We start from the raw sequence: 57,671 nt of genomic DNA on the forward strand, positions 1-57,671 counted from the left end.
ACTACCCGCTGTTCTGGGCCCGTCCCTCGTCGAGCCCCGTTCCCGACGAGGACGGCGACGACGCCCGCTGGCGCGCGCCCGGCGCCTCCGGGGCGCTCACCGCCTCCACGCTCGCGTGCCCCGCGTGCGCCGAGCTCAACGTGCCCACCGCGGTGCGGTGCGTGCGCTGCGGCTCGTCGATGACGCCGCCGCCCGCGCCCGCCGAGCCGCCGCCCCCCGCGCCCGCGCCGGTCGTCGTCGTGCAGCAGGCGCCGCCCGAGCCCTGCGGCCACCCCGACACCTGGCTGGTCGTCACGCTGACCGCCGTCATCACCGCCACGCTGACCCTGGCGCTCGTCTGGCTCCTCTGACCCCCGTGGGCGGTCGGTGCGACGCGGTCAGCCGACCGTGCCGACGGCGGCGGGCACGGTGAGGGTCCCCCGGGGCTGACGCCGGCCCGCGTGGACCAGCGTCGCGTACCCGATGCCGGCCGCGACCCAGCCGAGCTGCACGTTCATCAGGTACGGCTGGAGGCCCTCGGGCATCCCCGCGGCCCTCAGGACGGCGCTCGAGGCGAGGGCGTCGCCGAGCGAGGGCAGGAACCCGAGGCAGGCGACGAGCACCGCGATCACGGTCGCGTCGGCGGAGGGCACCACGAACCACCGGGGGCCGACGGCGGACCGGGACCGCGCCTGCCGGGCGAGCATGAACCCCAGGGCCGCGACGACGACCCAGAAGAGGACGAGCCCGAGGCGCGCGACGATGCGCTCCCCGCCCTCGAGATCGCTGAAGTAGAACATCCCGACGGACTCGACGTGGGTGAGCCCGGGGTCCTGCGCGAGGGCCGCCTGCGGATCGAGCCGCACCCTCACCGTGGCGTCGCTGCGGGTCAGGCCGTTGACCAGGTAGATGCAGGCGAGCGCGGCGCCGCCCCACCCCACGATGGTGCCCCACAGCCGTGCGCCTCGTGCTCCGCGGTAGAACATCGCCGTCCCCCTCACCGGTCGCGCGCTGCCGATGCCGCGCAACCACCACCTTAGGGACGGGAGGTCACCGCGGTACGGGGAACGGAGCGCGGATCTCACAGAGGACCGCGCGATCGGCCGGCCGCGCCCCGGCGTCAGGGGGTCGCGGGCGGTGCCGCGGGGACCGTCACGTCGTCGTCGGAGGCGAGCCAGCTGTTGGTGCCGGTGAACTCGGCGGTGATCACGGTGGCGGCCGCGGGCTGGGCGTAGGCGCACGTCGCGACCCCCGACGCGTTGACCGCGACGTTCCCGCAGGACGGCACCGCGTTGCCGTTCGGCAGCTCGAAGCGCACGGTGCCGGTCGGCACGGCCGAGCCGACCGCGGCCTCGACCGTGGCCGTGAGCGTCCCGGTCGCCCAGGCGAGCGCCGTGGTCGTGGCGCCGCGCACCGTGACCGTCTCGGTGCCGGACTGCGACGCCGCGACGCCGGAGCTGCCGCCGTACAGCACCCGCAGGCTCACGGAGCCCAGCGGCCAGGACGTCGTGGACGCGGTCAGCGTGACCGAGCCGTCGCCGTCGAGCTGGACCGCCCCGCCCTGGTTCTGCCACTCACCGGCCACGAGGCGCTGCAGCCGCACGCTGCCGGTGCTGACCGGGTTCCCGCCGGAGGTCACCGCGGCGGTCATCGACAGCTGGTCGCCGCGGTCGACCGTCGCGGGCGCGGTGAGCGTCGTGGCCGTCGCCAGGGCGGAGAGCGTGATGGTGACGACCTGGAACGTGGCGCCCACGGGCACGGTCGTCGTCGCCGCGGGGGAGATCGTCACGTCCCAGCCCGCCGCGGTCGCCGTGACCTTGGCGCCCGTGCGAGGCAGCCACAGCGTGGTGTCGCCGCCGCCGACCGGCAGCACGACGCTGCGCGCGTCGGCCCCGCTGAGGGGCGCGACGGTCGCGGTGATCGACGCCGGCGCGTCGGCCTCGGCGCTCGTCGCCCGCAGCACCAGCTGGGTCTCGGTGACGGCGATGGTGACCACGTTCTCGTCGGGCACGCTCACGTCCTCGGCGAACGTGCCGAGGTGACCCGACGGACCGCTCACCGTCGCGGTCCAGTCACCCGCCGGGATCTGCGCGAACGTCGTCGCGTACACGCCCGCGCCCGTGCGCACCACGGGCTGGGCGGCGGGCGTCACGCTCCCGCCGGTGATGGAGACGAGGGCGCCTGTGAGGTCGCCCGCGGTGGCCGTCACCCGCACGGTGAGGGAGTACGTGCGTTCGGAGACGACGAGGTCGACGACGAGCGTCTGGCCCGACTGCAGCGTCAGCGTGCGCTGCGCGGAGAGCCCGTCGTCGGTCTCCACCGAGATCGTGTAGGTGCCTGCCGGCACGCGCGTGAACTCGTAGCGGCCGTCCACCGTGGTGGTCTCGGTCGCGGTGTCCGGGTCCGCGCCCTGCGCGAGCAGGCGCACGGTCTCGCCGTCGAGCGGGACCGAGGTGCCGTCCGCGTTCTGCTGGGTCACCGACCCCTGGACGCCGGCGCCGGGGGCCGTGATCGACACGTCGATCTGCCGCACGTCGCCCGCGATCGCGGTGACCGGCACGACGAGCGGCGCGACGCCCTCGCCGGAGATGTTCAGCGTGTAGGTGACCGGCTGGAGCGCCGTGAAGACGTACACGCCCGCGGTCGGGGTACACGTGGACGAGGGTGCGGAGGTCGGCGTGCACGTCGGGCTGATCGCCGGCACGACGACGTCGCCCGACCGGTAGGTGAGCGTCATCGTCAGCCCGTCGACCGGGCCGGCGGTGTCGGTCGCGAAGACCTGCACGGAGCCCGGCTGGGCCTGCATGACGACGTCCGCGGTCCGGGTCAGGGCGTCGGGGCCGGCCGACGAGGCCGGGATCGCGACCTGCACCGGCGCGGTCTGCGTGTACCCCTCGAGCTCGGCCTCGACGTCCCACGTCCCCTGGCGCAGGCCGGGCTCGGCCTTGGTGCCGGTGAGCGTGAAGGCACCCGTCGGGGAGCTCACCGAGAAGTCCTCGGTGCCCTTGGTCGCCGTGACGACGGCGCCCGGGACGTCGCGCCGGGTGCCGTACACGTCGGCCTGCACCCGTCCGACGATCGTGCCCAGCCGCTCGACGAGCACCGGGATGGCCGCGGTGCTGCCCGCGGGGACCGCGACCTGCGCGTCGAAGAGCTCGAAGCCCGCGGCGCGCACCTCGACCCGGTAGGAGCCGGCCGGGACCGCGCCGAAGTCGACCACGTTGGACCCGGGCGGGGTGTCGAGCGTCGTCGTCGCCCCCGTGCGGTGGACGGTGACGGTCGCGTTCTCGACCCGGTCCGGGTCGGCCCCGTCGTCGGCGCCGTCCGCGGTCACGAGCGAGAGCCGCAGCTGCCCGTCCTGGACCAGGGAGAAGGCCACGGGCGGCACGGCCTCGGGGGCCGTCGGCACGTCGAACTCCACCGTGTCGCTGGTGTACCCCGGCAGGGACGCGACCAGCTCGTAGTGGCCGGGACGGATCAGCCGGCCGCCGAGCGGGTCCTCGGCCTGCGCCGAGTCGGACCACAGGAGCGCGGAGCCCGAGCGGGTCACGGAGATCTGGCCCGTGCCGGGCGGCGCGGTGACCACGTCGAACCGGAGCTGGCTCGCGTTGGCCGGCACCGACGCCGGGTCGAACGCGATGGAGCCGGTGAAGTGCCGACCCTCAGGCTGCAGCTCGATCAGCAGCGGGTCCAGCGTCGAGACGTCGCTCGCCTGGTACGTCCGGTAGCCGGTCCTGCTCACCGTGACGTCCATCTGCGACTGGATCAGCGGCAGGTAGATGGTGCCGCCGCCTCCCGTGCAGGGCCGGACGGTGCACACCCGGAAGCTGCCGTCGCTCTCGGTCTCGAACGGGCCGGCCGTGTCCCGCAGCGGCGTCAGCCCGTCGTACCCGACCGCGCCGGACACCGTGACCAGCGCCTGCGCGACGGGGCTCGGCACCCCGGCGCCCAGGTAGGTCACCACCGTGCCCTCGACCCCGCCGACGGGCGAGGACAGCACCACCTGCGTCTGGATCTCCTGGTTCAGGCCGACCGAGACGTTCCCCTGGTCGCCCGTGGACGAGCCGAGACGCGCCTCGACGCGGTAGATCCCCGAGCCGAGGGACGGGATGCGGGCCAGCCCCTGCTTGTTGGCCGTCACCTTGGCGGACGCGTCGCCGTCCGCGTCGACCACCCAGACCTGCGCGCCCTCGGCGGGCAGGACCGAGCCGGTCGAGGTCGACGCGAGCACGTTGACGAACAGCACGCCGAGGCGGTCCAGCGTCCAGTCGACCCGGCGCACGTCGCCGGGCGTGAGCGTCGCGGTGACCTTGTCGGGCCGCACGAACTCGCTCCCGGCCGGCGGCACCACGTACACGTCGTACGCGCCCGACGAGAGGCGGTTGATCTCGTACCCGCCGTTCACCCCGAGGAAGGCGCAGGCGCCCGCGTCGCTCGCGCAGGACCCGGCGACGTCGCCCTCGGTGCACGGGTCGTCGCCCGGCGCGTCCGCTCCGCGGTCGACCGCGACGACGCACGTCCCCGCCGGCACCACGCCGACGCGCGCCGAGACCGAGCCCACGATCGACGGCGAGGGGTAGAGCGCGACGGTCGCCGCCTCGACGGTCTCGCCCATCGGGACCTGCACGGTCACGCTGCCGGGCTCGTAGCCGGGGACCGTGATCCGCAGGTGGTACAGCCCCGGGTAGAGCCCGCCGCCGCCCGCGGCCGGGAGCTCGTACGGCGCGTCAGGGCTCGCGGTCACCTTGAGCGTCGACGGGTCCTCGCCCGGCGGCCGGACCGTCGTGGTGACGGTGACCAGGCACTCCTCGTCGGGCTCGAGGTTCGCGCACGTGATGCGCGCGCCCGTGCCCGCGTCGGTGACCCGGCCCCGCACGTGCGCCGTCGCCGTGAGGCCGTCGCCCTCGAGGCGCGCGAGCTCGAGCTCGACCGGCGAGCTCTTCCCGCTGCGCACGCTGACCTGCGCGGACGCGGGCTCGTGCCCGAACGACTCCGCCGCCAGCACGTAGTCGCCCGCCGGGATGCCGTCGAGGTGGAACGAGCCCCGGCCGTCCGAGGCGGACATCGTCTTGAAGGTGCCGGCAGGACCGCTCAGCGTCAGGCCGACCGCGGCGAGCGGCGCGCCGGCGTCGTCGCGCGTCGACCCGTCGACCGTGCCGCCCAGCGAGGACAGCGCCAGGTGCAGCGTCGGGTCGGTGGCCGCCGTGAGCCGGAGCGTGCGGGTCTGGGTCGCGTAGCCGTCGGCGGAGACCGTGACCGTGTAGGTCCCGGGCACCGCGAGGTCGGGCAGCACGAACGAGCCGGGGTTGTCGCCCGTGACGGTCGTGGCCGAGCGCGCCTGGTCGCCGCGGGTCGCCGTGACCGTCACGCCGCCCAGGCCCACGCCCTCGCCGCCCGTCGACGTGGTGCCGGTGACCCAGCCGCTCAGCGTCGTCGCGCTCGCGCTCAGCCGCAGGTCCACCGACGCGGACCCCGCGGCGTCGAGCCGCACGAGCTGCGACTGGGCGCCGAGCTGGTCGGCGGACGCCGTGACGAGGTAGGTCGTCGGCGTGGACAGCCCGTCCACCTCCCACCGCCCGACGTCGCCCTCGGTGGCCGACCGAGTCGTGACCGTCGTCGTGCCGTCCGAGAGGGTGACGGTGACGCCGCCCGCCGCGCCGTCCGGCCCCGTGATGACGCCCGAGAGGCGCCCCCGGCCGGGCTCGAGCGCGACCTCGAGCGGCACCGCGGCCGCCTGCGCGCCCGTGACCCAGTAGCGCACCGTCTGGTAGCCGGGCTTGGAGAGCACGACGAGGTAGCGCCCGGTCGCCGAGAGCCCCGCGAAGGCCCAGGTCCCGTCGTCGCCCGTCACCGTGCTGCGCCGCTCGCTCGCCTCGTCGGACCGCTCGACGGGCACCGCGAGGGAGGAGACCTTGCCGACCGGCGTGTCGTCGGTCGCGACGACGGGCACCGCCTGGCCCGGTCCCGCGTCGGGGAACGCCGTCGCGCCGTCCGCGAGCGTCGCCGCGGGCATCACCTGCACCGTCACGCCGGACGGGTCGCTGGACGTCACCGCGCCCGCGACGCGCACGCCCTCGGCGTCGGCGCCCGCGTCGCCGTCGCCTGAGCCGTCGCCGGACCCGTCACTGTCACCGCCGCCTGAGCCGTCGCCGTCGGTCCCGGTGCCGGACCCGTCGCCGTCGGTCCCGGTGCCGTCGTCGCCCGGGTCGGCCGGCGCGGTCGTCCGGCCCGCCGTGGTGTCCCCCGACCCGTCGAACCGGCCCGAGACCCACGGCAGCGCGGCGGCGACGAGCCCGATCCACAGCACCGCGACGCCGATGACCGCGACCACGCGGAGGGCGCCGCCGGGCAGCAGCGGCCGGGCCGTGAACGACGCGTCGAACCGCTGCGGCGCCCGCGTCCCGGTCGCGGTCACGTGGTAGGCGCCGCGCCGCGCGTGCCCCAGCACCCGGGGCCGGCGGGTCGACGCGCGGGCGGGGATGCGCACGCTCGTGTGCGGCGGCACGTCGACCTGGTGCGCCCCGAGGCCCACCCGCACGTCGCCGGGCTCCGGCCGGGCCTCCAGCCGCACCGTCGTCGGGCGGTCCCCGGTGTTGGCGAGCACCACCTGCACGCGACGGCTGCGCACGGCGCGCGCGTCCGCGGGCTCGACCGTGAGGACCAGGTCGGAGGCCGCGTCGACGTGCACGGTCGCGTCCACGTACGCGGTCCGACGAGCGCCCGCGGGCTCGCGGGACTCGACCTGCACGACGAACGGGTAGTCACCGCCGGCGGCGCCGACCGGCGGCGTCACCGGCAGCTCGACGGTCACGGTCGCGTCGGCGGGGACCGCCGGCACGGCGACGGGCACGGGCGGCCAGCCGCTCTCGAGGCCCAGCACGGTCACGACGAGGTCGAGCGGTCCGGTGCCGACGTTGCGGGCGTGCACCCGCAGCGTGGCGACCGCGCCCGGCGCGGCGTGCGCCCCCGGCTCGGCGAGCAGGGACACGGCAGGGCGGCGCCGCTGCGGGGCCTCGGCCATGGTGTCCTCCGGTCGCTCGGTGCGGGGCTGGTCGGTCAGGTGGTGGTTCGGTCAGGTGGTGGTTCGGTCAGGTGGTTCGGTCAGGTCGTCGTTCGGTCAGGTGGCGGGCACCCGGATGTTCACGGTCCCGTGCTTGCTGGCCTCGAGCGTCAGCGGTCGCGACGTCGCCAGCACGGCGCCGTCCTGCGTCACGCGGACCTCGAGGATGTAGTTCTCGGGGGCGTCGACGTCGTCGAACGCGTAGTACCCGTCCTCGTCGGCGGTCGTCGTCCGCACCGGGCCGGCGGCCGTGCCGTACTCCGACGCGCGGTAGAGCAGCACCGCGACGCCGCCCGCTCCCCCGCTGCTCGTCGTCACGCGGCCGCCGATGCTCGCCGGCGCGACGAGCTCGATCGGGATCTCGCGCCGCTCGGCGGCCTCGAGCACCACGATCTCCGAGGTCGCCCGCGTGCCGGACCGCGCGAACGTGACGGTGTAGGTCCCGGGGTCCAGGTCGTCGACGACGTAGTACCCGGCCTGGTCGGCGGGGGTGGACGCGGTCCAGACCACGCGCTCGTCGGCGCCGGAGCTGACCGTGACCTTGACGTTCCCGACCGGCACCGCGTCCTCGTCGAGCGCCGGCGGCTGGGTGACGACGCCGAACACGCTCGCCCGCGCGGACCGCATGGTCGCGTCGACCGCGTCCGCGGCGGGCGCGCCCGCCGTCACGCTGCCGAACGCGTCGACGGCGACCGAGAGGACCTGCGACTGCAGGTCGGCGCGCGCGAACGTCACCGTGTACGTGCTCGGGACCCGCAGCCCGGACAGCGACCACGTGCCGACCGGGTCGGTCGACTGCGTGACGGTCTGCAGGGTCAGCGCGCCGTCCGTGACGGTCACCGACACCCCGCTCGCGTCGCCGCCGGGCACGCTCACCCGGCCCCCGAGCGTCGCCTCGTCGCGGCCGAGCACCACCGCGACGCCCGTGAGCGCCTGGCCGGCGGTGAGGGTGAGGTTCTGCGTGGCGGGCGCGTAGCCGTCGGCCTGCACGACGACGGTGTAGGTGCCGGGCGTCGGCAGCCCGCGCAGCACGAACGACCCGACCTGGTCCTGCGTGAGCGTCACGGTCTCGACCACCACCTGCCCGCTCGTCGCGACCACGGTGGCGCCGCCGATCCCGCCGTCGAACCCGGTGACGGACCCGGCGATCGACCCGTCGCCCTGCAGCAGCGCCAGCTCGATGCCCGTGCGGTCCTCGCCGGCGGCCACGTCGACGCGCTGCACGGTGCTCGCGAAGCCCTCCTTGGTGACCACCAGGTCGAACACCCCGGGCGACGGCAGGTCCGGGACCTCGAACGTGCCCTCGGCGCCGATCGGCACGCTGCGCACCACCGCGCCCTCGGCGCCGGAGGTCGACGGCGCCTCACCGGGCTCGGTGGGCACCACGCCCTCGAGCGCGCCGGTGTCCAGGGGCATCTGCACGGTCAGGGTCGCGCCCGCGACGTCGTCGCCCTCGACCTCGCCGCTCACCGTCGCGGGGACGCCGCCGACGACCACCGCGAGGCCGGTCACGGCCTGGTCGACCGCGACGGTGACCGGCACCGCGTCGGCCTGGGTCGGCGCGGCCGGGTACCAGGTCTCGTCGAAGCCCGCACCGCTCACGCGCAGCGTGTAGTCGCCCGCGGGTAGCCGGGCCAGGACGAATGTGCCGTCCTCGGCGGTCGCGGTGGTCAGCAGGGGCGCCGCCGGGTCCGCGCCGAACGCCTCGACCGAGACGTCCGGCACCACCGCGCCGGTCGAGATGTCGACCACCGAGCCGGCGAGCGAGGACGTCCCCGTGGCCGTGGTGTCCTGGCGCGCCTGCGCGACCTGGAGCGCGAGGTCGCGGTCGGCCGCCGAGCGCCCCACGACCGAGCTCAGCGCGATCGTGATCACGACGGCGAACACCGTGACCGCGAGCAGGAGCCCCAGGAGACCGAGCAGCCCGCGCGCCAGGCGCGGCTTCTGCACGAAGACGCCGGCCGCCGCGGGCGGGCTGTCCGGGGGCGGCGCCAGCGGTCCGTCGAGCCGCAGCTCGAACGGCCGCAGCACCGGGTCGCCGAGCCACGGCCGCTTGGCGCGCGCCTGCAGGGCGAGCGAGACGCTGCTCCCGGGCGGGAGGCTGAACTGGGCCGGGGTGAACCGGAACGCGGTGCGCGCCTCCGGGTCGCGCGCCACCACGCGGCCGTGCTGCACGGTGTTGCCGGCGTTGTGCACCAGCACGGAGAACACGGCGGCCGAGCCCGCGGTGACCGTCGGCGGGTCCAGGGTGACCGTGGCCCGGGACGCGGCCGGCACGTCGAGCACGACCTCCTCGACGGCCACCAGCGAGGCGTCCGCGACGTCGCGCACCTGCACCGCGAACCGTCGGTCGCCCGCGGGGACGCCCTCGGGCAGCGTGACCGTGACGGCGACCGCGCTCGTCTCGCCGGGGAACAGGCGCAGGTCGGGCGGGTCGACCCGCACCCAGGACGGGTCCGCGCCGAGCACCCGGACGTCGTAGCCCGCGATGAGCTCGCTGGGGTTGCTGACCGTGACCACCAGGGTCACGGGCGACCCGGAGGAGGCGACCGCCCGCCGCGGCTCCACGTCGACGCGCACGTCAGCCCCCCACCCGGACGTCGCACGTCACGCGGCCGCCGCCGGTCACCGTGGCGACCGTCGTCGCGACCACCTGACCGTCGACGGTGACCGTCACCGTGTAGACGCCGACCGGCAGGTCCGGCAGGACGTAGCGGCCCGCCTCCGAGCCGCCGTCGCCCGCGGTCGTCGTGGTGGTGTGCACCGTGGCGCCGTCGGTCGCGGAGACGGTCGCGCCGACGAGCCCCGAGCCGGCCCGCGTGACCCGTCCCTCGAGGCCGCCGAGCGCGGAGGACAGCGTGGCGGTGACGGGATCCGCCGGGCCGTCCGCTGGGATGGTGACCGGGAGGGTCACGGCGACGTACCCCGCCTTGCTGAACGTCAGGGTGACCGACGAGCCGGCCTCCAGCCCGGTGAGCGTGAAGGCGCCGACGTCGCCGGCCGTCAGGCTCGTCGTCGACAGGCCGCCGGACGCGCCGCCGACGGTGATCTCGACGCCGCCCAGCCCGTCGCCGCCCGAGGAGAGCACACGGCCGGTCACGGTGCCCGTGCCGCCCGCGAGCGCGACGGCCAGGTCCGTGCGCAGCTCGCCCGGGCCCAGGTCCACCACCGCGGTCGTCGTGCTGAAGCCGTCCTTGCTGAACGTCAGGACGTACGTGCCGGGCGTCGGGAGGTTGGGCAGCACGAACGTGCCGACCTCGCCGACGGTCGGCGTGCCGACCTCGACCGTCTTGCCGGCGATGGTCGTCGAGACGGTGACGCCGCCGAGGGCCGACGAGCCGTCGGTCACCGTGCCGGAGATCGCGCCCGTGCCCGCGCCCAGCCGCACGTCGAGCGCGAACCGCTCCTGCCCGCCCAGCACGCGCTCGGTCGTCGTGCTCGGCACGTACCCCTCCGCCACGAACGTGAGCTCGTAGGTCCCCGGCGCGGGCAGGTCGGTGAACGTGTACGCGCCGGACGCGTCGGCGGTGGTCTCCCACAGCTGCGTCGGGTCCGCGCCGCTCCAGCTCGGGCGCGCGGTCACCTCGACCGTCACATCGTCGTCCGGGTCGCCCGTCTCGACCGTCCCGGACAGGGTCGCGGGGTCGCCGGTCACGACGAGGTCGGCGCCGTCGGTCACCTCGCTCGCGACCGCGGTCACCTCCTTCGCGCCGGCCTCCGAGCGGGCGGACGGGTGCCACGCCTCGTCGTACCCCTCGGCCTGCACCCGCAGCAGGTAGCCCCCGGGGAACAGGCCGGACATCGTGTACGTCCCGTCGGCCTGCGTCGCGGCCGACGAGACCTCGACGAGGCCGTCGCGGCCGTGCCGCAGCGCGACCACGGTGAGCCGGCCGACCCCCTCGTCGTCCGCCGCGCCGCGGACGGTCCCGGTGAGCGTCGCGCCCACGCCGGCAGGCAGCGGGCCGTCCTTGGGCAGCGCGCCCGAGGGCGCGGGGCCGTCGACGGGAGCCGTGCCCTCGGCGGGCGCCGCGCCCTCGGCCGGCGCCGCCGCGAAGAACGACGCGGGCGCGACCTTGGTGTACGGGTCCGTGCCGAGCACCTGGCGCATCCCGAGCAGGAACGCGAGCGCCCACAGCAGGATGATCGCGAGCAGCACCAGCGCGGTGACCAGGCCGCGGCTGAACGTGGACCGCTGGCGCAGCACCAGGTCGAGCGACCCCTGCGCGCCGGGCGCCTCCGCGAGCAGGGTGACCGGCCGGTCCTGGTCGGAGCCGAGCAGCTGGCGCGGGCCGCGCACCAGCACGGTCGCGGTAGCCACCGCGCCCGGCGGCACGGTGAGCGTCGACGGCACGACGCTGGAGCGCACCGTGCGGTCCCGTGCCGCCGTGCGCAGCGCGACGTCGAGCGGGACGTTGCCGTCGTTGCGCACCTCGACGGGGAAGCCCGCGCGCCCGCGCGTGCGGACCACCGACGGGGTCGCGTCGAGCCGGACGTGCGGGTGCGCCGGGACCACGATGTCGACGTCGTGGTACGCCTCGCGCCCGCCCGCGGCGTGACCGCTCACGACGAACGTCACGGGGTAGGTCCCGGCGGGGAACGTCTCCGGCAGCCCGACCGTCAGCGTGAGCGCGCCGGCCGCGTCCGGGAACAGCGCGAGCGCGGGCGGCTCGGCGCGCACCTGCGCCTCGGGCACCCCCAGTGCGCGCACCGAGAGGGACTCGATGACCGCCGAGGTGTTGACGACCTCGAGCGGCACCACACCGGTCCCGCCGGGCGGCAGGTCCAGCCGCTCGACGGTGCTGCTGACCCTCATGGGCGGGCGCCCAGCCGGGAGGTGACGGGCTCGACGGTGACGACCTCCGGGGGCGCGACCTGCCAGTCGTACGCGTCCGCGGCGACCGTGACCGTCAGCGTGAAGGACGCCTTGAGGTGCCCGCCGAGCGAGGACCACAGCTCGCGCGGACGGTTGACGTCGTCTGCCGCGAGCGCGAGCTGGACGGGCGACGACGGGGGCCGCTGCAGGTGCTCGGCGGGCAGCACCTGGTGCGCCAGGAGCCGGGTCAGGACGTCGCCCAGGAGCGAGTGCTCGTCGCGGGGCGCGCCCGCCCAGGCGCTCACCAGGTAGCTCAGCTCGACCATCGGCAGCGCGAAGCGGCGCTCGACGCGGCCGTCGGCACCGGGCCGGGACTGCGCGGGCCGGGGCGGCTGCGGGCTGCGGCTGACCTGGTACAGGAACAGGTTCACGGTGAGCCGGTTGACCGTGGCCGACCACGTGCTCGACGGCGGGTCGAAGGACACGTCACCGGTGTCGACCGGCAGCGGGAGGGTCGCGCGCAGCAGTCGCTCGAGCCCGTCGTCGATGGTGGGGATCAGCATCAGCGCCCTCCCCCTTTCGGCGTTCCTCGGCGGCGACCTTCCCGCGCGCGAACGGCGCCTGGCGTGCCAGGGCTCCGAACGCTACGGCGCACGCGCGGGCGCGAGCATCGGTAATCGCTACCGATGTTCGCCCGGCCGGGCGTGCGTACCGTTCCCGCATGACCACCAGCGCGGTGCCCGACGAGACCAGCGCCCGGCCCGACGAGCGGACGGCGACCCCCGAGGGCGCCGACCCCCGGTCCGGCGCCGCGGCCCGCGTGCGCGCCGCGCTGGCCACCGCGGTCGGCCGGCGCAGCGCGCTGGGCGCGCCGCAGCCCGCGCTCGCCGACGCGCTCGCGGCGCTCCAGGCGGACGCAGCAGGCCTCGGGGCGACCGACGTCGCCCTGGCCGAGGTCGCCGACCTGTTCGGCCTCACCGGCACCCAGGCCGAGGTCCTGGCGGTGGCGCAGCTGCCCGACGTGCACCCGTCGGGCCACCTGCTGACCGGCCTGCTCTCGGGCGACACGGGCGCCGCGCGCCCCACCGTCGCGCTCGCGCTCGAGCTCGCGGGCCGCTCGGTCGCCGACCCCGCCGCGCGCGCGCTCCTCGACGCCGCCGGCCGGCTGCGCCGCACGGGTCTGCTCGAGCTCGACGGCGACGACGCCCTCACCGCCCGGCGGCTGCGCCTGCCGGACCGCGTCTCCGCCCGGCTCCTGGGCGTGCTGACGCCGCCGCCCGGCGTGGACCGCCTGCTCGTCGACCCCGTCCCCGCCGACGCGCCCGGGGTCGAGGAGGTCACGGCCGCGCTCGCGGCGGGCGAGCCCCTGGTCTGGGTGCACGCGCCGCTCGGCACGGCGGGCAGCGCGGTCGCGGTGGGCGCGTGCCGCGCGCTCGACGTCGACGTGCTGGTCGCCGACCTGGAGCGGCTGCCCGCCACGCCGGCCGCGCCGCTCGACCCGCTCGTCGTGCGCGCCGCCGTGCGGGACCTGGTGCTGGAGGCGGGCCTCACGGGCGCCGTCCTGGTGCTCGCGGGCGCCCACCTGGCCGGCCCCCACCTGGTCGAGACCGACCGCGCCGCGGTGCCCGTGGTCGCGGTCGGCCGCGGCGCGTGGGACGCCCACTGGGGGCTGCCCCTGCCGCCGTCGGTGCAGGCCGGCCGCCTCACCACCACCGACCGCGCCGCGCAGTGGGACCGGCTGCTGGGGCCGGGCGTCGCGACGCGGGACGTGCTCGCCCTGCGCCTGACGCCCGAGCAGATCACCACCGTCGCGCGCCGTGCGGTCGCGGACGCGGCGCTCGTCGGGCAGGACGCACCGGACGCGACGACGGTCCGCGCGGCCGCCCGCCGGCTGTCCACCAGCGGGTCGTCGCGCGCCCGCTCGTCGGGCACGCCCGCGAGCCTGGACGACCTGGTGCTGCCGGACCGGACCCGGCGCGAGGTCGAGCGGCTGGTGGGCTGGGTGCGGGACCGCGACGACGTGCTGGCGCTCGGCGACCTGCACGGCAAGGGCGGCAAGGGCACCGGCATCTCCGCGCTGTTCAGCGGCAGCCCGGGCACCGGCAAGACGCTCGCGGCGCACGTCCTGGCCGACTCGCTCGGGGCGGACCTGTTCCAGGTGGACCTGTCCGCGGTGGTGGACAAGTACATCGGCGAGACGGAGAAGAACCTCGAGCGGGTGTTCGGCCAGGCCGAGTCGCTCGGTGCCGTGCTCTTCTTCGACGAGGCGGACTCGCTGTTCGGCTCCCGCTCGGCGGTCAACGACGCGCGGGACCGCTACGCCAACCAGGAGGTCTCCTACCTGCTGCAGCGCATGGAGGCGTCGGAGGGCGTGACCATCCTGGCGACCAACCTGCGCGGCAACCTGGACCCCGCCTTCGCGCGGCGCCTGCACTTCATGGTCCACTTCCCCGACCCCGACGAGGCCACGCGCGCCCGGCTCTGGCAGCACCACCTGGACCAGCTGCCGACGACGGACCCCGCCGACCCCGTCGACGTCCCGCTGCTGGCCCGCGCGCTCGAGCTCGCCGGCGGCGACATCCGCAACATCGTGCTCGCCGCCGCGTACGACGCGGTCGCCGAGCGCCGCTCGGTCGGCATGCGCGACGTGCGCACCGCCGCGGACCGCGAGATCGCCAAGCTGGGCCGCCGCGTCGGCCACCCGGACTGGCCCGAGCCCGCCTGACCTGCGCATCCGGGTGAACCGTGGCACCTGCGTAGCGATTGCCGATGCCGGACGGGCGGTGGCCGCGCCAGGCTGGGCCTCGACGGACGTGGGTCAGCGCGTCCGCGCGACCGGCCCGTTCCCCCGGAGGCCCGCATGAGCTCGCACCACGCACGCGTCCCCGTCGCGACGACGGAGCAGGCGGCACCCGTCGCCGCGCCCGAGGTCGAGCCCGTCCGCCGCGCGGTGCCGAGCGCGCTCGCGCCCGCTGCGGTCCCCGGTCTGGCGAGCCCGCCGGCCGCCGGCCTGACCGTCGGGCACGCGGCGGACCCGGCCGAGCGCGCCGCCGACGAGCTCGCGGACCGCGCGCTGGGCCGGCTGCGCTCGTCGTCGGACGGCACGGGCGACGCGAGCGAGCCCGACGCGCACCGGCACGACCCGGGGTGCGGACACCTGCGTCGCTCGACAGACACACGCACAGACACAACCACAGCCGCAGCCACAGACACAGACACCGCACCCGCCGCGAGCGTCGGGCTCGAGGGCGGCGACCTGGACGCGGCGACGAGCCGGCGCATCGAGTCGCGGCGCGGCGGCGGGGCGCCGCTGCCGGGCGCGGTCCGGCGGCGCATGGAGACGGCGTTCGGCACCGGGCTCGGGCACGTGCGCGTGCACGACGGCCCGGAGGCCGCAGGGCTGTCCGCCGCCGTCTCCGCCGAGGCGTTCACCACGGGCTCGGACATCTTCTTCGGTGCCGGTCGCTTCGCGCCGGGCTCCGCGGACGGCGAGAAGGTCCTGGCGCACGAGATCGCCCACGTGGTGCAGGAGGGGCCGGCCACCGTCCGCCGCTGGCCGTGGAGCAAGAAGAAGACGCCCGAGGAGCAGGCCGCGCAGGAGAAGGCCAAGGCGGACGAGAAGGCCAAGGCGCAGGCCGTCAAGCAGAGCAAGCTCACGGAGAAGTCCGAGAAGAAGCAGCTCTCCGAGTCGCGCGAGGTCGGGGTCGCGGGCCGCGCCCAGATGCAGGAGGACCTGTACTCGGGCACCGGGCCGGACACCGCCGGCACCACGCAGACCACCGCGAACGGCACGTTCACGCAGCTCACGTCCGGTGCGGGCGCGCAGATGACCGACCTGTACAAGCTCATGGACACCGCGCGGGCCCGCGAGGTCGAGGTGTTCGCCGAGATGCGGGACAAGAAGCTCGGCGGCTCCGACGCCCAGCGCGCCAAGCTCGCCTACAAGCAGGTCTGGTACGTCGAGTTCCCCCAGCTCACGCACGTGCGCCCCGCGCGCGAGACCGACGCCGAGGTGCTCGTCGCCCAGGTCCGTCAGGTCCGCGGCGAGGCCGCGGCGGGCGAGTCCGCGGCAGCGGTCGACGAGGCGACGACGAAGGAGCGCATGCTGCCCAAGAAGGTCGAGGTGCTCTACGACCGGATGGTCGTCGAGCTCGCGGACCTCATGGCGGCCGACCCCGAGGCGAGCGAGGTCCTCGCGACCGACGAGGCGCGCGAGAAGGTGCTGGCGAGCGTGGACGCCAAGGTCCTGGCCGACGTGCCGCCCAAGGACGGGCCGCTCGACATGGCCGCGTGGGCCGCCGCGGCGGAGCGCGGGAAGGCGCGCAAGCGGCAGGCCGACCGGGACGCGGCCAACGTGCAGGCCAACCTCATGCTGCTCGACCCGACCCAGCGCGTCGGACCGCAGCAGCAGGAGCAGGCGCCCGTGGGCAAGGGCGCGAGCGACGCGATGGAGAAGGTGGGCACGTACGGCGGCTACGCGACGAAGGCGGTCGACAAGGTCGGCGGCGGCATCGCGGGCAAGATCGGCAGCGGGCAGGACAAGGAGCTCCGCAAGGACCTGCCCAAGGACGGCGACAAGGATCCCAAGTCGCCCGTGCCCGGCTTCCTGGACCCCCTGGGCGTCGGCGCGGCGTACACGAGCGGCGCCAAGGCCGACTCCATGCGCACGAAGGGCCAGCGCGACATCGTCGAGAAGGACCTGCCGACCTCCGACGCGACCAAGGCGAAGGAGGGCATCGGCAACGTCACGGCGATCCTCACCTCGCTCATCGGCGCGGTGCAGTCGGCGCTCGGCATGGCGCAGCAGATCGAGGCGTCCTGGAAGACCAAGGACCCCTACGAGGGCCTCAAGGCCGCCAAGTCCGGCTCCGCCGCCCTCAGCGGGCTGGTCACGGCAGCCAAGGAGACCGCCAACCTCGCCAAGACCATCGACGGCGGGGTGGCCGCCGGCGTGAAGTCGGTGATCCCCGGCCTCGACATCGCCACCGCCGCGCTCGCCATGGTCAGCGGCGTCACCGACGTGGCGACGACGGGCATGCGGCAGCGCGAGACCGACAACACGCTCTTCGAGGCGCGCGCCGGCTCCACCGACAAGGTGAACGTGGCGGTCTACCCGCTCATGAAGGTCTCGCAGGTCTACACCAAGCAGCTCGAGAAGAACTGCTGGTGGCTGGGCGCCTCGATCCTCGACTTCAGCCTCTCCATCGCCCAGGTCGCGAGCGCGGGCGGGTTCGGCATCCCGGCCGCGATCAAGGCCTCCGCCGCGGTGGTCAACAAGCTCCACGACCTGGGCCACTACATCGCCGACAAGGTGCTCGCCGCGCAGGCCAAGCGCGCCGAGAAGGAGTCGTCGGTGCAGCACCTCGAGGGCGCGGCCGAGGACGAGCTCAAGAAGCACCCGAAGATGGCGGTGGACGGCCTGATCATGCGGGCCGCGCAGGGCGACGCGGTCGCGATCGCGTTCCTGGGCAACTACCGGATCGAGGGCAAGCCGATCACCAAGGACTACCTCGCGCAGATCAAGCCCAAGCCGCTGACCCCGTTCGACCCGAACAACCCGAACGCGGGCGACGACAGCGGCTCCGAGGACGGCCTGCTGCTCAAGGTGCGCGCCGCGGTGCTCGCGGGCATGGACGTCGAGTCCGACCCGCAGAGCGTCTACGACGACCTGAAGTCGCAGGTCGACGCGGTCGCCGGCAAGGGCGGCGCCCTCAAGGACGCCTGGCAGGAGTCCGGCGACCTGCGCACCCAGCGCAACGACCTGGCCGGCAAGGGCGGGCTGGGCGCGAACCAGAAGTCCGACCGCGGCATCTTCTGGCAGCTGCGGATGACGCTCAGCAGCGAGAAGCGCCAGAAGCTCAAGAACCGCACGCAGGCCTACGCCGAGGGGGTCGAGGCGCTGCCGCAGGGCGTCGCGTGCGCGGTCGGCAGCCACGAGCTCAAGCTCGACGCGACGCCGGTCGAGATGAAGCAGTTCTCCGACACCATCACCGCCGCCGAGATCGAGGCCGAGCTCACCCGCACGCCCCGGCGCAACAGCCCCGAGTGGGTCGCGTTCCTGCGCGACGCGCTCAGGGCGAAGAAGGCCGAGGAGAGCGCCGCGAAGAGCGGCGCGAAGCAGCCCGTGGGTGCCGGTGCCCCGTCGATCGGGTCGCACCGGGGCGGCGCGTGAGCGGGCTGACCGAGGACGACCTGTTCTACGCGCGGGTCGTCGCGGCCTTCGTCGACGCCGGCCGCGACGTCGTGCCCGACGCTGCGGCGCGCACGCTCGACGTCCGCGACGGCGACGGCGCACCCGTGCTCGTCGTCGTCCGTCCCGCGGCGCGCACCGTCACGCTGTACGCCTCCCACCTGCACCGCGTCCCGTCCGACGAGCGTGCGCGGGTAGCCGACCTCGTGGTGCGGGCCACGAGCGACCTGTTCGTCGCGACGCTCGACCTGGACACGCGCACGGGGGTGGTCAGCGCCCGGCACGCGCTCGCGCTGGGTGAGGTGGAGCCGCCCGACGACGCGCTCGTCGGGCTCGTCGTCGCCGCGCTCGAGGAGGTCGGGACGACGATCGCGCGGTACGCCCCGGCGGTCACGGCCGTGCTCGCGGGCACCGAGCCGGCGACCGCCGCGGCCGACGTGCTGCGCGCCGACCTCACCGCGTAGCCGCGCTCAGCCCTCGAGCGTCTTCGTCGAGCCGGGGTTGAGGATCTGCACCACGCCGCCGAACGCGCACACGCACTGCGCGCCCAGGGTCAGGGCGGGGATGCCGCCGATCATCGTCTGCGCGGCCCCGCCGACCCACCCGCTCGTCGCGGGGACGCACGGCATCGGGGTCAGCACGCCCAGGGCGGCAGCGGTCGCCGTCGCGACCGCCGGGTTCGCGAGCGAGGTGCACATGCCGAACGTCGGGATGTTCACCAGCGGGGTCGCGTCGAGGATCGTCGCGGCGAGCTTGCCCTCGATCATGACGCGGTTGGTCGGCAGCACGTTGAGCGTCGCGGGCGCGACGCCGAACGAGCACTGCATCATCGCGGTCGCCGCCGCTGCCGGCTTGCCCATGCCGTTCTCCTCCCCGAGGGTCCTGCGGTCACCAGCCCGTGCCGGCGACGGACTGGGACAGCTGGGACCCGGTCGTCGTGACGAAGCACAGGGCGTCGCGGTCGGCGTTCTGCTCCCAGCCGCGCGGCGACGGGACCAGGTAGGTGAAGTAGAGCGAGGAGTCGCGGTAGTCGACCCCGACGTAGTCCTGGAACTGCTCGGCGCAGGCGCCGTCGGCGAACGTCGTGAGCGCGTCCGCGCCGGGGAACGTGTCCGGCGTCGTGCCCGTGGCGGGGTCCGTGTACGTGACCCGCGCGTAGGCCTCCTGCTCGTGCGGCTCGGTGCACGGGACCGCGGGGAGCTCGGTGAGCTCGACCGTGATCTCCTCCGGCACGCGGAAGCACTGGCCGGCCTCGACGTCGAACACCGAGACGCCGTCCGTCTCGTCGTCCTGACCGAACAGCGAGCAGCCGCCGACCAGCACGACGACCGACGCGCCGAGCAGACCGACCGCCGCCGCACGCGCGACGGGGCCCCGGGTCCGCACCCGACCTCGCACCCGACCCTCCCCACCACGACCGTCGACGACCGCCCGGGCGACACCCCGGGCCCGGTCAGCGTAGTCAGCCCCGGGGCGCCCCCCATCCGTAGTCGTTGCGCAATCCGGCGCGGGAGCGCCGGACCACCACCCCGCCGCGCCGGCCAGCCGGTGCCCCCTCGTCGGACGCGTGCGAGGATCGCGACATGACGAACCAGACGACGGCCGAGGAGACCTCCGCCGGGGCCGACGCGGCGCGGGAGGCACCCGCGAACGCCGCGGGCACCCGCCTGTGGGTCGAGCGCACCGGCACCAGGCGGTACGTGGGGCGCAGCTCGCGCGGCGCACGGGTGGAGATCGGTGACATCTCCTACGACGAGGCGTTCACCCCCGGCGAGCTCCTGAAGATCGCGCTCGCGGGCTGCAGCGGGCTCTCGGCCGACGCCGCGATGGCGCGCCGGCTGGGCGACGACGTCGACGTGACGATCGAGGTGGGCGGGCTGGCCGACGAGGCCGAGGACCGCTACCCCGCGCTCGCCGAGCGGCTCGTCGTCGACCTGTCCGGGCTCGAGCCGGACGCACGCGACCGCCTCCTGACCGTCATGCACCGCGCGATCGACCAGCACTGCACCGTCGGGCGCACGCTGCAGGCCGGCGCGCAGGTCGAGCTGACCGTCGTCGGGGAGCGCTGAGCGCCGTGCCCCGGCTCGTCGAGGAGGCCCTGGCCCGGGCGGTGCAGCTGCCGTCCTCCGCGGTGCACGCGCACGTCGAGAAGGTCCGCCGGCGCAACCCCGACGCGTCGCCCGAGCAGCTGGTGCGGCTCCTCGAGAAGGAGTACCTGCTCGTCGTGGCGAGCACGGGCGGCGCCGTGGGCGCGGCCGCGGCGGCCCCGGCGGTCGGGACGGGCGTGGCGCTCGTGCTGACCGCGAGCGACGTCGCGACGTTCTTCAGCGCCTCGGCCGCGTACGTGCTGGCCGTCGCGTCGGTGCACGGCATCGAGGTGGAGGACAGCGAACGACGACGTGCGCTGCTGCTCACCGCGCTGCTGGGCGACTCGGGCACCAAGGCGCTCGAGGACCTCACCGGCGTGGGCGGTGCGCGCATGGCGCGGCTGCTGATGACCCGGCTGCCCATGGCGACGGTGAAGAAGGTCAACTCGACCCTCACCCGCCGCATGGTGCGGGCCCAGCTCGCCAAGCAGACCGGCCTGTTCTTCGGCCGCCTGCTGCCGTACGGCGTCGGCGTGGTGGTGGGCGCCGCCGGCGGTCGCGCGCTCGGGCGTCAGGTGATCACGGGGGCACGCAAGGCGTTCGGCCCGGCACCGCTCGCGTTCCGCGACCCGCTCGAGCTCGCGCCGTCCGACCCCCGCGTCATCGAGCCGTCCCCCGACGCCTGAGCCCGCTGCTCAGCGCCGACGCGGCCCGCGCGGTCACCAGCGCTCGTGGACGTGCGCGCGGATGTGGTCGTCGTAGACCGCCTCGAGCGCGGACAGCGTCGGGGCGGCCAGCGGGGACAGGTCCGCCGCGGCCGCGTTGCCGCGTGCCTGCGCGGGGGTGCGGGCCCCCGGGATCACCACGGAGACGCCCGGCTGGTCGACGATCCAGCGCAGCGCGAGCTGAGCGGTCGTCGCCCCCTCGGGCGTGAGCCCCGCGACCTGGCGGGCCGCCGCGACGCCGACCTCGAACGGCACGCCGGCGAACGTCTCGCCCACGTCGAACGCCTCGCCGTGCCGGTTGAACGTGCGGTGGTCGTCCGCCGCGAAGGTCGTCTGCTCGTCGTACTTGCCGGAGAGCAGGCCGGACGCGAGCGGCACGCGCGCAATGATCCCGACCCCCGCCTCCACGGCCGCGGGCAGGACCCGCTCGAGCGGCTTGCGGCGGAACACGTTGAGGATGATCTGCACCGACGCGACGTTCGGGCGCGCGATCGCCGCGAGCGCCTCCTCCACCGTCTCCACCGAGACGCCGTACGCGGCGACCCGGCCCTCGTCGACCAGCGTGTCCAGCGCGTCGTAGGTCGCGTCCCGGTCGAGCACGGCGCTCGGCGGGCAGTGCAGCTGCACCAGGTCGAGGGTGTCCACGCCGAGGTTCTCGCGGGAGCGGTCGTTCCACGCCCGGAACGCGTCGAGCGTGTACGCCTCGGCGACGTGCGGGTCCGCCCGGCGGCCCATCTTGGTCGCGACCGTCAGGCCGGCGGCGCCGCCGCCGCGCTCCGCGACGAACCGGCCGACGAGCCGCTCGGAGCGCCCGTCGCCGTACACGTCGGCGGTGTCGAGGAACGTCACGCCGGAGTCCACGGCCGCGGACAGGATCTCCAGGGCGGTGTCCTCGCCGACGTCACCCCAGTCCGCCCCCAGCTGCCAGCAGCCCAACCCGATCACTCCGACGGACCGACCGGTCCGGCCCAGCACGCGCGTCTCCATGGTCCGAGGTTAACGTCGGATCACGCCGTCCCCCACCGAGGAGGTGCCCGTGCGCGCAGCACGTGCGACCGCGTCGCTCCCCCTGCCCGTCGACGAGGCGTGGCGCCTCCTGGTCGACGCGCGTCACCACGCCCGGTGGATCCCGCTGACCACCGTCACGGCGAGCGGCGACCCCGCCCTCGGCGTCGAGATCCGCGCGGTCTCGGCCGGGGGCGTCCTCGGCGGGTTCGTCGACCGGATGCGGATCGACCGGCTCGACCCGCCCGTGGCCGGGCGGGCCCGCGTCGCCGTGTTCACCAAGCTGGGGCCGGTCCTCCTGGGCCGCGCGCTGATCGCGGTGCGCGCAGGTGCCGACCGCCCGGGGCCGGGCGGCACGGCGGGCGGCACGAACGTGCTCTGGATCGAGGACGTGCACCTCGCCGGCCCGCTGCCGCGCGCCCTCACCCGCGCCCTGCTCAAGGTCCCCCTGACGCTCATGATGCAGCTCGCGCTGCGCGCGGCTCGTCGCGAGGCCGAGGCGGCGTCCCCGCCGCAGGCCGACTAGCCCCGCGCACCCGCGGGCCCGCGCTCGCGCAACGGATCGTCGCCGCGCTCGCCTTCCACGCAACGGATCAGGCCCGTGTGCGCAAGAGCCGTTGATCGGTTGCGCCGGAGCGACCTCCTAGGCTCGGAGATGGCGCGCCCGGGGCCACGAGCCCGGGGTGCGACGACCGTGAAACCACGAGCGACCGCCCGAGGAGTGCGATGACCCCGAGCACGGCACCCGGCAGGACCGACCGCCACTACCTGATGTGCGAGCCCGTCCACTACACGGTCTCCTACGAGATCAACCCCTGGATGGACCGGACGCGCCACACCGACGTCGACCTCGCGCTGCGGCAGTGGCGCACGCTGCGCGACACGTACGTCGACCTGGGCCACCGCGTCGAGACGATCGACCCCGTGCCCGGGCTGCCGGACATGGTCTACGCCGCCAACGGCGCCACGGTCGTGGACGGCACGGTCTACAGCGCGCGGTTCCGGTACCCCGAGCGGCAGCCCGAGGGCCCCGCGTACCAGAAGTGGTTCGCGGACCGCGGGTACGTCACGCACACCGCCGCGCAGGTGAACGAGGGCGAGGGCGACCTGCTGGTCGTCGGCTCGATGGTCCTGGCCGGCACCGGGTTCCGTACGGAGCGCGCGGCCCACGCCGAGGCGCAGGAGCTGTTCGGCCGGCCCGTGATCAGCCTCGAGCTCGTCGACCCGCACTACTACCACCTGGACACGGCGCTGGCCGTGCTCTCGTCGGACCCCGCCGCCCCGCAGGTCGCGTACTACCCGCCGGCGTTCAGCGCGGGCAGCCGCGCGGTCCTGCGCCAGCTCTTCCCGGACGCCGTCCTGGCGACCGACGCCGACGCCGTGGCCCTGGGGCTCAACGCCGTCTCGGACGGCGAGAACGTCGTCGTCGCCCCCGGCGCCCGCGACCTCGCGGCGGCGCTGCGCGAGCGGGGCTACACGCCGATCCCCGTGGACACGAGCGAGCTGCTCAAGGGCGGCGGCGGCGCGAAGTGCTGCACCCTCGAGATCCGGTCCTGACATGACCGCCGTCGCGGGCGCGGCGACCCCGAGCCGCTCGGCCTCGGGCTCGGCCCTCGCGCCCAACTACGCTCCCCTGCCGGTGACCCTCGTCGCGGGCGAGGGCGCGTGGGTGACCGACGACGCCGGCCGCCGGCACCTCGACCTGCTCGCCGGCTACTCGGCGCTCAACTTCGGCCACCGGCACCCCGCCCTCGTGGCCGCCGCGCACGCGCAGCTCGACCGGCTGACGCTCACCAGCCGCGCGTTCGACCACGACCTGCTCGAGCCGTTCGCCCGCGCGCTCGCCGGTCTCGTCGGCCCGCTCGTCGCACCCGGGCGCGACGCGCTGGTGCTGCCGATGAACACCGGCGCGGAGGCGGTGGAGACCGCGATCAAGGCCGCGCGCAAGTGGGGCTACGAGGTCAAGGGCGTGCCGGCCGACCGGGCGACGGTCGTCGTCGCGCACGGCAACTTCCACGGCCGGACCACCACGATCGTGTCGTTCTCCGACGACCCGGACGCGCGCGACGGCTTCGGGCCGTTCACCCCGGGCTTCCGGGCGGTGCCGTTCGGCGACGCCGCGGCGCTGCGGGCGGCGATCGACGAGACCACGGTCGCGGTGCTGCTCGAGCCCGTGCAGGGTGAGCACGGGGTCGTCGTCCCGCCCGCCGACTACCTGCCCTCGGTCCGCGCCGCCTGCGACGAGGCCGACGTGCTGCTGGTCGCCGACGAGATCCAGTCCGGCCTGGGCCGCACCGGGCGCACGCTCGCGTGCGAGACGTGGGGCGTCCGGCCGGACCTGGTCACGCTGGGCAAGGCGCTCGGCGGCGGGATCCTGCCCGTCTCCGCGGTGGTGGGGCGGGCCGACGTGCTCGGGGTCCTGACGGCCGGCACGCACGGGTCGACGTTCGGCGGGAACGCGCTCGCGTGCGCGGTCGGCCTGGCGGTCGTCGACCTGCTGTCACCGGGGGACGTCCAGGCCGCCGCCGCCGAGCGCGGCCGCGAGCTCGGGACCTGGCTCGACGCGCTGGTCGCCGACGGCCTGCTGACCGGCTACCGGCGGCTCGGGCTGTGGGCGGGCCTCGACGTGCCGCACGGCACCGGCCGGGCCGCGTGCGAGGCGATGCTGCGCGAGGGCGTCCTGGCGAAGGACACGCACGGCCGCACGCTGCGCGTCGCACCGCCCCTGACGATCACGCCCGACGACCTCGCCGAGGCTCTCGCACGCACCGCCCGCGCGCTGCGCTCGCTGGGCTGACCGGACGACTCAGGGCTGACCGGACGACTCAGGGCTGACCGGACGACTCAGGGCTGACCGGACGACTCAGCGGAAGAGGACCGCCCCGAAGAGCCAGCCGCTCTGCAGCGCCGCGCCGACGTCCATGGTGCTCACGTCGGTGCGGCGCATCTGCGCGTCGTGGCTCGACGAGTGCGACCAGGCCTGGACCAGGTAGCTCGGGTCCGCGCTGCCCGCGCAGCCGACGATGTTGTCCCGGCCCGAGTGCCAGATGCCGCCCGCCGTGCCCATGTCGAGCGCGTGCCCGACGAGCGAGCCCGACCGCACCACGGCGAGCCGCGCGAGCCCGAGCGAGGCGCGGTAGGCGTTGATCGCGGCGCCCAGCGAGGACGTGCTGGCCTCGCTCGCGCCGGGGCCGCCCGTGCCGGTGCAGACCAGCCCGCCCTGCGGGATCGTCGGCGTCGCGGACGGCGGGGTGGTGCCGGTGTCCTGCCGCCTGTCCTGCTGCGTGTCCTGCTGCGCCCGCTCCCGCGCCGCCCGCTCGGCCTCCGCGCGCTCGGCGGCCAGGCGTCTCGCCTCGGCCGTGCGCCATGCCTTCTCGGCCGCGGTGGCGGCGTCCGCGGGCCCGACGAGGCCGGCGCGCGCGTCCCGCAGCGACGCGAGACTGGCGCGCTCCGAGCGCGCGACCGCGCGTGCGTGCCGGATCGCCGTCCGCAGCTCGTCGGCCGCGTCGCCCGCGTGCCGCGCGTGCCACAGGGTGTCCGCGGCCTCGTCGGCGGCCGCGGTGAGCCGGTCGACCTCCGCCGCGTGCTCGGCCGTGTACGCCGCGACGTCCGTCCGCGTGCCGGAGGTGGCGGGCCGGCTGGCCGCCAGCACGGCGTCGACGCGCGTCCGGGCGAGCTGGGCATCGGCCTGGGCCGCGACCCTCGCGGCGGCCTCGTCGAGCCGGGCGCGCTCGGCCTGCTGCTGGACGGTCCACCCGGCCGTGCCCGCGACCGCGAGCCCGACGAGCGCCGTCACCGCGACCACCCGCACCCGCCGCGGACGCCCGGCCGGCGACACGGGTGACGCCGGGGTCGGGCTCGTCGCGGGCGCGTGGCGCTCGGGTGCCGGCCGCGGCGCGGGGACGCCGACTGCGCCGGTGGAGCCCGGCGAGCGGGCGGGGGCCGGCGGCGCGCCCGTGCCGGGGCGCTGGGTCGGGAGCTCGGGTGCGCGTGACTGCGTGCTCGGCATCGCTCGCCCTCCCGGGCCGGCCGCGCGCGCAGCCGGCTCTGGTTCGTCCGGATCGTCCCTACCGTCCTATCGGCACGTCGGGTCCGCCACTTCAGCCGGGCGCGCCGGCATCCGCGCGAGCACGGCACGGTGCAGCAGCGAGGATCATGGGCGCCATGACCGACGACCTGGACGCCGCGATCCTCCGGGTGCTCGCGGTGGACGCGCGCGCCACGTACGCCCAGATCGGGCAGCAGGTCGCGCTGTCCGCGCCGGCCGTCAAGCGCCGCGTCGACCGGATGCGCGACGACGGCGTGATCCGCGGCTTCACGGTCCGCCTCGACCCGGCCGCGCTCGGCTGGCAGACGGAGGCGTTCGTCGAGATCTACTGCCAGGGCTCGACGAGCCCGGCCACCATGCGGGCGGCCGTCGAGCAGTACCCGGAGGTCGTGGCCGCCAGCACCGTCACCGGCGACGTCGACCTCGTCGTGCAGGTGCGGGCGCGGGACATGCGGCACCTGGAGCAGGTCGTCGAGCGGCTCGTCGCGGAGCCGTTCGTGTCCCGCACGCGGTCGACCGTGGTCCTCTCCGCCCTGGTCCGACGGCCCGACGTCATGCCCTGACGCCTCGTCGCGCGCCGGGGCGCGGCGCTCAGTCGGCGCAGCGGTTCGTCACGACCATCACGGGGCACGTGGCGTGGTGCAGGACCGCCTGGCTCGTCGAGCCGAGCAGGAGGCCCGCGAAACCGCCGCGCCCGCGCGAGCCCATGACGATGAGGTCGGTGGCCGCGGAGAACTCCGTGAGCAGCTCGGCACCCGTGCCGTCGAGCGCGAACCGACGCACCTGCAGGTCCTTGCCCTCGAGCTCCCGGTCGACCACGACGTTGAGGCCCTCGGTGATGTCGTTGAGGACCTGCTCGTGGTCCACCGCGGCCGGCAGCCACGCCAGCACGCCGGTCATCGACCCGACCGGCACGCCCGAGATCGCGGTGAGCTCCGCGTCCCACGCCACCGCCTCGTCGATCGCGTGCCGCAGCGCGCGCTCGGCCTGCGGCGAGCCGTCGACTCCGACGACGATGCGCCGCACCGGCCGCACGGCCGGCAGCTCCGCGTCCTCCGGCAGCGCGTGCCCGTCGCCGTCCCGCAGCGGCACCACGACGGTCGGGCAGTGCGCGTGCGCGGGCAGCGCCGACGAGACGGTGCCGAGCAGGCGGTCGGCGAACCCGCCGCGCCCCCGCGTCCCGACGACGGCGAGCCGGGCCTCCTTGGACAGCTCGACGAGCACGCCCGCCGCGTCGCCCGTGTGCACCTTGGCGGTGGTCGGCACGCCGCTGCCCGCCACGCGGGCGGAGGCCTCGGCCAGCACCGCCGCGGCGCCCTCCTGGATCGCGGTGTCGTCGAGCGCGGCGTAGCCGCCGTCGAGCGAGGCCGCCGCGAACGACGGCAGGGCGTAGGCGCACACCAGGTGCACCGCCCAGCCGCGGCGCGCGGCCTCGGCCGTCGCCCAGTCCAGCGCGTGGAGGCTCGCCGCCGATCCGTCGACGCCCACCAGGACCACGTCGTCACGCGTCGTCATGCGCCCGTCACCTCCATCGCCCGTCCACCCCGGCGGCCGCACCCGGGTCGTCCGGGCCGCCGCGATCGTCCCTCAAGTCAACACCAAGTCTTGACCAAAGATCGATTCGAGTCGGGCAGTGGGATCAGGCGACCTCGGCGCCGTCCCCCCATCCCAGGAGGTAGGGCTCCCAGTCGGGGTGCCGCACGTGGCCCACGGCCGCGACCGGGCCGTGCGGCGCGCGCGGCGTGAACCGCAGCTCCCAGCCCAGCTCCGTCAGCAGGTGGTCGGCCTTGCGGTGGTTGCAGCGGGCGCACGCGGCCACGACGTTCTCCCACGCGTGGGGCCCGCTCCGGCTCCGGGGCACCACGTGGTCGATCGTGTCCGCCCGTCCCTCGCAGTAGGCGCACCGCTCGCGGTCGCGCGCCAGGACCGCTCGTCGGGTGATCGGCACGCGGGTCCGACGAGGCACGCGCACGTACCGCTGGAGCCGGACGACCGACGGCGCGACGACCGTGAGCCGCTCGGACCGGACCAGCGCCTCGCTGCCCTGCTCCACGACGGCCTTCTCGAGCAGCAGCAGGACCACCGCACGCCGCACCGGGACCACGCACAACGGCTCGTAGGACGCGTTGAGCACCAGGGTGCCGCTCACGGCGCGCCCCAGGCCGGGCGCGCGGGCGCGCCCTGGTCGACCACCTCGGACCGATCTCTCGTCACGGTGCCTCCCGGTGCCCGCGTGCTCATGCGATCGGACCCGGCTGGCCCGTCGACAGAGGCTGCGGTGCGCGATCAGGGTAGCCGCCCGCAGCTGCCACGAGAACGACGAGGCCCCGGCGACACAGCGTGTCGTCGGGGCCTCGTCGGAGGTGCGAGGGCGTCAGCCGATGCGGATGAACACCGGCGAGCTCTGCCAGATCTCGCGGAACTGGATCGTCTTGCCGGGGCGCGGCGCGTCGATCTGCATGTTGCCGCCCGCGTAGATGGCGATGTGGCCGGGGCTCCAGATCAGGTCGCCCGGCTGGGCGTCCGCACGGGAGATGATCTGGCCCGCGTAGTGCTGCGCGCTCGACGAGCGCGGCAGGCTGATGCCGACCTGGGCGTACACGTACGACGTGAAGCCGGAGCAGTCGAAGCCGCTCGGCGTCGAGCCGCCGTAGACGTACGGGACACCCACGTAGCGCGCGGCGATCTCGAGGATCTTGTTGCCGGCGACGCTCTGCGGGATGGGGCTGTTGGCGACCGGCGTGGAGCGCGAGACCGGGTCGGTGGTGCGCGTCGTCGTCGGCGCGACGACCACGGGCTCCGGCTCGGGCGCCGGGAGCGTGACCTTCAGCTCCTGGTCGTCGATCGTGAACTTCGCGTCGGCCGGGGCGCTCACGACCGGGGCGGTCTCGAGCAGCGCCCGGGCGCTCGCGGTGAGGGCGTTGGTGTCCACCGCGGCGAGGGCGCCGGCGGAGGCGTCGTCGGACGGGCTCGCCATCGCGGGCGCAGCGCCCAGGACGGACGAGACGACCAGACCCGACGAAGCGGCGACGACCGCGGAACGACGGCCGACGTGGCCCAGCTGCTCCGTGGCGACCGCTGCGAGGTCCGTCAGCGGCGTCGAGGGCCGCCGAGCGGCCCGGTGCCGTGCATGCGTCATGCGCGTGCCTCTCCTTGTCGCCTACGAGGTCAGCTGTCGGGTTCGGGTGGGAGAACACCCGGCCTCTCGGCCGACCGAGGTCGACGTCCTGGCTTCACCCCAAGGGCACCGAAGCGCCCAGATTTGGGTCCCCCGCCCCTGCCGGCGGTTCGTGCGGACCTCGTGGCGGCGGCAGGGCTAGGCGTCCCGCTCGAGGGCTTCGCGGAGGAGGGGTTCCGTGAAGCAGGACGAACGTACATGAGGTCGCCGCCGATTGTCACGTTCCGATCACGAACTCGTGCGGACATCTTGGACACGCGACCGGGTGGACTTCCGGGGTCCGGATGATGACGCAGGTCACAGGCGTGGGAGCGTGCGTCAGAGGGTCCGCGGGCGACCACTCTGCGACCCTCGCGTCTCGCGGGCCGGATATGTCGGCTCTGCGCACCTCGCGGTCGCGCCCCGAGCAGCGCGACGCCCCGGCCACCGGAGGCGGCCAGGGCGTCGGGAGAGCGCCGGGGTCAGCGCGTGCTGACGAAGATGTGCCGCGCGACCTCGTCGGGCAGGTCCAGCACCACCTCGCCGCCGGGGACACCGACCGTGACGGTGCCGGGCGCGACCTGGACCGTGATCTCCGCACCGGGGACCACGCCGGCGGTGGCGAGCCGGGCGAGCAGCTCGACGTCCACCTGCAGCGGCTCCGCGATCCGCGCGATGCGCGCGCGGCCGGCCTCGACGGGAGCGCCGACCAGCGACGTGACGCCGTCCAGGAAGGCGATCCGGGTCTGCTCCTCGCCGATCTCCGAGAGGCCCGGGATCGGGTTCCCGTAGGGGTCGAAGTGCGGGTGGTCGAGCAGCGCGGCGAGGCGCTTCTCGACGCGCTCGCTCATCACGTGCTCCCAGCGGCACGCCTCCTCGTGGACGTACGGCCACTCGAGGCCCACGACGTCCGTCAGCAGCCGCTCGGCGAGCCGGTGCTTGCGCATGACGCGCACGGCCTTCGCGAGGCCGAGGTCCGTGAGCTCGAGGTGGCGGTCGCCCGTGACCACGACGAGGCCGTCGCGCTCCATCCGGGCGACGGTCTGCGAGACGGTGGGGCCGGAGTGACCCAGGCGCTCGGCGATGCGCGCCCGCAGGGGCGTGATGCCTTCCTCGGTGAGCTCGTAGATCGTCTTGAGGTACATCTCCGTCGTGTCGATCAGGTCGCTCACCGCGTCGCCTCCCCTTCCGGTCGCGGCCGTGCCTGCGCGGCCGCAGTCACAGGGTAGTTGGTCGTGCGCGACGTCCGCGGGCTCTATCCTCGCCACGTGCCCGAGACGCTGCCCACGATCCCGTCCGAGCTGCTGCCGCGCGACGGCCGCTTCGGCTCCGGACCGTCGAAGGTGCGCGCCGCGCAGGTCGACGCGCTGGCCGCCGCGGGCCGGTCGCTGCTCGGCACCTCGCACCGGCAGGCGCCGGTGCGCTCGCTCGTCGGGCGCGTGCGCGCCGGCCTGACCGAGCTGTTCGCGCTGCCCGACGGGTACGAGGTGGTGCTGGGCAACGGCGGGTCCACCCTGTTCTGGGACGTCGCGACCCTGTGCCTCGTCGAGCGGCGGTCGGCGCACGGCTCGTTCGGCGAGTTCGGTGCCAAGTTCGCGACGGCCGTGGCACGCGCGCCGTTCCTGGACGAGCCCGTCGTCACCACCGTGGCACCCGGCGGCGTCGCGGTGCCGGAGCGGGCCGACGTCGACGTCTACGCGTGGCCGCACAACGAGACCTCCACCGGCGCGGTCGCGCCCGTCCGGCGGGTGCCCGGCTCACGCGAGCAGGACGCGCTCGTCGTCGTCGACGGCACCTCGGCCGCCGGTGGCGTGCCCGTCGACGTCGCGCAGACCGACGTCTACTACTTCGCCCCGCAGAAGTCCTTCGCGTCCGACGGCGGGCTGTGGCTCGCTCTCGCGTCGCCCCGCGCCGTCGAGCGCGCCGCGCGCCTGGAGCAGGGACGCTGGGTGCCGGAGAGCCTGTCGCTGACGACGGCGGTGGCGAGCTCGCGGCTCGACCAGACGCTGAACACCCCGGCGATCGCGACCCTGGTGCTGCTCGCCGAGCAGATCGACTGGATGCTCGCGCACGGCGGCCTCGACTTCGCCGCCGGCCGCAGCGCCACCTCCGCCGGCCACCTCTACTCCTGGGCGGACGCGCGCGACTGGGCGACGCCGTTCGTCGCGGACCCCGCGCACCGGTCGCCCGTGGTCGGCACCATCGACCTCGCGCCGGAGATCGAGGCCACCACCGTGACGGCCACCCTGCGCGCGCACGGCGTCGTCGACGTCGAGCCGTACCGCAAGCTCGGCCGCAACCAGCTCCGCGTGGCGATGTTCCCGGCGGTCGACCCCGACGACGTGCTCGCGCTGACGGCGTGCATCGACCACGTCGTCGAGCAGCTGGGCTGAGCGTGACCGAGCGCGTCGCGGTCGTCGCCGGCGCGTCCGGCTTCATCGGCCGCGCGGTGGCCGCGGCGCTGCGCGAGGACGGCTACGCGCTGCGGCTCGTCGGACGGACCGGTCCGGACGCGACCTGGGACGACGCCGCCTCGCTGCGCGGTGCCGTCGACGGCGCGGACCTGCTCGTCAACCTCGCCGGACGGTCCGTCGGGTGCCGCTACACCGACGCGAACCGCGACGAGATCCTGCAGTCGCGGACGACGACGACGCGCGCGCTGCACCAGGCGGTCGCCGCGGCGGACCGGCCGCCGTCGCTCTGGCTGAACGCCAGCACCGGGACGATCTACCGCTACGCCGTGGACCGGCCGCAGACCGAGCGGGACGGCGAGCTCGGCACCGGGTTCTCCGTCGACGTGGCGCGCTGCTGGGAGGACGAGCTGTTCGCCGGCGAGCTGCCCGGCACGCGACGGGTCGCCCTGCGGATGGCGATCGTGCTGGGCGACGGGCTGGCGAACCGGCTGCTCTTCGCGCTCGCGCGCTCGGGCGCGGGCGGCGCGCAGCTCGACGGCTGGTGGTTCGAGCACCGGCGCTACCGCGGCACCGGGCCGCACCCCACCGGGGACGGCCGCCCGCCCCGGCACCGTTCCCGGGGACGGCAGCGGTTCAGCTGGATCCACGTGGACGACGTCGTCGGCGCCGTGCGCCACATCCGGGACACCCCGGACCTCTCCGGTCCGGTCAACCTCGCGGCACCGGAGGCCACCGACAACCGGACGCTGATGGCCACGCTGCGGCGCGTGGTGCGCATGCCGGTCGGGATCCCCGCACCGCGCTGGGTGCTCGAGCCCGCGATGTGGGTGGCGCGCAACGAGTCGGAGCTGGTGCTCAAGAGCCGCTGGGTCCACCCGGAGCGGCTCCTGGAGAGCGGCTACACCTTCCGGCACACCGAGCTCGAGCAGGCCCTGCGCGACGTACGCGCGGCGACGGCGGGCCGTCGCCGCGCGTAGCGGCCGTCACGTCGGAGCGTGACGTCGAGGCCGTCAGCGACGCGCCGCGCAGGTCGTCAGCGGCGCGTCGCCGGGCTCACTCCTGGACGCGGCGGCGGTGGTGCATCGCGACCGCGAGGGCGACCGCACCGGCCGCGACCAGGCCGCCGCCCGCCAGCGCCAGCGGGAGGGCGTCGGTGCCGGTGGCGGAGAGCTCGGGCTCGTCCGAGAGCACGGCGCTCGAGGGCGGGTTGGTGTTGCACTCGGGACGCGACGGCGGGTAGCCGACCGTGACGGTCGCCTCGGGGTTGACCTCGAACCGGACCTCGACCGACGGGCGGACCCAGTCCCACTCGTCGCCCTCGACCCAGGTGCCGTCCGGCAGCTGCGTCCAGCCCGGCCAGTCGACGCCGCGGCCGTTCTGCTCCACGGCACCGGGCCAGTTCACGGTGCCGGACAGCGGCAGGCCGGAGAGCACGTAGTCCGCGCCCGTGGGGTTGACCCAGGTGATCTTCACGGTCGTGTTCGGGCTGCCGATCGCCTCGACCTGGTACCGCAGCTTGGGCACCTCGTTGTCGCAGAACGGCGAGAGCACCTGGACGCGGAGCTCGCAGGGCAGCGGCGGACCGTAGTCGTCGGCCGACTGCTCGAGGCAGCCGTACTGGTCGGAGGGGGCGGGCGACGGATCCGCCGCGATCGCCGCCGCCGGCACGGCCACGGCCGCCAGCAGGGCGACGACCAGGGCGACGAACGCCTTGACGAGCTTGCTCATGGGACCGCGCCACCTCAGGTTGAGCTACAGAACGGATGAATCGGGCATTTCAGGATCATCTTCGCCGCTGCGACCCCGGAACCATAGCGGCAGAACGGGTGATTTCGGGCCTCGCCTCCACAGGCGACACCCGGAAGGTGACGCGCGGTTGCCCCGGGATACCTCGCGCGCCGCGGCGCCGCGGGTGAGAACCCGGGGCTCAGCCCACGCAACGGGCGTCGACGGCCCCCGGCGCGGCCAGCGTCGGGGTGGTCCAGACGTCGACCCGCCCGTCCACCACGGGCACGGTCGCCCGGATCGTCGTGCTCTCCCCGGGCGCCAGCAGGACGGAGGTGGTGCGCACGTCACGCCCGGCGACCTCCGCCGCGGAGCCGACGATCGCGTCGTCCTGCCGCAGCTCGGCCACCGCGGCGCCGGCGGGCGCGTAGACGGACACCCGGGTGGCGAGCCAGCCGGGCGGCACCACGTCGTCGCGGATGCCCAGCACACCGCGGCGCCAGGTGGCGACGTCGTCGGGAGGGTCGTAGGACAGGTCGACGCGGACGGTCGCGGACGGGCTCGCGCCCGTGCAGACCAGGTCCTCCACGGTGACGTCCGCCGTGAGGTCGTAGTCGAGCTTCCCCGTCGTCGCGTCGTCGAGGAACACGCCCACCGCGCCGGGAGCCGCGCCGCTCAGGAACGCCCCGCCCACCGTGGTGCCGGCGAGCACCTCCTGCTCGTCGTCGTGCGCCGACCACACCCGGACGCGACGCTCGTCGACCGCCTGCGCCGCGGCCGCGACCAGCGCGTCGCTGTCACCCGTCCCGCTGGCGACGGCGCCCAGCACGGCCGCCGCGACGTCCGCGAAGTACGCGTCCGCGAGCTCGTCGTCGTCGTTCTCGAGGTACACGTCCCGCAGCGACGTCTGCAGGAAGGTGCTGCCGCGGACCTTGCTGCCGTCCGCCACCTCCAGCGGGCCCGTCGCGCGCAGGACGAGCCGGACCGTCGTCGGGTCGGTCGCGATCACGCCGTCCACCTCGCCGCCGCCCGCCCCGGCCCAGAGCTCCCGGGCGATCTGCGCGGTGCGCGGGAAGTCCGGCGAGCCGGACGCGTCCTGCACGTACCGCGCGAGCGAGGTCCCGGAGACCGCGACCTCGCCCTCGCTCAGGTCGACGACGGGATCCCGCGGCACCGGGACGTCCCGCCCCGCGACCTGGCGCACCAGCTCGACCCGGCCGTCGTCGACCCGCAGCTCGATCAGCGCGCCGACGATCCCGCCCTGCGCCCGCAGCTCCGCCGAGTTCAGCGCGAGGACGAGGTACGTCCGCGGCCCGTCCGCGCCGAGCATCGGGGGCAGCAGACGGGTCGTGCGCGCGGCCGACGTCAGCGTGCTCGCGAGCTCGGTGAGCGCGTCGTCCGCCTGGCCCACGGCGTCGGCGAGCGGTCCGACGAGCGCGTCGCGGTCCACCCCGGAGACGCGCGCGGCCGCCTGCGTCGCCGCCGCCGACCCGTCCGCGAGGCCCGGTGCGACCGCCGCGATCGCGTCGACGTCGACCCGGCCGTCCGCGGTGCGCAGACCGCCGCCGGCCAGCAGGTCGCCCGCGCCGACCGCGGTCGGCAGCGCGTCGGCCGCGACCTGGTCGAGCGACTCCCCCACCGCGCGCACCGCCGCGAGCTGCGCCCCGAGCCAGGGTGCGTGCTCCGCGACGCGCCAGACCGGGTCCCGGGTCTGCTCGGTCGCCCGACCGGCCGCCTCCTGCAGCGCGGGCACCGCGTCGTCGAGGGCGGTGAGGCGGTCGGTCCCTTGGGCCTGCTCCACCCGGCCGAGCGCGCTCCGCGCGTCCTGCAGGGCATCGGTCGCCGCCACCGCCCGGTAGCCCACCCAGGCCAGCGCCACGACGAGCAGCACCAGCAGCACGACGATCGTCAGCGCCACCCGCCGCGGCCAGCGCCGCCTCCGGCGCCCGCCCGCCCCGGGCTCCGCACCGTCACGCCCGTCGGCGTCACCCCCGTCGGCGGCCCGCTCGTCGGCGCCGGGCTCGTCGGCGAGGTGGTCGTCGGCGAAGTGGTCGTCGGAGGGCTGGTCGTCGGTGGGGCCAGGGTGCTCGGGCGCCGGTGCGGCGGGCGTGCCCGGGCCCGCGTCGGCGTCGGCAGTCATGCCGCGATCGTGACATATCGGGCGCTCGTCGGACGCGGCCGCCCGACGGATTCACCCACCCGCCCCGGCCCGTCACCCGCCTGAGCCCCGCCCCGCCCCAACCCGGCGCGAGGTCGTGACTTCCACGCCAGATCGTGACTTCCACGCGAGGTCGTGCCCTGCAACGCACGATCTCGCCGCGAGCTCACGACCTCAGCAACGGCCAGAGCGTCGGGGAGGGCGGCGGTGGCGCGGGTCAGGCGGCGGTGGCGCGGTCGGAGGCGTCCTGGACGCCGAGCCGGCCGGCGACGGCGGCCCGGGCGTCGGCGACGTCGGAGCGGTGCAGCACCTCGAGGTGCGGCCGCGACAGGTGGTAGCGCACCTGCACGTCCCACGCGCGGCGGGCCCACAGCGCCGCCCCGGCGGAGACCAGCAGCGCGGTGATCGAGCCGATGCCGATCGACCAGCGCGCACCGAGCTCCTCGCCGATCCAGCCGACGATCGGCGACCCGATGGGCGTCGCGCCCAGGAACACCATCATGTAGAGCGCCATGACACGGCCGCGCATCGCGGGCTCGGTGCTCATCTGGATGGTCGCGTTGGCCGCGGTCATCATCGTCAGCGAGGCCAGGCCGACGGGGATGCAGGCGATCGCGAACGACGGGTAGGTCGGCATGAGCGCCATGACCCCGGTGGCGACGCCGAACGCGAAGGCCGCACCGATGACGAGCCGCACGCGCGGCCGGTCGCGCCGGGCCGCGAGCAGCGCGCCCGTGAGCGAGCCGATCGCCAGGACGGACCCGAGGATCCCGTACTCCCCCGCGCCCTTGCCGAACTCGGTGCGCGCCATGAGCGCGCTGGTGAGCTGGAAGTTCAGCCCGAACGTCGAGACCACGCCGACGACGACCATGATGACGAGGATGTCCGTGCGGTTGCGGACGTACCGGATGCCGTCGCGGATCTGGCCCTTGGCGCGCGGCGCGCTCGGCATCGCGCGCAGCTCCCCGCGCCGCATGAAGGTCAGCGCGAAGATCGTCGCGCCGAACGTCACGGCGTTGATGACGAACACCCAGCCCGGCCCGACCCACGCGATCAGGAGCCCGGCGACGCCGGGGCCGACGAGGCGCGCGGCGTTGAACGACGCGCTGTTCAGGCCGACGGCGTTGGAGAGCTTGTCCTGCGGCACCAGCTCGGCGACGAACGTCTGGCGCACCGGCCCGTCGATCGCCGTGACGCAGCCGAGCAGGAACGCGAACAGGTAGACCTGCCAGAGCTGGGCGTGGCCGCCGAGCACGAGCGCCCCGAGCCCGGCCGCCAGGACCCCCTGCCCGGCCTGGGTCGCGATGAGCAGCTTGCGCCGGTCGACGCGGTCGGCGAGCACGCCCGCGTACGCGGACAGGGCCAGGACGGGCGCGAACTGCAGCGCGGTGGTGATCCCGACGGCCACGCCGGACTCGTCGGACAGCACCGTCAGGACCAGCCAGTCCTGCGCCACGCGCTGCATCCAGGTCCCGACGTTCGCGACGAGCGCGCCGGCGAACCACAGGCGGTAGTTGAAGAAGCGCAGGGAGTCGAACGTGCTCATGCCTGGGAGATCCTCCGCAGCAGCTCGACGGCGTCGGCCAGCCGGTCCTGCTCGTCGGGCGTCATGCCCTCGAGCTGCGCGGCGAGCCACTGCGACCGGCGGTGGCGCGTCTCCACGACCTCGGTGCGACCGGCCTCGGTCAGGCTCACCACGACGACGCGGCCGTCCGTGGGGTGCGCGGCCTTGGCGACCAGGCCGTCCTCGACCAGGCAGTTCACGGTGCGCGTCATCGACGGCGGCTGGATCCGCTCGATGTCGGCGAGCTGGCCGGGCGTGAGCGGCCCGCGCTTCTCGAGGTGGACCAGGACGGAGTACTGCGGGTCGGTGAGGTCCGCGGAGCCGCGTTCCGCCCGGATGCGCCGGGCGGCCATGATCACGGCCGCGCGCAGCTCACCGGCGAGGGCGGGAGCGGCGACAGGCATGTCGTGAGCATAACTTATTACTTGGAGTAATGACCACGGGCAAGGTGCTGCACGCGCCGGAGCCGCCCGTCGCGTGACGGGCGGCTCCGGGGTGCGGCGCGGGTGGGGCGGGGAGAGGACCGCGTGAGGTGCGGCCTCAGGGGCGACCGAGGGCGCGGTACGTCCAGCCCGCGGCGCGCCACTGCGCCGGGTCCAGCACGTTGCGCCCGTCCAGCATGTGCTTGCCGGCGACGAGCGCGCCCAGCGTGTCCGGGTCCAGCGCGCGGTACTCGGACCACTCGGTACCGAGCAGCACCGCGTCGGCGTCCCGCACCGCGTCCAGCACGTCCTGCGCGTAGGACAGGTTGGGCCGGGCCGCGCGCGCGTTCTCGATGCCCTGCGGGTCCGTCACGACGACGTGCGCGCCGGCCTTCTCGAGGGAGTCCGCGACGGACAGCGCGGGCGAGTCGCGGATGTCGTCGGAGTTGGGCTTGAACGTCGCGCCCAGGACGGCGATGCGCTTCCCGACGAGCGTGCCGTCGCAGACCTCGCGCGCCAGGTCGACCATGCGCTCGCGACGCCGGCCGTTGATCGAGTCGACCTCGCGCAGGAACGTCAGCGCCTGGTCGACGCCCAGCTCACCGGCCCGCGCCATGAACGCCCGGATGTCCTTGGGCAGGCAGCCTCCGCCGAAGCCGAGCCCCGCGTTGAGGAAGCGCCGGCCGATCCGCGCGTCGTAGCCGATCGCGTCGGCGAGCTGCGTGACGTCGCCGCCCGTGGCCTCGCACAGCTCGGCCATGGCGTTGATGAAGGAGATCTTGGTCGCCAGGAACGAGTTCGCGGCGACCTTGACGAGCTGCGCGGTCGCGTAGTCGGTCACGACGAGCGGGGTGTCGTCCGCCAGCGGCGTCGCGTACACCTCGTCGAGCTGGGCCTTCGCGGCCTCGCCCTCGGGCGTCACCACGCCCTCGTCGTCCGTCGGCAGGCCGTAGACGAACCGGTCCGGGTGCAGGGTGTCCTCGACCGCGAAGCCCTCGCGCAGGAACTCCGGGTTCCAGATCAGGGTCGCGCCGGTGGGCGCGAGCTGCTCGGCGAGGCGCTCGGCCGTGCCGACCGGGACCGTGGACTTGCCGACCACGACGTCGCCGGGCCGCAGGTACGGGGTGAGCGCGGCGATCGAGGAGTCGACGTACGTCATGTCCGCCGCGAACTCGCCCTTCTTCTGCGGCGTGCCCACGCAGACGAAGTGCACCTTCGCGCCCTCGACCGCGGAGATGTCCGTGCCGAAGGAGAGCCCGCCCGCGGCACCGGCCTCCGTCAGCAGCTCAGGGAGTCCGGGCTCGAAGAACGGCGCGCGGCCGGCGCGCAGCGCCTCGACCTTGCGCTCGTCGACGTCGATCCCCACGACCTCGTGGCCCAGCGACGCCATGGCCGCGGCGTGCACGGCCCCGAGATACCCACAACCAATGACGCTGATGCGCACGGCAACTCCTGAACGGTCCGACGGGTGCCGGTCGAGGATACCGGCGCCGAGCCCGATCTCCCGCGCCGGTGGTCCCGCCCCGACCGCCACTCGCCCGCAGCGCACGAGAACGGGTGGAGAAGATCCCGCCCAGCGGGACCATCTCCACCCGTTCTCGCTCGGTGGACGTCAGACGCCCAGCGCCTCCTTGATCGGGTTGAGCAGGAAGTACAGGACGAAGAGGCCCGCCGTGAGCCACATGAGCGGGTGGACCGCCTTGGGCTTGCCGACGCCGAGCTTGATGACGACGAACGCGATCACGCCCGCGCCGATGCCCGCGGTGATCGAGTAGGCGAACGGCATGATGACGATGGTCAGGAAGGCCGGGATCGCGACCTCGAAGTTCTTCCAGTCGATCCCGCTCACCTGCATCACCATGAGGAAGCCGACGACGACGAGCGCCGGGGTCGCCGCCTCGAACGGCACCATGTCGACCAGCGGGGACAGGAACGTCGCGAGCAGGAACGCGACGCCGGTGGTCACCGCAGCGAGCCCGGTGCGCGCCCCGTCACCGACGCCGGCGGCGGACTCGACGTAGCTCGTGTTGGAGGAGACGCTCGCGGCGCCGCCTGCGGCCGCCGCGAGGGAGTCGACGATCAGGATCTGCTTGGTGCGCGGCGGGTTGCCGTTCTCGTCGAGCAGGCCTGCCTCGCCGCCGATCGCGACCATCGTGCCCATGGTGTCGAAGAAGTCGGCGAGCATGAGCGAGAACACGAGCAGGATGACGGCGAGCAGCCCGATCTTCTCGATGCTCCCGAACAGCGAGAACTGACCGATCAGCGAGAAGTCGGGGGCCTTGACCACGCCGCCGTCGGGGAACGCCGGGCTGTTGAGCTTCCACCCCTCGGGGTTGACCACCGCGCCCGTCTCGTCGGTCTGCTTGCCGATCTTGCCGAACGCCTCGATCACGATCGCGAGCACCGTGGCCGACGCGATCGCGATCAGGATCGCGCCCTTGACCTTGCGCACCATGAGGACCACGGCGAGCAGCAGCCCGACGACGAAGACCAGCAGCGGCCAGCTGCCGAGCGAGCCGGCGATGCCGAGCTCGACCGGCGTGGCCAGGCTGGCCGGGATCCGCACGAAGCCGGCGTCGACGAGCCCGATGAAGGCGATGAACAGACCGATGCCGACGCTGATGGCGGTCTTGAGCTCACGCGGGACGGCCTTGAAGACCGCCTCGCGGAACCCCGTCAGCACCAGGACCAGGATGACGAGGCCCTCGAGGACGACGATGCCCATCGCGTCCGCCCAGGTCATCCCGGGCAGCGCGGCGACGGAGAACGCGACCACCGCGTTCAGGCCCAGCCCGGCGGCGAGCGCGAGCGGGAAGTTGGCGACCACGCCCATCGCGATCGACAGCACGCCTGCGACGAGCGCGGTCGTGGCCGCGATCGCCGTGATGTTCGGCGCGTCACCGCCCCCGAGGAAGTTGCCCTCGAAGCCGTTGTCGCGGACGGTCCCGATGATGAGGGGGTTGAGGACGATGATGTAGGCCATCGTGAAGAACGTGACGAGGCCGCCGCGGATCTCCGTGCCGATCGTCGAGCCGCGCTCGGTGATCCGGAAGTAGCGGTCGATCGCGTTCTTGGGGGCCTGCTCGGGGGGAACGGCGCGCGTCTCGGCGGCGCCCGGGGTCGAAGCCATGCGCGCATGATGGCAGAGCCACGTGTCGCGCGGATGTCGTTCCGCGGGCCGGTCTCGTCGGACGAGACGCCCTCCCGTGACGGTCAGACGACGAGCAGCGAGAACGACCCCCCGCCGTACCCCGCGACCTGCATGGTGAGGTCCGTGCGGCGCACGTACGCGAGCACCCAGGGCGCGAGGTCGGACGCGAGCGCCTCCCCCGGCTGGTAGACCCGGTCGAGCCGCACGTGCGGCGCGCCCTCGGCGTTGAACAGCGACGCGGTCACGTTGAGCACCTCGCCCGCGTTCTCCGCGAGCGCGCTCGGCAGCTCCCGGAGCTCGGTGGCCTCGGCGGCCGCGCGGGCGGGCACGAGGCCCAGGGCGGCGCCGATGTGCGCGGCGAGCGGCAGGTCGAGCAGGACCATCGCGACGAGCTGCAGCCCGCGGTCGACGTACACGCCGACGAGCGCACCGGCGGCGGGGTCGACCATCGCGCCGCCGGTCTCGACGGCGACGTCCCGCCCGACGAGCCCCTCGACGAGCTCGCGGACGTCCTTGGCGGACGGCAGGGGCGTGGCCTCGCTCATGCCAGCACCGGCTCGATGACCTCGCGGAACGCCTCCGGCGTGAACGGCTTCGCGATGAGGAACAGGGCGCCCGCGGCCTCGGCGGTCGCGCGCATCTCCGGCGACCCCTCGGACGTGACGAACCCGAACGGCGTCTCGTAGCCCGCGGCGCGCAGGCCGCGCAGCAGCTCGATCCCCGTCATGTTGGGCATGTTCCAGTCGGACAGGACCACGTCGGGCTCGTCGGACTGCACCGCGGCCAGGGCCTCGGCGCCGTCGGACGCCTCCCGGACGTCCCAGTCGTAGCCGGCCTGGCGCAGGGTGCGGATGACGATCTGCCGCATCACGCGGGAGTCGTCGGTCACCAGGACGCTGATGCTCATCGGTCTCCTCCATCGGTGTCGTGACCCGGCAGCGCGACCCACACGTCGACGACGAGCAGGCGGCCCCGCCAGGACAGGGGCAGGTGCTGCGCGCGCACCGCCCCGGCGAGCGGTGGCACCGCCGTGCCCACCTGGGGCAGGCCGAGGGTGCCGGGGTTCGGCAGCAGGGACTTGAGGTTGCCGCCGACGACGTTCGCGATCTCGCCGAACGCGTCCTCGAGGTCCTCGCGGGCGACCTCGTCGTCCGCGGGCAGGGCGAGCAGCGCCCGCGCGAGGTCCTCGGCGGTGCTGTGCGCCGTCACCAGGACCGCCCGCCCGGACCACTCGCCGTGCAGGTCGACCCACGCGACCAGCGCGTCGTCGAGCTCCGGCAGATCGCCGTCCCACGGGAGCAGCAGGCCCAGGTCGCCGTCGACCATCGCGGCGAAGACCTCTTGCGCGATGGCGTGGACCTGGTCGTGGTCGACGGTCTGGTCAGCTGTCTGGTCGACGTTCTGGTCGACGGTGGCGGCGCTCATGCGGGCTCCTCGACCGCGACGAGCCCGAGCAGGTCGAGCTTGTCGCGGATGGCATCCGTGGTGAAGGGCTTGATCAGGTACTCGTGGGCGCCCGCGGCGAGCGCGCGCACGATCTGGCCGTGCTCGCTCTCGGTCGTGACCATCATCAGCGTGATGTGGCGCCAGGCCGGGTTGGCCCGGACCTCGGTGACGAACGTGAGGCCGTCCATCACGGGCATGTTCCAGTCGATGCAGGCGAGCTGGACGTCCTCGCCCGCCTCGAGCAGGTCGAGCGCCTCGCGGCCGTGCTCGGCCTGGAGCGTCTCGAACCCGAGTCCGTCCAGGGTTCCTGCGACGATCCGGCGCATCGTGCGCGAGTCGTCGATCACGAGTGCTCTCATCGGGTGGGTCCTCCGCTCAGGGGGGAGTTGCGGGTCAGGGGGAAGCTGCGGGCGGTGGCCGCGGCGGGGGCCGCCGGTGCGGTCCGGGCGGCGAACCCGGGTGGCCGGACGCCGTCGGTGCCGGTCGCCTGGAGGGACGGGCGCGCCGACGAGGACGCCGTGGGCAGGGGCGCGACCACCGACGCGCCCTGCGGTCGGTAGACCGAGGTGCGCTCGATCGTGACGCGCTCGTACCCGTCGTGTACGCCGAGCGTGGTCTCGGCGGCGCCCAGGAAGAGCACGCCGTCGGGCTTGAGGACCCGCAGCACCCGGTCGAGGATCGCGCGCTTGGTCGGCGGGTCGAAGTAGATGAGCACGTTGCGCAGGAACACCACGTCGTACGGCCCGGGCGGCGGCGCGTCGAGCAGGTTGTGCGCCCGGAACGAGATCATCCGGCGCAGGCTCTCCGCGATCTCCCACTCGGTGCCGACCCGCCGCAGGTGCTGCACCAGCATCTGGGCCGGCATGCCGCGGTTGACCTCGAGCTGCGAGTAGCGGCCGGCCCGCGCGCGGGCGAGCACCTGCTCCGACAGGTCGGTCGCGACGATCTCGGCACCCATGGCCGGGGGCAGGTCCTCGCTCAGGCACATCGCGAGCGAGTACGGCTCCTGGCCGGTCGAGCAGGCGGCGGACCACACGCGCAGGCGGCCGACGCCGCGGCGGGCCGCGACCAGCCGCGGCAGCTCGACCGTGCGCAGCGCCTGGTAGGGCGCGCCGTCACGGAACCACGACGTCTCGTTCGTCGTCATGGCCTCGACGACCGCCGTCACGGCGGGCGACGCGGGCTGCGCCCGGAGCCGGTCCACGAAGGCGTCGATGTCGACGCCGGCCTCGCGGGCCAGCGGCAGGAGCCGCGACTCGACCAGGTACTCCTTGCCGGGCGTGAGCTGGATGGCGCTGCGCCGACGGACCAGGTCGGCGACGAACGTGAAGGACTCGGGGGACAGGCTCATGCGGCCGCACCTCCTGCGTGCAGCGCCCGCTCGACGGCGGACGCGACCTCGTTGACCGGCAGCACGTGGTGCGCCAGCCCGGACTGGGCGACGGCCCCGGGCATGCCCCAGACGACGCTCGTCGCCTCGTCCTGCACCATGACGGTCCCGCCGGCCTCGACGACGTCCGCGCACCCCGCGCGGCCGTCCGATCCCATGCCGGTGAGGACCACCGCGAGCAGGTCGCCGCCCGCGGCACGGACCGCGGAGCGGAAGAGCACGTCGACGGCGGGCCGGCAGAAGTTCACCGGCGGCCCGTCGGTGAGCACGGTCTCGATCGCGGTGCCGGCCCGGCGCACCTCGAGGTGCCGGTCGCCGGGCGCGATGTAGACCGTGCCGGGCCGCAGGAGCTCGCCGCCCGCGGCCTCGACCACGGTCGCCGGGCTCAGGCGGTCGAGCCGCGCCGCGAGCTGCCGCGTGAACACCGGCGGCATGTGCTGCACGACGAGCACGGGGACCGGCGGCGGCGCGACGAGCGAGGACAGGACGCGGGAGAGCGCCTCCGGTCCGCCCGTCGAGGACCCGACCACGACGAGCCGGTGCGCGTGCGGCGCCGGCGCGGGTCGCAGGGTCGGCGCGGGGCGCAGCGTCGTCGTGCGCGGCGCCGGGGCGGGAGCCCCGAACGGCGTGGGGGACGACGAGCCGCCGAGCCCGGGGACCGGGACGAGCGAGCGCAGGCGGGGCACGAGCTCGTCGCGCACCCGGGCGATCGACTCCTGGACGCTGCCGACGTTCGACGGCTTCGCCACGTAGTCGGTCGCGCCCGCGGACAGCGCGTCGAGCGTGGCCGCCGCACCGCGCTCCGTGAGCGTCGAGAACATGATGATCGGCATCCGGTGCCCGGCGGCGCGCAGCGCGCGCACGGCCTCGATGCCGTTCATCTCCGGCATCTCGACGTCCATCGTCACGGCGTCCGGCCGCAGCTGGGCGACCTTGGTCTGGGCGAGCCGGCCGTTGGCGGCCACCCCGACGACCTCGACGCCCGGCGCCTGGGACAGCGCGTCGGAGACGAGCCGCCGCACGACGACGGAGTCGTCGACGACGAGCACGCGGATGACGCCCATCAGAACGTGAACCCTGCGACGCGGTCGCGCAGCGTGCCGGACATCGCGGCCAGCTCGTCGACCTGCGAGCCGACGTCCGTCAGGACGTGCGACGAGCGGTCCGCGGCGGTGGCGACACCGGTGATGTTGGCGGCGATCTCGCCCGAGCCGGTCGCGGCCTCGGCCACGCCGCGGGACATCTCGTTCGTCGTCGCGGTCTGCTCCTCGACCGCGGACGCGATCGTGAGCTGGTAGTCGTTGATCGACGCGATGATGGTCGCGATCTCCTCGATCGCGGCCACGGCGCCGGTGGTGTCCTGCTGGATCGCCTCGACCCGACGCGCGATGTCCTCGGTCGCCTTGGCCGTCTCGTTCGCCAGCTCCTTGACCTCCCCGGCCACGACCGCGAAGCCCTTGCCCGCCTCGCCGGCACGCGCCGCCTCGATCGTCGCGTTGAGCGCCAGCAGGTTCGTCTGCTCCGCGATCGAGGTGATGACCTTGACCACGTTGCCGATCTCCTGCGACGACACCCCCAGGCGCGCCACCGTCTCGTTGGTGCTCGCCGCCGCGGTCGTCGCCTGACCCGCGACCTTGGCGGCCTCGGTCGCGTTCTGCGCGATCTCGCGGATCGAGGCGCCCATCTGCTCGGCACCCGCCGCCACCGCCTGCACGTTGCGGGACACCTGCTCGGCGGCCGCCGCGACGACGCCCGCCTGCGCGGACGTCTCACCGGCGCTGCCGGAGACCTCGGCGTTCGACGACGCGAGCTGCCGCGCGGAGGTCGCGACGTCCTGCGCCGTGCGGGCGACCTCGGCGAGCGTCCCCCGCAGGCCCTCCTGGGCCCGGGCGAGCGACTCCGCCATGCGGCCGACCTCGTCGCGCTCGGCGACGTGCGCCTCGCGGGTCAGGTCGCCCGACGACATCGCGTCGAGCGACGCCGCCACGTCACGCACCGAGCGCGCGATGCGGCGGATCGTCGCGGCGGCCAGGACCACCGCGCACAGCGTGGCGACCAGGAAGCCGACCGCGAGCACGACGATCATCCGGTGCGCCTCGGCCTGGCCCTGCTCCTGGATCGCGACGACGTCGGCGTCGGTCTGCGCCGACGCGAGCGCGAGCGCGCGGCCGGCCCAGTCGGGGTCCGCCGCGAGCTCGGCGGACAGCGTCGCGCCGAAGCCCGCCGTGTCACCCGCCTCGACCAGCGGCACCAGCGTCGACGTGCGCAGCGTCTGCCACGCGTCCCACCGCGCCAGGAAGTCCTGCCACTGCGGGCCGTCGGCCGTCGGGAACCGGTCGATCACCGCGATCTGACGGTCCACGTCGGCGTCGACCCAGTCGGCCGAGGTCAGCAGCTGGCGCCGCGTGTCCTCGTCGACCGCCGCCGCCCGGCGGACCAGCAGGTGGCTGCGCTGCTGGTCGATCGACAGCTGCGTGAAGGCGCGCTGCAGCTCGGTGTTGAGCGTCGCCATCTCGTCGAGGTGCTGCGCGCTGCGCCACAGCGCGACCGCGCCGGCGCTGCCGACGAGGGCGAACGCACCGCCCATGACGAGCATGACGGCCGTGAACTTGGTGGCGATGGTCCGGTCCCAGAACCAGGCGGCGCGACGACGCGCGGGCTGCTCGCTCATCAGCCGATCTCCTTCGCCGAGTAGTAGCCGCTGTCGATCAGCACGGCCTGGTAGTTGTCCTGCGTCACGAGCTGCGGCGGCAGCAGGTAGGCGGGAACGACGCCCACGCCGTTGTCGTACGACGTGGTGTCGTTGACCTCGGGCTCCGTGCCGTGCAGCAGCGCCTGCACCATCTGCACCGTGACCTCGGCGAGCTGGCGCGTGTCCTTGTAGACGGTCGAGTACTGCGCGCCGTCGGCGACCGAGCGGACCGCGGGCACCTCGGCGTCCTGGCCCGGGACGACGGGCGTGTAGCCGAGGTCCGCGGTCGCCGCGAGCACCGCCTGCGCGATGCCGTCGTTGGGCGCCAGGACCCCCGCGAGCCGGGTGCCGTGGGTGTAGGGCGCGAGCAGCGACGTCATGCGCTCCCCCGCGACCTCCGCCTTCCAGCCGGCGATCGCGACGTCCTCGCGCTCCACCTGCTTCGACGGCACGACGAGCACGCCGGACTCGAGGTACGGCGTCAGCACCGACATCGCGCCGTCGTAGAAGACCGTCGCGTTGTTGTCGTCGGGCGACCCCGCGAACAGCTCGACCGCGAACGGCCCCTCGTCGCCGGTCGGCGCGCCCTGCTCGTCGAGCACGCCGATCCCCTGCAGCAGCGACGTGGCCTGCAGGACGCCGACGCGGCGGTTGTCGAACGACGCGTAGAAGTCGACGTCGCCCGAGTCGCGGATGAGGCGGTCGTAGGACACGACGGGCACCCCCGCGTCGCCCGCCTGCGCGAGCACCGCCTTGAGCGCCGTGCCGTCCACGGCCCCGACGACGAGCGCGTCGGCGCCGTCCTCCAGCATCCGGCCGATCTGCTCGGCCTGGGCGGCCGGGTCGTCGTCGGCGTACTGCATCTCGACGTCGAAGCCCAGCGAGCCGAACTGCTGCGACAGGTTGTCGCCGTCGGCGACCCAGCGCGTCTGCACCGTCGTCGGCATCGCGATGCCGACGAGCGGGGTCTCGTCCTCGCCGGCCGCACCGGTCTGCCCGGCTGCCTGCCCGCCGGTGCCGCACCCCGCCGTGAGCGCGATCGCGCCCGCGGCGAGGAGCGCGGCGGCCCGGGTGGTCCGTGCGGTCATCGTCGTCCGTCCTCGTCCGTGTCGGGTGGTTCGGGTGCTCAGTACGTGAACGCGGCGACGCGCGAGCGCAGGTCCGCGGACATCCGGGCGAGCTCGGCGACCGACGCGCCCATCTGGCCGACCACGTCGGAGCTGGTCGCCGACGCCGTGGCGACGCCCGTGATGTTCGTGGCGATCTCGCCCGAGCCGGTCGCGGCCTCGGCCACGCCGCGGGACATCTCGTTCGTCGTCGCGGTCTGCTCCTCGACCGCCGAGGCGATCGTCAGCTGGTAGTCGTTGATCGACGCGATGATCGAGCCGATCTCGCCGATCGCGGCCACGGCGCCCGTGGTGTCCTGCTGGATCGCCTCGACCCGACGCGCGATGTCCTCGGTCGCCTTCGCCGTCTCGTTCGCCAGCTCCTTGACCTCACCGGCCACGACCGCGAAGCCCTTGCCCGCCTCGCCGGCACGCGCCGCCTCGATCGTCGCGTTGAGCGCCAGCAGGTTCGTCTGCTCCGCGATCGACGTGATGAGCTTGACGACGTTGCCGATCTCGGCGGACGACGTGCCCAGGCGGGAGACCGTGTCGTTGGCCTGCGCCGCGACGCCGGTGGCCGACGAGGCGACCTTGGCCGCCTCCGTCGCGTTCTGCGCGATCTCGCGGATCGAGGCGCCCATCTGCTCGGCGCCCGCGGCCACGGCCTGCACGTTGCGCGAGACCTGCTCGGCGGCGGCGGCGACCACGCCGGCCTGCGCCGAGGTCTCCTCCTGCGACGAGCCGACCTGCTGCGACGCGGCGGCGAGCTCCTCGGCGGCCGCGGCCACCGTCTGCGCGGTCTCGACGACCCCGGACAGCGTGCTGCGCACAGACTCCTGGGCCGAGCCGAGCGCGAGGGCCATCCGGCCGAGCTCGTCCTGCGAGCGCACCGCGACGGGCCGGGTGAAGTCGCCCTCGGCCATCGCCTCGAGCGCGCCCTGCACGTCGGTGACCGAGCGGCGGATGCCGCGCGTCACGACGAACCCGAGGGCGAAGGCCGCGAGCAGCGCGACCGACAGGCTGACGGTCAGCACGGTCACGGCCCCGCGCGCGCGGTCACCGGCCGCGTCGGCGACGGTCGCGACGTACGCCGTGATCTCCTCGGCGGTCGCGTCGAGGTCGTCCGCGTAGGTGCTGATGAGGGGCTGCGCGATCTCGTCGCGCACGCTCTGGTAGGCCTCGAGGTCGCCGGCCTGCGCGGCGGGCACGAGCTGCTCGTCGCGCACCGCGAGGAACGCGGCGTAGTCCGCGAGGAACGCCTGCCAGCTCGCGGAGGCGGCGGCCTCCGGGACGGCGTTGTAGGCGTCGATCTGGCCGTTCAGCTCGGCGTCGTTCTCCGCGAGCTTGGCGGTCCAGTCGTCCTTGCCGGCCTGGTCGGCGGACGCCGCGATGTTCGCGACGATCATGCGCGCCTTGAGCTGGTTCTGGTGCACCAGGCTGCGGACGTCGGCCACGTTCGCCTGCACGCTGGACAGCGTCTGCAGGTCGGCCTTGGAGGTGTTCAGCGCGGTGACCGCGTACGCCCCCGACGCGATCGCCACCACGCCGAGCAGCGCGAAGACGGTGAGGATCTTGGTCTGGATGCCACGGTTGGCGAACCAGGTGCCGCGACGCGGCTGCGGACCGGAGGTGGTGCTCATCGGGGGGCTCCTAGGGGGCAAGGGGCGCGGGACCTGTCGACCAGTCAGATCGACCGGCAGGGGGGCGTGATGAGGGGTCGAGATCCGCTCCATCGTGCGGATCGCGGGGGATCAGGCGGCGGCGGCCTCGTCGACGTCGAGCACCAGCAGCAGCCGGCCCTCGAGCGTGCAGGCGGCGCGGATGAGCGGACGGATCGCGGGGTCGAGCGTGTCCGGCGGGGCCTCGACGCGGTCCGCGGGGACGTCGACGACGTCGCCGATCTCGTCGACCAGGAGGCTCACGGTCTCGCCGCTGACCTGGACGACGACCATCATCTGCTCGTCCTCGTCGGACACGGCCGCGAGCCCCAGCCGGGGCCGCAGGTCCACGGTGAGGACCACCTGGCCGCGCAGGTTGACCAGCCCGGCGACGCCCTCCGGCGCCAGCGGGACGCGCGTGCGGGCGTGCGCGCGCAGCGCCTCCTGGACGCGCTGGACGTCGACGCCGTAGAGGCCGTCGTCCACCGTGAAGGTCACGTAGCTGCTCATCGCACGGCTCCCACGAGCTCGTCGAGGCCGGCGAACGCGTCGTCCGGCACGGGGTCGGTGTAGAAGTCGCGGTCGGCGGCGAGGATCGCGGACCGCACGTCGAGGAGCTCGGTGACCTTGTCGCCCAGCACGGTCGAGCCGGTCAGGCCGGCGTCGTCGATGGTCGAGTGCTTGCCGACCTCGTCCTCGACGATGTCGACGATCTCCTCCACGACGAGGCCCACGGACCGGGTGCCGCGCGTGTAGACGACGAGCAGGAGCTCGTCGGACTCGCGCGCGAACGTGCCCAGCAGCCGGTCGAGCCGGACCAGCGGCAGGATCGTGCCGCGGTACTGGACGACCTCGCGGCCGCCCACGAGCTCGACCTGCTCCGCGCGGACGTGCTCGAGGCGCGCGACCGACGCGAGCGGCATCGCCACCCGGCGGCTGCCGCCGATGCCGGCGACGAGCACCTGCTCGACCTCGGCCCGGGCAGCGGCGCTCGCCTCGGAGGCCGCCCGCGCCGCGAGCTCGCTGTCGCGCGAGATCGCGCGCCGCGCGATCGCCTGCACGTCGAGGATCAGCGCCACGCGCCCGTCCCCGAGGACCGTGGCGCCCGAGTACACCCCGATGGCCTTGAGCCGCGCCGCCAGGGGCGTCACGACGATCTCCTCGGTGGTGAGCACCCGGTCCACCAGCAGGCCGAAACGGTGCTGGTCCGCCTGGACGACGGCGATGACCGCGCTGGACTCGTCGGCCTCCCGGCCGGGGGTCGTCTGGACGCCCAGGACGCCGGCCAGCGACACCAGCGGCAGCAGCTCGCCGCGCAGCCGGTAGACGGGGGCGGCGTGGACGTACTCGATCCCGGAGTCCGAGCGCTGGGTGTCGAGCGCGACGAGCTCGACCACGTGGACCTGCGGCAGCGCGTACAGGTCGCCCGCGCACTCGACGGACAGCGACGGCATGATCGCGAGCGTCAGCGGGATCCGCAGCCGCCAGACCGTGCCGGCGCCGACCGTCGACTCGACGTCGACCGTCCCGCCGATGGCCTCGATGCGCGTGCGCACCACGTCCATCCCGACGCCGCGGCCGGACACGTTGGTGACCTTCTCCGCCGTCGAGAAGCCGGGCAGGAACAGCAGCTGGAGGAGCTCGTTGGGGCTCATCGCCGCCACCTGCTCCGCGGTGCGCAGACCCTTGGCGACGGCCTTGACCCCGACGACCTCGGGGTCGATGCCCCGCCCGTCGTCGCGCACCTCGACCGAGACCTGACCGCCCGCGTGCGAGGCGCGCAGCTCGAGCACGCCCTGCGCCGGCTTGCCGGCCGCGACGCGGTCCTGCGGGGCCTCGATGCCGTGGTCGACCGCGTTGCGCACCAGGTGCGTCAGCGGGTCCTTGACCGCCTCGAGCAGGCTGCGGTCGAGCTCCGTGTCACCGCCCACCATCTCGAGCCGGACCTCGCGGCCGCACATCGCGGCCAGGTCCCGCACGACGCGGGGCATCTTGGACCAGACGTGCTCGATGGGCTGCATGCGCGTGCGCATGACGCCCTCCTGCAGCTCCGAGGCGATGAGGTTGAGCTGCTGGGCGGACCGCGCGAGGTCGACGTCCTGCGCCGACGACGCGAGGCGGCTGATCCGGTTGCGCGCCAGGACCAGCTCGCCGACCTGCCGCATGAGCTGGTCCAGGAGGTCCACGTCCACGCGGATCGAGGAGTCCGCGGCGCCGCGCAGCGTGCCGGTGTCGTCGAGGTGCGCGCCCTCGGCGGGCCGCTGCTTCGGGATGAGGCTCGCGGCCGGGGCGGGCTCGGGTGCGACGGCGGGCTCGGGTGCGACGGCGGGCTCGGGTGCGACCGCGGGCTCGGGTGCGACCACGTCGGACGACGCCTCGCGCGCGAGGGCGGGCTCGTCGGCGGGTGCCTCGGCGGCGGCTGCCTCCGCGGACGGTGCCGCGGGCGCCGCCGCGGGCTCGTCGGGAACGCCCTCCTGCACGCGGGTGATCGCCGCGACGGCGGGCTCGACGTCGACGTCGCCCTCGCCGCCCGTGCGCTCGATCGCGCCGAGCAGGTCGCGCACCGTGTCGACCATGAGCAGCAGCACGTCCGTGGTCGGCTGGTCCATGGTGCGCCGGCCGTCTCGCAGGTCGACGAGCAGGTTCTCCCCGACGTGCGCGACGCGCTCCAGGCGTGCGAACGCCAGGAACCCGCTGGTCCCCTTGATCGTGTGGATCGTGCGGAACACGCTGCTCAGCAGCTCGCGCGAACGCGGAGCCTCCTCGAGCGCGACCAGGTCGCGGTCCAGCTGGTCGAGGTTCTCGTGGCTCTCGACCAGGAACTCGCGGACGATCTCGTCGATGTCCTCCATGACGCCCTTCCCGCCGGGGCTGACGGAGCCACCGGGCAACCGCCCTCATCGGCGGGCGAGGCGCACTGCTGAGGAGTCCGCGCGTCTCCCCCGCTCGCCTCGTCGGCTGGCCGGGGTCGCTCGAGCTCGTCGCTCCTGCGCCAGGACGCGCATGCGCACCGCGTTCTCGGGCCCAGCTGACGAGCTCGCCGACCGGGCGCTCGAGCTCGTCAGGTCGAGCTGACGAGCCCGCGGCGGGTGGGGGTCAGGCGGAGGGGGCGTCGGGGTCCGTCGGCGGGCGGATCGCCCGCAGCGCGTCGACGGTGGCGGCCGCGGCCTCGTCGGGCACCGACGACTCCGCGTTGGCGGCCATCACGGCCTCGAGCACCTCGGCGCGGTGCACCCGCACCGAGCGCGGGGCGTCGATGCCGATCCGCACGCCGTCGCCGCGCACCTCGATGACGGTGACGACGACGCCGTCGCCGATCACGACGCTCTCGCCGGCGCGGCGAGTGAGCACGAGCATGCGGCGACACTACCCGAGCACCCCGGACGAACCCGACCGGGAGGGACGACGCGCCCGGCACGGGACGATCCGCCGCCGACCTCGTGAGCGCCGGACGGGTGACGCGCCGGCCGAGTCCTCAGCGCACCGGGCACCCCACCGATCGGCCGGGTGACCATGCCGTCCGCGGCGACCCGCCCCAGGGAGTGCCATGCTCCGACGACGACCGCCCGACGGGCTCGTCGACCCGTGCCCGCCGGCACCCTGCGCGCCCGCCGCCCCGCCGGGGTCGGCTGCGGGGTCCGCTGCCGGGCCTGCTCCTGTGGCGGCTGCGGCTGCGCCGGCCACCGGCCACGTCGCTCATGCCCACGCGCACGTCCGGAGCACGCTCGCCGTGCTCGCCGTGATCGGCGCGGGCACCGCGGGCGTGCAGGCCGCGAGCGCGGTCGCGTCGTACGACGAGTGGTCCGCCGCACCGCCGTCCGGCGGGCTCGTCCTCGAGCTGCCGGGCCGCACCCAGCACGGCGACCAGCTCGCGCTGCCCGCGGACACGCTCGCCGAGCTGGCCCCCGGAGACGTCCGCACCGTGACGCTGCGCGTCACCAACAGCTCGCACGACGCGCAGGCCGTCGCCCCCGACCACCGCTGGGTGGTCGACGGCGTGGACGGCGACCCGGGCTTCGTCGAGCCGCCGCGCGTCGACGTCGCGGGCCTCCCGCACGTGCTGGCGCCCGGGGCGAGCGCCCTGGTCACCGTCACGGTCGCCACGCCGCCGCAGTGGGCGGCGGACAACCGCGGCCGCGCGGCGCAGCTCGTCGTGCGCTTCGTCGGCACCCACGTCTGACCCGCGCGCGCGGAGCGGCACCCGACCGGACCCGCCGTCACGCGTCCCACCCCTCGCGGCCGCCCAGCGCGGTGTCGAACGCGGCGGCCCAGGCCGCCGGGGTCGCCGGGATGCCGTCGAACCACGCGACCGGCGTGCCGAGACCCAGCACCGCGCCGGGCTCCGTCGTGTCGTAGAGCCCCCGGGCGGCGAGCGCGTCGAACGGGCCGACCTCCGCGAGCCACGTCCGGACGTCGGAGGTCTTCGTGCGGGCGTCGACCAGCGCCCACGCCTGGTCCGGCCGCAGCGCGCGCAGGAGCGCGCCGGCCGCGGCGCGCTCGGCGGCGCCCTCGCCGACCGCGAGCGCCACGACCCACGCGTGGGTCCGCGCCGCGCCGGAGCGCCACGCCTGGGCCTGCGCCTCGTCCGCGGGCCGCGTCCGGGTGGTGCGGCCCTTCGCGGCGGCGCGCGCGGTCGGCGTGCCGGCGGGGACGACGACGTCCGGCGCCAGGCCGCAGCGTTCCGCGAGCAGCGCGGCGGTGGTGTCCACCACGCCCGCGGGACCGGCGACGACGAGCACGTCGCCCGGACCGTGCGGGACGTCGGGCGCCGCGGGCAGACCGAGCACCAGCTCGGCGAGCGTGCGCGGCTCACGGGCGAGCAGCGCGGCCGGGACGCCCAGGCGGCCGAGGCGCACCGCGAGGGGCTCGGGCCGCTCGGGAGCGCGCAGGATCGTGGCCGAGGTCGCGCCACCCGTCGTGCCCGTCGCCGTGCCCGTCGTCGTGCCCGTCGTCGTGCCCGTCGTCGTGCCCGTCGTGCTCGTCGTCGCGCCGTCCGCGCTCCCGGGGGCGGCTGCCGGACCGCCCGACGCAGGCGCGTCCGAGGCGGCGCCGCGCGTGGCGGCCGCGCGCTCGGCCGCGAGCGCGCGGACCTGGTCGAGGACGTCGGCGAACGCGGCGCCGCCGGTCGAGACGACCGGCTTCGTCGGCGAGGTGGCCGGGGCACCGGCACCCCCCGTGCCGTCGGCGCGGTCGGCCGCGTCGGCGGCGTCGAGGAGGTCCTCGATGCCCTGCGGGGCGGGCCGCGGCGTCGGCACGGCCGGCGCGCGGCGCGCCCGCGGGAGTGGTGCCGGGGTGTCCGGCACCTCCACGGTCAGCTCGAAGTGCTCACGCTGGAAGAACCCGGCGATGCCGCCGGAGCGCACGCGCTCGGCACGGACCACCTGCGCCTCGGGGCCGAGCTCGTCGGCCACCTGCGCGAGCAGGGCCGCGAGGTGACCGCCCTCAAGCAGCAATCGCCTGGCCACTGGTCACCACCCCGGCCGTCTCGACGGTGACACCCGATCCGGTGACCTCGGTGTAGGAGAGCACGGGCAGGCGCGGCAGGCCCAGCGCGACGAGGCGGCGCAGCGCGGGCCGGATCGTCGGCGCGCAGACCAGCACCACCGAGCGGCCGCTCGCCTCGGCCTGGGCCACCGCCTCGCGCAGCTGCGCGAGCACCAGCTCGACGCGGCCCGGGTCGACCAGCAGCTGCGTGCCGCCGTCGCCGGGCCGCAGGCCCTCGAGGAGCGACTGCTCGAGCAGCGGCTCGAGGGTCACGACGCGCAGGACGCCGTCCTCGACGTGCGGCGCGGCCAGCGCGGGACCCAGCGCGGCGCGCGCGGCCTCGACCAGCCCCTCGGGGTCGGTGCCCGAGCGGGCGCGCAGCGTGAGCGCCTCGTAGATGCGGCCCAGGTCGCGGATCGGCACCTCCTCGGTCAGCAGGCCCTGCAGCACCCGCTGCACCTCGCCGAGGCTGAGCAGGCCGGGCACGAGCTCCTCGACCACCGACGGGTTGACCCGCTTGACCCCGTCGGTCAGGACGCGCACGTCCTCGCGCGTCATCAGGCGGGCGGCGTTCTGCTGCACCAGCGCGCCCAGGTGGGTGATGAGCACCGAGACGCGGTCGACGACCGTCGCACCGGACAGCTCCGCGGCGTGCCGCATCTCGGCCGGCACCCACTTGCCCGGCAGCCCGAAGACGGGCTCGACCACGGCGGTCCCGGGCAGCGCCGCGAGGTCGTCGCCGAGCGCGAGGACCCGGCCGGCCGGCGCCTCGCCGCGGCCGACCTCGACGCCCGCGACGCGCACGGCGTAGGTCGCCGGCGGCAGGTCGACGCTGTCGCGCGTGCGCACGGGGGGCACGACGATGCCGAGGTCGAGCGCGATCTTGCGCCGCAGCGCGCGCACGCGGCCGAGCAGGTCGCCGTCGGGGCCCTCCCCGACCAGGCCGACGAGGTCCGGCGCGAGCAGGATCTCGAGGACGTGCACGCGCATCTGGTCGATGAGCTGCTCGGGTGTCTCCGGACCGGGCTGCGCGACGGCCGCGCCGGTCGCCTCCTGCTCGGTCTGGGCCGCGGCCTTGCGCTCGCTCGCCTTGATCCGCTGCGCGGCGACCAGGAGCATCGCGCCCACCAGGATGAACGGCACCTTGGGCATGCCGGGGATGAGCGCGAGCACGATCGCGCCCGTCCCGGCGATCGTCAGCGCGCTGCGGGACTGCGTGAGCTGCTTGGCGGCTGCGGAGCCCATGTCGCCCTCGGCGGTCGACCGCGTGACGACGATGCCGGTCGCGACGGAGAGCAGCAGCGCCGGGATCTGGGTGACCAGGCCGTCGCCGATGGTCATGAGGCTGAACCGCTCGAGCGCCTCCGCGGGGGTCATGCCCATCTGCATCATGCCGATGACGAACCCCCCGATGAGGTTGATCACCGTGATCACGATGCCGGCGATCGCGTCGCCCTTGACGAACTTCGACCCGCCGTCCATCGCGCCGTAGAAGTCGGCCTCGGCCGCGACGTCGGCCCGCCGCCGGCGCGCGGTGTCCTCGTCGATCAGGCCCGAGTTGAGGTCGGCGTCGATCGCCATCTGCTTGCCGGGCATCGCGTCGAGCGTGAACCGGGCCCCGACCTCGGCCACGCGCCCGGCGCCGTTGGTGATGACGACGAACTGGATGACCACCAGGATCAGGAAGATCACCAGCCCGATCACCAGCGACCCGCCCACGACGAAGTGCCCGAACGCGTCGATCACCTGGCCCGCGTACCCGTCGCGGAGCACCAGCCGGGTGGACGCGACGTTGAGCCCCAGCCGGAACAGCGTGAGCACCAGGATCAGGGACGGGAACACCGAGAAGTCCAGCGGCCGCCGGACGTACATCGCGGTCAGCAGCACGACGAGCGAGCACGTGATGTTGACGACGATGAGCATGTCGAGCAGCGCCGGGGGCAGCGGCACGACGAGCAGCAGCACGACGCCGACGACTCCGGCGGGCACCGCCATGGGGGCGATCGAGCGGTTCTTCATGCCGTCCTCCCGGACGAGGCGGCCGCGGGCGCGGCGGTGTGGGCACGGTCGGTGTGGGCAGCCTCGGGCCGGCGGGTGGGCCGACGAGCCGCACGCGCGGCTGCCCGGTGGTCGGTGGTGTCGTCGGCGCCCAGGGTCGAGCCACCGGCGAGGCGGTGCTGGCCGGCCGCGGCGCCGCGACGACGCAGCTGCATCACGAACGCGAGCACGGTCGCGACCGCGGTGAACAGGTGGGACGGGACCTCCTGGCCGAGCTCGCACGCGGCGTGCAGCGCACGCGCGAGCGGGACGTCCTCGACCATGGGCACGCGGTGCTCGGACGCGAGCGCGCGCAGCTTGGCGGCCACCGCGCCGGCGCCCTTGGCGACGACGCGCGGCGCGCCGGTCCCGGGCTCGTAGCGCAGGGCCACGGCGACGTGCGTGGGGTTCACCAGCACGACGTCGGCGTTCGCGACCTCCGCGAGCATGCGGTTGCGGCTCATCGCCATCTGCTTGGACCGGATCTGCCCCTTGACCAGCGGATCGCCCTCGGAGCGCTTGTGCTCCTCCTTGATCTCCTGGCGGGACATCCGGGTCTGCTTGCGGTTGCGCCGCATGACCACGACGACGTCCGCGAGCGCCAGCACCAGGCCGGCCGCGATGCCCAGGCGCAGCAGGCTCGTCGTCCCCGAGCCCGCCTGCGTGAGCAGCTCGCCCACGGGGAGCCGGCCGGACGCGAGCACCAGCGGGACCAGACCCTGCACGGCGGACCACAGGACCAGCGCGACCACGGCCGTCTTCAGGAGCGTCTTGGCGCCCTGCCACCACGCCTGCGGCCCGACGAGCCGCTGCACCGCCGAGCGCGGCTTGAGGTGGTCCACGTGCAGCTTGAACCGCTGCGGGCGCCAGCCGCCCTGCGCGAGGCCGACGGCCAGCGTCACCGCGACGGCCACGGCGAACAGCGGCGCGAGCGTGCCGAGGACGCTGCGCAGCCCGTCGGAGAGCGCGGCCACGGCCCCGTCGGCCGTGGGGTCGAGCGCCGCGTCCCGCACGGCGGCGAGCTGCGAGCGCGCGGCGTCCTGGCCCCGGCTCACCACGGTGGGCAGCATGAGCGCGGCGGCGCCGAGCCCCAGCCACGCGGACAGGTCCTGCGAGCGGCCGAGACCGCCCTTCTTCAGGACGTCCTTCATCCGCTGGGGTGTGGCCTTCTCGGTCTTCTCGCCCCCGCTGTCCCCGCTCACGGCAGCAGCCCCAGCATCCCGGCCACCGACTCGCCCGTGAGCGCCTCGATGACGTGCGGCAGCCCCACGATCGCGAAGCCGGACAGCGTGAGGGTGAGCATGACCTTGAGCGGGAAGCCGAGCGCGAACGCGTTGAGCGCGGGCGCCACGCGGGTCAG

At 75.0% G+C, this 57,671-nt stretch carries 48 protein-coding genes and 1 riboswitch (2 of these 49 cut by a window edge); of the genes, 13 read left to right on the top strand and 35 right to left on the bottom strand.

Translation table 11 applies throughout. The features are described from left to right. Positions 1–350: the 3' portion of a hypothetical protein gene (locus tag KIN34_RS01735; protein WP_214345990.1), read on the top strand. It extends 127 nt beyond the left edge of the window; only the last 350 of its 477 coding nucleotides appear in the window; the start codon falls outside the window, past its left edge; the stop codon is at positions 348–350. A 27-nt stretch (positions 351–377) separates the two neighbouring features. Here the strand turns inward: KIN34_RS01735 and KIN34_RS01740 are convergent, their stop codons facing one another. From KIN34_RS01740 to KIN34_RS01760, 5 genes are all read right to left on the bottom strand, one after another. Then, positions 378–965: a hypothetical protein gene (locus tag KIN34_RS01740; protein WP_214345991.1), complete on the bottom strand. Its 588-nt coding sequence runs from the start codon at positions 963–965 to the stop codon at positions 378–380. A 134-nt stretch (positions 966–1,099) separates the two neighbouring features. After that, positions 1,100–7,000, bottom strand: a complete 5,901-nt coding sequence (locus KIN34_RS01745) for a carboxypeptidase regulatory-like domain-containing protein (protein WP_214345992.1) — start codon at positions 6,998–7,000, stop codon at positions 1,100–1,102. A gap of 96 nt (positions 7,001–7,096) precedes the next feature. Continuing rightward, positions 7,097–9,619, bottom strand: coding sequence for a carboxypeptidase-like regulatory domain-containing protein (locus KIN34_RS01750; protein ID WP_214345993.1), 2,523 nt, complete (start codon positions 9,617–9,619; stop codon positions 7,097–7,099). A 1-nt stretch (position 9,620) separates the two neighbouring features. Then, positions 9,621–11,852, bottom strand: coding sequence for a carboxypeptidase regulatory-like domain-containing protein (locus KIN34_RS01755; protein ID WP_214345994.1), 2,232 nt, complete (start codon positions 11,850–11,852; stop codon positions 9,621–9,623). Continuing rightward, on the bottom strand, positions 11,849–12,415 hold the full coding sequence (locus KIN34_RS01760) for a Pvc16 family protein (RefSeq protein ID WP_214345995.1): 567 nt from the start codon (positions 12,413–12,415) through the stop codon (positions 11,849–11,851). Before KIN34_RS01760 ends, KIN34_RS01755 begins: the two co-directional genes overlap by 4 nt. Positions 12,416–12,573: 158 nt before the next feature. On the opposite strand from KIN34_RS01760, the gene KIN34_RS01765 reads away from it, so the two are divergent. From KIN34_RS01765 to KIN34_RS01775, 3 genes are all read left to right on the top strand, one after another. Beyond that, positions 12,574–14,577 carry an AAA family ATPase gene (locus KIN34_RS01765; RefSeq protein WP_214345996.1) on the top strand — a complete coding sequence of 668 codons (2,004 nt, stop codon included), beginning with the start codon at positions 12,574–12,576 and terminating at the stop codon, positions 14,575–14,577. A gap of 135 nt (positions 14,578–14,712) precedes the next feature. Further along, positions 14,713–18,024 (top strand): eCIS core domain-containing protein, encoded by a 3,312-nt coding sequence (locus KIN34_RS01770; protein WP_214345997.1) that lies wholly within the window; start codon positions 14,713–14,715, stop codon positions 18,022–18,024. Further along, complete coding sequence (locus KIN34_RS01775) at positions 18,021–18,506, top strand: type III secretion system chaperone family protein (protein WP_214345998.1); 486 nt, start codon at positions 18,021–18,023, stop codon at positions 18,504–18,506. Before KIN34_RS01770 ends, KIN34_RS01775 begins: the two co-directional genes overlap by 4 nt. Before the next feature lie 6 nt (positions 18,507–18,512). Here the strand turns inward: KIN34_RS01775 and KIN34_RS01780 are convergent, their stop codons facing one another. Further along, entirely contained in the window at positions 18,513–18,902 is a 390-nt protein-coding gene (locus tag KIN34_RS01780) for a DUF4280 domain-containing protein (RefSeq protein WP_214345999.1), read from the bottom strand. A gap of 28 nt (positions 18,903–18,930) precedes the next feature. Next, positions 18,931–19,428, bottom strand: coding sequence for a septum formation family protein (locus KIN34_RS01785; protein ID WP_214346000.1), 498 nt, complete (start codon positions 19,426–19,428; stop codon positions 18,931–18,933). A gap of 197 nt (positions 19,429–19,625) precedes the next feature. Here KIN34_RS01785 and KIN34_RS01790 point away from each other — a divergent pair, with 197 nt between their 5' ends. Together KIN34_RS01790 and KIN34_RS01795 are read left to right on the top strand one after the other, a co-directional pair. Further along, on the top strand, positions 19,626–20,111 hold the full coding sequence (locus KIN34_RS01790) for an OsmC family protein (protein ID WP_214346001.1): 486 nt from the start codon (positions 19,626–19,628) through the stop codon (positions 20,109–20,111). 5 nt (positions 20,112–20,116) lie between these two features. Then, positions 20,117–20,815: a hypothetical protein gene (locus KIN34_RS01795; protein ID WP_214346002.1), complete on the top strand. Its 699-nt coding sequence runs from the start codon at positions 20,117–20,119 to the stop codon at positions 20,813–20,815. A 33-nt stretch (positions 20,816–20,848) separates the two neighbouring features. On the opposite strand, the gene KIN34_RS01800 is transcribed toward KIN34_RS01795, so the two are convergent. After that, positions 20,849–21,841 carry an aldo/keto reductase gene (locus KIN34_RS01800; RefSeq protein WP_214346003.1) on the bottom strand — a complete coding sequence of 331 codons (993 nt, stop codon included), beginning with the start codon at positions 21,839–21,841 and terminating at the stop codon, positions 20,849–20,851. A gap of 49 nt (positions 21,842–21,890) precedes the next feature. Between KIN34_RS01800 and KIN34_RS01805 the strand changes: the two genes are divergently transcribed. The 3 genes from KIN34_RS01805 to rocD all read left to right on the top strand — a co-directional run bounded on the left by KIN34_RS01805 (position 21,891) and on the right by rocD (position 24,656). After that, complete coding sequence (locus KIN34_RS01805) at positions 21,891–22,385, top strand: hypothetical protein (RefSeq protein ID WP_214346004.1); 495 nt, start codon at positions 21,891–21,893, stop codon at positions 22,383–22,385. Between the two features lie 200 nt (positions 22,386–22,585). Next, positions 22,586–23,416: a dimethylargininase gene (gene ddaH / locus KIN34_RS01810; RefSeq protein ID WP_214346005.1), complete on the top strand. Its 831-nt coding sequence runs from the start codon at positions 22,586–22,588 to the stop codon at positions 23,414–23,416. A 1-nt stretch (position 23,417) separates the two neighbouring features. Beyond that, complete coding sequence (gene rocD, locus KIN34_RS01815) at positions 23,418–24,656, top strand: ornithine--oxo-acid transaminase (RefSeq protein WP_214346006.1); 1,239 nt, start codon at positions 23,418–23,420, stop codon at positions 24,654–24,656. 66 nt (positions 24,657–24,722) lie between these two features. Here rocD and KIN34_RS01820 read toward each other — a convergent pair whose 3' ends face one another. Further along, positions 24,723–25,868 carry a CAP domain-containing protein gene (locus KIN34_RS01820; protein ID WP_214346007.1) on the bottom strand — a complete coding sequence of 382 codons (1,146 nt, stop codon included), beginning with the start codon at positions 25,866–25,868 and terminating at the stop codon, positions 24,723–24,725. Between the two features lie 155 nt (positions 25,869–26,023). Here KIN34_RS01820 and KIN34_RS01825 point away from each other — a divergent pair, with 155 nt between their 5' ends. After that, positions 26,024–26,470: an Lrp/AsnC family transcriptional regulator gene (locus KIN34_RS01825; RefSeq protein WP_214346008.1), complete on the top strand. Its 447-nt coding sequence runs from the start codon at positions 26,024–26,026 to the stop codon at positions 26,468–26,470. Between the two features lie 28 nt (positions 26,471–26,498). On the opposite strand, the gene KIN34_RS01830 is transcribed toward KIN34_RS01825, so the two are convergent. The 4 genes from KIN34_RS01830 to KIN34_RS01845 form a co-directional block, all read right to left on the bottom strand. Beyond that, positions 26,499–27,422, bottom strand: coding sequence for a universal stress protein (locus KIN34_RS01830; protein ID WP_214346009.1), 924 nt, complete (start codon positions 27,420–27,422; stop codon positions 26,499–26,501). A gap of 124 nt (positions 27,423–27,546) precedes the next feature. Then, entirely contained in the window at positions 27,547–28,056 is a 510-nt protein-coding gene (locus KIN34_RS01835; RefSeq protein ID WP_214346010.1) for an HNH endonuclease, read from the bottom strand. Between the two features lie 225 nt (positions 28,057–28,281). Next, positions 28,282–29,046, bottom strand: coding sequence for a C40 family peptidase (locus KIN34_RS01840; protein ID WP_214346011.1), 765 nt, complete (start codon positions 29,044–29,046; stop codon positions 28,282–28,284). A 3-nt stretch (positions 29,047–29,049) separates the two neighbouring features. Continuing rightward, positions 29,050–29,212, bottom strand: a riboswitch (cyclic di-AMP (ydaO/yuaA leader). A gap of 334 nt (positions 29,213–29,546) precedes the next feature. Continuing rightward, positions 29,547–30,236 carry an iron-dependent transcriptional repressor DtxR gene (locus KIN34_RS01845; protein WP_214346012.1) on the bottom strand — a complete coding sequence of 230 codons (690 nt, stop codon included), beginning with the start codon at positions 30,234–30,236 and terminating at the stop codon, positions 29,547–29,549. A gap of 96 nt (positions 30,237–30,332) precedes the next feature. On the opposite strand from KIN34_RS01845, the gene serC reads away from it, so the two are divergent. After that, a complete protein-coding gene (gene serC, locus KIN34_RS01850) occupies positions 30,333–31,457 on the top strand; it encodes a phosphoserine transaminase (RefSeq protein WP_307858042.1) in 1,125 nt (374 codons plus the stop codon). After that, entirely contained in the window at positions 31,454–32,455 is a 1,002-nt protein-coding gene (locus tag KIN34_RS01855; protein WP_214351654.1) for an epimerase, read from the top strand. The genes serC and KIN34_RS01855 overlap by 4 nt, the downstream gene beginning before the upstream one ends. Positions 32,456–32,531: 76 nt before the next feature. Here KIN34_RS01855 and KIN34_RS01860 read toward each other — a convergent pair whose 3' ends face one another. The 18 genes from KIN34_RS01860 to csrA form a co-directional block, all read right to left on the bottom strand. Next, positions 32,532–33,206, bottom strand: coding sequence for a peptidase (locus KIN34_RS01860; protein WP_214346014.1), 675 nt, complete (start codon positions 33,204–33,206; stop codon positions 32,532–32,534). 199 nt (positions 33,207–33,405) lie between these two features. Further along, a complete protein-coding gene (locus KIN34_RS01865) occupies positions 33,406–35,343 on the bottom strand; it encodes a DUF4012 domain-containing protein (RefSeq protein WP_214346015.1) in 1,938 nt (645 codons plus the stop codon). Between the two features lie 235 nt (positions 35,344–35,578). After that, positions 35,579–36,907 (bottom strand): MFS transporter, encoded by a 1,329-nt coding sequence (locus KIN34_RS01870; protein WP_214346016.1) that lies wholly within the window; start codon positions 36,905–36,907, stop codon positions 35,579–35,581. Continuing rightward, entirely contained in the window at positions 36,904–37,329 is a 426-nt protein-coding gene (locus tag KIN34_RS01875; protein WP_214346017.1) for a MarR family winged helix-turn-helix transcriptional regulator, read from the bottom strand. The genes KIN34_RS01870 and KIN34_RS01875 overlap by 4 nt, the downstream gene beginning before the upstream one ends. 136 nt (positions 37,330–37,465) lie before the next feature. Then, positions 37,466–38,791, bottom strand: a complete 1,326-nt coding sequence (locus KIN34_RS01880; RefSeq protein ID WP_214346018.1) for a UDP-glucose dehydrogenase family protein — start codon at positions 38,789–38,791, stop codon at positions 37,466–37,468. Positions 38,792–38,959: 168 nt separating this feature from the next. Beyond that, positions 38,960–40,477: an NCS2 family permease gene (locus KIN34_RS01885; protein ID WP_214346019.1), complete on the bottom strand. Its 1,518-nt coding sequence runs from the start codon at positions 40,475–40,477 to the stop codon at positions 38,960–38,962. A gap of 83 nt (positions 40,478–40,560) precedes the next feature. Continuing rightward, positions 40,561–41,043, bottom strand: a complete 483-nt coding sequence (locus KIN34_RS01890; RefSeq protein ID WP_214346020.1) for a hypothetical protein — start codon at positions 41,041–41,043, stop codon at positions 40,561–40,563. Further along, positions 41,040–41,405 carry a response regulator gene (locus KIN34_RS01895; protein WP_214346021.1) on the bottom strand — a complete coding sequence of 122 codons (366 nt, stop codon included), beginning with the start codon at positions 41,403–41,405 and terminating at the stop codon, positions 41,040–41,042. The genes KIN34_RS01890 and KIN34_RS01895 overlap by 4 nt, the downstream gene beginning before the upstream one ends. Then, complete coding sequence (locus KIN34_RS01900; RefSeq protein ID WP_214346022.1) at positions 41,402–41,923, bottom strand: chemotaxis protein CheX; 522 nt, start codon at positions 41,921–41,923, stop codon at positions 41,402–41,404. The genes KIN34_RS01895 and KIN34_RS01900 overlap by 4 nt, the downstream gene beginning before the upstream one ends. Next, on the bottom strand, positions 41,920–42,303 hold the full coding sequence (locus KIN34_RS01905) for a response regulator (RefSeq protein ID WP_214346023.1): 384 nt from the start codon (positions 42,301–42,303) through the stop codon (positions 41,920–41,922). Before KIN34_RS01905 ends, KIN34_RS01900 begins: the two co-directional genes overlap by 4 nt. Continuing rightward, positions 42,300–43,295: a CheR family methyltransferase gene (locus KIN34_RS01910; protein ID WP_214346024.1), complete on the bottom strand. Its 996-nt coding sequence runs from the start codon at positions 43,293–43,295 to the stop codon at positions 42,300–42,302. The genes KIN34_RS01905 and KIN34_RS01910 overlap by 4 nt, the downstream gene beginning before the upstream one ends. Then, positions 43,292–44,398: a protein-glutamate methylesterase/protein-glutamine glutaminase gene (locus KIN34_RS01915; RefSeq protein WP_214346025.1), complete on the bottom strand. Its 1,107-nt coding sequence runs from the start codon at positions 44,396–44,398 to the stop codon at positions 43,292–43,294. Before KIN34_RS01915 ends, KIN34_RS01910 begins: the two co-directional genes overlap by 4 nt. After that, positions 44,398–46,005, bottom strand: coding sequence for a methyl-accepting chemotaxis protein (locus KIN34_RS01920; RefSeq protein ID WP_214346026.1), 1,608 nt, complete (start codon positions 46,003–46,005; stop codon positions 44,398–44,400). The genes KIN34_RS01915 and KIN34_RS01920 overlap by 1 nt, the downstream gene beginning before the upstream one ends. Beyond that, a complete protein-coding gene (locus KIN34_RS01925; protein ID WP_214346027.1) occupies positions 46,005–47,114 on the bottom strand; it encodes a substrate-binding domain-containing protein in 1,110 nt (369 codons plus the stop codon). The genes KIN34_RS01920 and KIN34_RS01925 overlap by 1 nt, the downstream gene beginning before the upstream one ends. Before the next feature lie 38 nt (positions 47,115–47,152). Then, complete coding sequence (locus KIN34_RS01930; RefSeq protein ID WP_214346028.1) at positions 47,153–48,772, bottom strand: methyl-accepting chemotaxis protein; 1,620 nt, start codon at positions 48,770–48,772, stop codon at positions 47,153–47,155. A 111-nt stretch (positions 48,773–48,883) separates the two neighbouring features. After that, positions 48,884–49,300, bottom strand: a complete 417-nt coding sequence (locus KIN34_RS01935) for a chemotaxis protein CheW (RefSeq protein ID WP_214346029.1) — start codon at positions 49,298–49,300, stop codon at positions 48,884–48,886. Then, positions 49,297–51,642 (bottom strand): chemotaxis protein CheA, encoded by a 2,346-nt coding sequence (locus tag KIN34_RS01940; RefSeq protein ID WP_214346030.1) that lies wholly within the window; start codon positions 51,640–51,642, stop codon positions 49,297–49,299. The genes KIN34_RS01935 and KIN34_RS01940 overlap by 4 nt, the downstream gene beginning before the upstream one ends. Positions 51,643–51,886: 244 nt before the next feature. Next, positions 51,887–52,147, bottom strand: a complete 261-nt coding sequence (gene csrA, locus KIN34_RS01945) for a carbon storage regulator CsrA (RefSeq protein WP_214346031.1) — start codon at positions 52,145–52,147, stop codon at positions 51,887–51,889. 373 nt (positions 52,148–52,520) lie between these two features. On the opposite strand from csrA, the gene KIN34_RS01950 reads away from it, so the two are divergent. Further along, positions 52,521–52,970: a hypothetical protein gene (locus tag KIN34_RS01950; protein WP_214346032.1), complete on the top strand. Its 450-nt coding sequence runs from the start codon at positions 52,521–52,523 to the stop codon at positions 52,968–52,970. A 37-nt stretch (positions 52,971–53,007) separates the two neighbouring features. On the opposite strand, the gene KIN34_RS01955 is transcribed toward KIN34_RS01950, so the two are convergent. The 4 genes in view from KIN34_RS01955 to fliR are tightly spaced (at most 47 nt apart) and all read right to left on the bottom strand, a layout consistent with a single transcriptional unit that may run on beyond the window. Continuing rightward, positions 53,008–54,255, bottom strand: a complete 1,248-nt coding sequence (locus KIN34_RS01955; RefSeq protein WP_214346033.1) for a hypothetical protein — start codon at positions 54,253–54,255, stop codon at positions 53,008–53,010. Then, positions 54,233–56,293, bottom strand: a complete 2,061-nt coding sequence (locus KIN34_RS01960; protein WP_214346034.1) for a flagellar biosynthesis protein FlhA — start codon at positions 56,291–56,293, stop codon at positions 54,233–54,235. The genes KIN34_RS01955 and KIN34_RS01960 overlap by 23 nt, the downstream gene beginning before the upstream one ends. Next, positions 56,290–57,462 (bottom strand): EscU/YscU/HrcU family type III secretion system export apparatus switch protein, encoded by a 1,173-nt coding sequence (locus tag KIN34_RS01965; protein ID WP_214351656.1) that lies wholly within the window; start codon positions 57,460–57,462, stop codon positions 56,290–56,292. The genes KIN34_RS01960 and KIN34_RS01965 overlap by 4 nt, the downstream gene beginning before the upstream one ends. A 47-nt stretch (positions 57,463–57,509) precedes the next feature. Beyond that, positions 57,510–57,671: the end of a flagellar biosynthetic protein FliR gene (gene fliR, locus KIN34_RS01970; protein ID WP_214346035.1), read on the bottom strand. Its footprint extends 606 nt past the window's final position; 162 of the gene's 768 nt are visible here — the last part of the coding sequence; its start codon lies off the right edge, out of view — the gene reads right to left on this strand; the stop codon is at positions 57,510–57,512.

Source organism: Cellulomonas fulva (genome assembly GCF_018531375.1).
GTDB lineage: Bacteria > Actinomycetota > Actinomycetes > Actinomycetales > Cellulomonadaceae > Cellulomonas > Cellulomonas fulva.

Coding starts and splice junctions, on each gene's coding strand:
- KIN34_RS01740 (WP_214345991.1), bottom strand. CDS start 965: ATGTTCTACCGCGGAGCACGAGGCGCACGGCTGTGGGGCACCATCGTG.
- KIN34_RS01745 (WP_214345992.1), bottom strand. CDS start 7,000: ATGGCCGAGGCCCCGCAGCGGCGCCGCCCTGCCGTGTCCCTGCTCGCC.
- KIN34_RS01755 (WP_214345994.1), bottom strand. CDS start 11,852: ATGAGGGTCAGCAGCACCGTCGAGCGGCTGGACCTGCCGCCCGGCGGG.
- KIN34_RS01760 (WP_214345995.1), bottom strand. CDS start 12,415: ATGCTGATCCCCACCATCGACGACGGGCTCGAGCGACTGCTGCGCGCG.
- KIN34_RS01765 (WP_214345996.1), top strand. CDS start 12,574: ATGACCACCAGCGCGGTGCCCGACGAGACCAGCGCCCGGCCCGACGAG.
- KIN34_RS01770 (WP_214345997.1), top strand. CDS start 14,713: ATGAGCTCGCACCACGCACGCGTCCCCGTCGCGACGACGGAGCAGGCG.
- KIN34_RS01780 (WP_214345999.1), bottom strand. CDS start 18,902: ATGGGCAAGCCGGCAGCGGCGGCGACCGCGATGATGCAGTGCTCGTTC.
- KIN34_RS01790 (WP_214346001.1), top strand. CDS start 19,626: ATGACGAACCAGACGACGGCCGAGGAGACCTCCGCCGGGGCCGACGCG.
- KIN34_RS01800 (WP_214346003.1), bottom strand. CDS start 21,841: ATGGAGACGCGCGTGCTGGGCCGGACCGGTCGGTCCGTCGGAGTGATC.
- ddaH (WP_214346005.1), top strand. CDS start 22,586: ATGACCCCGAGCACGGCACCCGGCAGGACCGACCGCCACTACCTGATG.
- rocD (WP_214346006.1), top strand. CDS start 23,418: ATGACCGCCGTCGCGGGCGCGGCGACCCCGAGCCGCTCGGCCTCGGGC.
- KIN34_RS01820 (WP_214346007.1), bottom strand. CDS start 25,868: ATGCCGAGCACGCAGTCACGCGCACCCGAGCTCCCGACCCAGCGCCCC.
- KIN34_RS01825 (WP_214346008.1), top strand. CDS start 26,024: ATGACCGACGACCTGGACGCCGCGATCCTCCGGGTGCTCGCGGTGGAC.
- KIN34_RS01830 (WP_214346009.1), bottom strand. CDS start 27,422: ATGACGACGCGTGACGACGTGGTCCTGGTGGGCGTCGACGGATCGGCG.
- KIN34_RS01840 (WP_214346011.1), bottom strand. CDS start 29,046: ATGACGCATGCACGGCACCGGGCCGCTCGGCGGCCCTCGACGCCGCTG.
- KIN34_RS01860 (WP_214346014.1), bottom strand. CDS start 33,206: ATGAGCAAGCTCGTCAAGGCGTTCGTCGCCCTGGTCGTCGCCCTGCTG.
- KIN34_RS01865 (WP_214346015.1), bottom strand. CDS start 35,343: ATGACTGCCGACGCCGACGCGGGCCCGGGCACGCCCGCCGCACCGGCG.
- KIN34_RS01870 (WP_214346016.1), bottom strand. CDS start 36,907: ATGAGCACGTTCGACTCCCTGCGCTTCTTCAACTACCGCCTGTGGTTC.
- KIN34_RS01875 (WP_214346017.1), bottom strand. CDS start 37,329: ATGCCTGTCGCCGCTCCCGCCCTCGCCGGTGAGCTGCGCGCGGCCGTG.
- KIN34_RS01885 (WP_214346019.1), bottom strand. CDS start 40,477: ATGGCTTCGACCCCGGGCGCCGCCGAGACGCGCGCCGTTCCCCCCGAG.
- KIN34_RS01890 (WP_214346020.1), bottom strand. CDS start 41,043: ATGAGCGAGGCCACGCCCCTGCCGTCCGCCAAGGACGTCCGCGAGCTC.
- KIN34_RS01895 (WP_214346021.1), bottom strand. CDS start 41,405: ATGAGCATCAGCGTCCTGGTGACCGACGACTCCCGCGTGATGCGGCAG.
- KIN34_RS01900 (WP_214346022.1), bottom strand. CDS start 41,923: ATGAGCGCCGCCACCGTCGACCAGAACGTCGACCAGACAGCTGACCAG.
- KIN34_RS01905 (WP_214346023.1), bottom strand. CDS start 42,303: ATGAGAGCACTCGTGATCGACGACTCGCGCACGATGCGCCGGATCGTC.
- KIN34_RS01910 (WP_214346024.1), bottom strand. CDS start 43,295: ATGAGCCTGTCCCCCGAGTCCTTCACGTTCGTCGCCGACCTGGTCCGT.
- KIN34_RS01915 (WP_214346025.1), bottom strand. CDS start 44,398: ATGGGCGTCATCCGCGTGCTCGTCGTCGACGACTCCGTCGTCGTGCGG.
- KIN34_RS01920 (WP_214346026.1), bottom strand. CDS start 46,005: ATGAGCGAGCAGCCCGCGCGTCGTCGCGCCGCCTGGTTCTGGGACCGG.
- KIN34_RS01925 (WP_214346027.1), bottom strand. CDS start 47,114: ATGACCGCACGGACCACCCGGGCCGCCGCGCTCCTCGCCGCGGGCGCG.
- KIN34_RS01930 (WP_214346028.1), bottom strand. CDS start 48,772: ATGAGCACCACCTCCGGTCCGCAGCCGCGTCGCGGCACCTGGTTCGCC.
- KIN34_RS01935 (WP_214346029.1), bottom strand. CDS start 49,300: ATGAGCAGCTACGTGACCTTCACGGTGGACGACGGCCTCTACGGCGTC.
- KIN34_RS01940 (WP_214346030.1), bottom strand. CDS start 51,642: ATGGAGGACATCGACGAGATCGTCCGCGAGTTCCTGGTCGAGAGCCAC.
- csrA (WP_214346031.1), bottom strand. CDS start 52,147: ATGCTCGTGCTCACTCGCCGCGCCGGCGAGAGCGTCGTGATCGGCGAC.
- KIN34_RS01960 (WP_214346034.1), bottom strand. CDS start 56,293: ATGAAGAACCGCTCGATCGCCCCCATGGCGGTGCCCGCCGGAGTCGTC.
- KIN34_RS01965 (WP_214351656.1), bottom strand. CDS start 57,462: ATGAAGGACGTCCTGAAGAAGGGCGGTCTCGGCCGCTCGCAGGACCTG.